Here is a 56,660-nt window from a genome sequence, read left to right on the forward strand (position 1 = left end):
AGGCCGCCTTCACCGCCACGATCTCCTCATGAACCTTCAGGTAGTGGCCGGACAGGAACGCGCCCCGGTCGATCACCATGTCGATCTCGTCGGCGCCCGCCGCCACCGCCAGCGCGGTGTCGCTCACCTTCACCTCCAGCGAGGAACGCCCGCTCGGGAACGCGGTGGCCACCGAGGCCACCTTCACCCCCGAACCGCGCACCGCCGCGACGGCCGTGGCGACCAGGTCGGGATAGACGCACACGGCCGCCACCCGGGGCGCCTCACCGCCCGGGTGCACGGCCTTGGCGCACATCGCGCGTACCTTGCCGGCCGTGTCGGCCCCTTCGAGTGTGGTCAGGTCGACCATGGAGATGGCCAGGTCAATGGCCTTCGCCTTGGCCGTGGTCTTGATCGAACGGGTGCCCAGCATCGCCGCCCGCTGGTCCGCGCCGACCCGGTCGACCCCGGGCAGGCCGTGCAGAAATGCTCGCAGTGCCGCGTCAGACGAGGCGACGTCCGCGAGCGAGGTGGTCACAACGCTCATCGCGATCGGGTCTTTCTCGTGCGTGAGGGGGCCGGCCATCCGCCCGGCGGGGCGGTGGAGGCGCGTTCGATCAGCTTGGTGTCCAGGACGATGCGGCTGGCGCCGCCGCCGGTCTCCTCGGGGGCCAGCCGGCGCAGCAGCAGCCGCATGGCGAGCACGCCCTGCTCGAACATCGGCCGGTCGATGACGGTCAGGGGCGGCTTGAGCAGCGGACCGGTGTCCAGGTCGTCGAAGCCGATCAGGCTGATCTGGCCGGGGATGTCGATTCGCATGTCGTGCAGCGCCTTGAGCACGCCCAGCGTCATGAGGTTGTTGGCGGCGAAGATGGCGGTGGGCGGTTCGGGAAGCGACAGCAGGGACAGGGTGAGCTGGTAGCCGCTGTGCTCCTTGAAGTCGCCGACCAGGTCGTACTCGGGCGGCACCTCGATGCCCGCGTTGGCGAGCGTCCCGACGAACCCCTCGCGCCGCAGCCGGCCGGGGGTGGTGTCCAGGGTGCCGCTGATCGCGGCCACCCGGGTGTGCCCGAGGGCGAGCAGGTGCTCGGCCGCCTGCCTGCCGCCGCCGTCGTTGTCGACCAGCACGGCGTCGAACCGCTCGCCGCCCGCCAGATCGCGGTCCACGAACACCAGGGGCACGTCGGCGTCGTGCACGTGCAGCGGGGTCTCGTCCTGCTCGGTGGCGGGGGCGAGGATGATGCCGTCGACCCTGCGCACCATGTCCGCCAGCACATCGTCCTCCTGCTCGCTGCTCTCGTCGCTGTTGGCGAGCAGGATGCGGTAGGGCTCCGTACGCGTGACGGACTCCATGCCCTTGACCACCGCGGCGAAGTAGGGGTTCGTGATGTCCGGGACGACGACGCCGATCGTGTTGGTGCGCCCGGACTTCAGCGACTGCGCCGCGGCACTCGGCCAGTAGCCCAGCTCGTCGATGGCGGCCTGGACCGCCTCGTACGAGCGCACCCGCTGGCCGCGCAGGAAGCGCGAGACCGTGGCGGGAGAGACCCCCGCGCGAGCTGCTACGTCATGGATGGTGACCAAGTGAGCTCCAAACTGAAATCGATGTCAGTGATGATGGCAGGATGTGGCCGCAGAGTGTCAATGCCATGTATCCAACTCGTTACATACATCGGCATTTCTCCACCTCGAGGCCGGGTATGCCTCGACCGCGGACGGGTCTGCTGGAATGCCTACTGAAACCGTTATCAGTTGAAGGGACCCACTCGCGGGTCATCGCGCCAGGAGCGTATGTTCAGCCGAAGACGGCCGGGGGCGGGACCGGGGCCAGGACCGGGTCGCCGTCCTTGATGGCGGCGGCTCCGGCGATGAAGTTCGTCAATGTTGCCCCGTGGAGGCAGCGTGCCTGGGTGAGGCCGCCCGCCGCCCTTCTCGTCAGCAGATCCAGCGGCAGCTCCGTCCGAGACGCCGCGACGATCAAGTTGCCGAAGCGGCGGCCGCGCATGATGCCCGGTTCCGCCAGCAGGGCCACGTGCCGGAAGGCGCCCGTCACCGTGGCCAGCAGGCGTCTGGCGAAGGCCAGGCCCTTGCCGTCGGCCAGGTTGATGAGGAGGGTGCCGTCCGGGCGGAGGATGCGGGCGATGTCGCCCATGTACTCGGCCGTCGCCAGCTCCACCGGCATCGTCGCCCCCGAGAACGCGTCCAGGACCACCAGGTCCGCCGTGGCGTCCCAGATCTTGGCCGTGCCCTCGCGCCCCCCGTCGATGATGACCTTGAGGCGGGGGACCGAGCGCAGGTCCAGTTGCTCACGGACGAGGTTGACCAGCAGGCCGTCGGGTTCGATGACGATGTGCCGCGAGCCGGCGCGGGTGGCGGCTACGTAGCGGGGGATCGTGCAGGCCCCGCCGCCCACATGTACGCAGCTCAGCACCCCTTCTGGCAAAAGGTCGATCACGTCCGCCATGAGTCGTACATACTCGAATTCCAGAAATGTCGGGTCTTGTAGATCTACGTACGACTGAGGTACGCCATCTTTGGACAGCACCCAGCCGTCCTGCCTGTCCAGATCACGGAGAAGTTCGATCTCACCGAACGTCACCGGATACCGGCCAGGCATCGGTTCCCGCTGTCCACGAGCCACGTCTGATCCCCTCCTGGGAGAAAACGGTATGCGACGACGAAGGCTGATTGTGCTCGTTATCGCGGTGGTCGCGGTAGTCGGGGCGGGTGCTTTCGCGGTCATGGCGTCCAGCAGGGTCAAGGGGAGCCCCTCCCAGACGGCCGCGGCGTACTTCGCGGCCTGGCACAAGGGCAACGTGTCGGCCATGGCCCGCCTGGTCTACCAGCCGCCCGCGGACTTCGCCGTACGGCATCGCGCCCTCAGTGACGAGCTGCACGTCGAGTCCATCCAGCTCACGCCGGGCCCGTTGAAGAGCACGGGGGAGCAGGCCGCCGAGGTGCCGTTCGCGGGGGTGCGGCAGCTCACCGAGTTCGGGGCGTGGCAGTTCGACAGCACGTTGCGCATGGGCGTACGCGATCGGGCCTGGAAGGTGCTGTGGACTCCCGAGACGCTGCACCCCCTGCTCAAGGGCGGCGGCACGCTGGAGCTGGGCGAGATCGACGCCTCGGCGGCCGAGCTGGTCACCAGCGAGGGCGACAGGATCCCGAACGACAGCTACGCGGACGCGTACCTCAACCCGCTCAAGCCCGAGTTCGCGCAGGCCAGCCACGGCTGGGCGCTGGTGTCCAAGGTGCCGGGGCAGCCCGACAGGCAGTTGCTGACCAGCCGGCCCGAGGCGAATGTCGAGCGCACCACCCTGTCGCGCCCGGTGCAGGCGGCGGCCGCGCGGGCGCTGGACGGGGTCGAGGACTCGACGATCATCGTCATCCGGCCGAGCACCGGCGAGATCATCGGGCTGGCCGACCGCCTCAAGGACAACTTCAGCGCCGTACGGGACGTCTTCCCGCCCGGTTCGGTCTTCAAGGTGATCACCGCGGCGGCGCTGCTCAGGAGCGGGTACGACCCGGCCACCCAGGTGGGCTGCCCGGGGGCGTACACGATCCCGTTCCACAGCTCCTTCACCAACGCCGGCGAGGTCGACCGCGGCGTGGTCACCCTCACCGACGCCTTCGCCCACTCCTGCAACACCACCTTCGTCGAGCAGGCCACGACCCGGCTCACCGTGGACGACCTGCGCGCGACGGCGGACGAGTGGGGATTCGGCCGGCCCATCGCGACGGGCATCGGCGGCACCTGCGGCACCGTCCCGGAGACCGACGATCCCGACATGTTCGGCGCGGACGTCATCGGCCAGGGCGAGGTCGTCGCCACGCCGCTGTGCATGGCCGCGCTCGCCGCCGCCGTGGAGAGCGGCACCTGGCGCTCGCCGCGGCTGCTGGCCAAGGACGAGGTGCTCAGGATCGACGGGCAGCCGCACGAGGACGTCCCCATGGACGAAGGGATCGTGACCGCGCTGCGGGACATGATGGCGGCCGTGGTGGACTACGGCACGGCCAGCGAGTCGGAGCTGCCCGAGGGTGTGGCGGGCAAGACGGGGACGGCCGAGGTGCCGGACGAGACCTCGCATGCCTGGTTCATCGGATACCGCGACGACCTGGCGTTCTGCGTCTTCGTGCGGCACGGCGGGTCGGGGCGGGCGGTGGCCGTTCCGATAGCGGCCCGCTTCCTTAAGGGCCTGTAACCTACGGTACCGTAGGTTATATGACGACCATCACCGTAAAGCCCAGGCTGCGTGGCTGGTTGCACACTGGAGCACTGCCCGTGACCCTGGTGGCCGGGTTCGTCCTGGTGGCGCTCGGCCCGACCCTGCAGGCCCGTCTGGCCTCCTCGATCTACGCCCTCACCTCGGCGCTGTTGTTCGGCATCTCGGCGACCTATCACCGCGGCACGCTCGGCCCGCGGCTGGCGGAGTTCCTGCGCAGGATCGATCACGCCAACATCTATTTGATCATCGCGGGGACCTACACCCCGTTCGCGTTGCTGGCCTTGGACGGGGTGGCCCGGGTGGCGGTGCTCTCCGTCATCTGGGGCGGGGCGCTGGCCGGGGTGGCGTTCCGGGTGCTGTGGATGAACGCGCCGCGCTGGCTCTACACCGTGCTCTACCTCGGCCTGGGCTGGACGGCGATCTTCGTGATGCCGCAGTTGCTCGAAGGCGCGGGCGTGGCCGCCGTCGTGCTGGTGGCCGTCGGCGGCGTGTTCTACTCGGCCGGCGCGATCGTGTACGGCCTGCGCCGCCCCGACCCCTCGCCGAGCTGGTTCGGCTTCCACGAGGTCTTCCACGCCTTCACCATCGCCGCGTACCTGGTGCAGTACATCGCGGTCTCGATCGTGGTCTACTCCCACGTGTGAACGACTCTTGACCCCGCGCTGGTCTGTTTCCGGGCACGTCCAGGAAAGGCAGACCAGCATGGAGGACATTTCGCGGTCGTGGTGGCTGCTGCTCGTACGCGGCATCGCGGCCATCGTCTTCGGCATCCTGGCGCTCATCTGGCCGGGGCTGACGCTGCTCGTACTGGTGATCTTTTTCGGCGCGTACGCCCTGGTCAGCGGAGTCTTCGCGCTGATGGCCGGGTTCCGGCACGGGGCCAGGTCACGGGCCTGGCTCATCATCTCCGGCATTCTCGGCATCCTCGCCGGAATCGTGGCGTTCATCTGGCCGGGCCTCAGCTCGCTGGCCCTGCTCTTCATCATCGCCTTCTGGGCCATCCTCACCGGTGTGGCCGAGGTCGTGGCCGGGATCCAGCTCCGCAAGGTCATCGACAACGAGTGGATGCTCATCGTCGGCGGTGTCCTGTCGGTGATCTTCGGTCTCCTGCTGCTCGGCTGGCCGGGCGCGGGTCTGCTCAGCCTGCTCTGGCTGATCGGCGTCTTCGCCATCATGTACGGCATCGCCATGATCGTTCTATCGATCCGCGTGAGGAACTTCACTCCAACCCCAGGCATGCCGTAAATTTTCAAGAGAAGCTCGCATTTCTCGACAGGAATGTCACCGCTGTGGAGGCGCCATGGACGTACACGCCCGCCTTGCCCGCCACCTGCTCGTCGACGGCTACCGCCTGGTGCTCGACCTGGAGCTCAGTCAGGGCTCCTGGCTCGTCGACGCCCGGAACGGCCGCCGATACCTCGACTTCTACACCTTCTTCGCCTCGGCCCCGCTGGGCGTGAACCCGCCCTTCGACCCCGGCTTCACCCAGTTGCTCGGCCAGGTCGCCCGCAACAAACCGGCGAACCCCGACATCTACACCGAGCACCTGGCCGACTTCGTCGACACCTTCGCCCGCGTGCTCGGCGACCCGGAGCTGCCGCACCTGTTCTTCGTCGAGGGCGGCGCCCTGGCGGTCGAGAACGCGCTCAAGACCGCCTTCGACTGGAAGAGCCGCCGCAACGAGGCCGCGGGCAGGTCCCGCGACCTGGGCACCAAGGTCATGCACCTGACAAGGGCCTTCCACGGCCGCAGCGGCTACACCATGAGCCTGACCAACACCGAGCCGGGCAAGACCGACCGCTTCCCCAAGTTCGACTGGCCGCGCATCGACGTGCCCGCCATCCACCTCGGCGACGTCGAGGCGGCCGAGGAGCGGGCGCTGGCGCAGGCGAGCGCGGCGTTCGAGCGGTATCCGCACGACATCGCCTGCTTCATCGCCGAGCCGATCCAGGGCGAGGGCGGCGACAACCACATGCGGCCCCAGTTCCTGCAGGCCATGCAGCGGCTCTGTCATCGCAACGACGCCCTGTTCATCCTTGACGAAGTGCAGACGGGCGGCGGGACGACCGGGACGCCGTGGGCGTACCAGCAGATGGGGCTCGCTCCCGACGTGGTGGCGTTCGCCAAGAAGGTCCAGGTCGGCGGGATCATGGCCGGTCGCCGGGTGGACCAGGTGCCGGACAACGTGTTCCAGCAGAGCGGCCGGATCAACTCCACGTGGGGCGGTGGCCTGGTCGACATGGTCCGCAGTCGCGGCATCCTGGAGATCATGGAGCGCGAGGGGCTGATCGCGCGGGCCGCGACCGTGGGCAACGTGCTGCTCGAACGCCTCACCAAGCTGGAGGCCGAGCACCCTGACGCGATGTCCAACGTCCGGGGCCGGGGCATGATGTGCGCGTTCGACCTGCCGGACCAGGCCGCCCGCGACGCGCTGGTGGCCCGGCTCAGGGAGGAGCACGGCGTCCTGGTGCTGCCGTGCGGCTCCAGGTCCGTACGTCTGCGCCCGGCCCTGAACATCCCGGAGGCCGACGTCGACCACGGCCTGGCCGCCCTGTCGGCCGCGCTGTGAGCCCTACTGCGTGACGCTCGTGGCGCTGCGCCGTGGACCGAAGTAGCGCCAGAAGAAGTTGAGCAGCACGCTGACGCGGTTGCGCCCGCCCAGCAGGTAGGCCACGTGGATGAAGATCCACACCAGCCAGGCGGGCAGACCGTGCATGGTCAGCCCGCTGGGCAGCTGCAGCACGGCCTGCGCCTTGCCCACGGTGGCCATGATCCCGGGATCCCGGTAGGAGAACGGCCGCAGCTCCTGCCCCTGGGCCGCCGCGATGATCTGCCGCCCGACGAACTTGCCCATCTGGATCGCCGGCTGGGCGAGCTGGGGCAGCGGCGCGGGCGGCCCCGCGAGGTCGCCGGCGACGAAGATCTCGGGATGCTCGGGCACGTTGAGCGCCTCGGTGGTCGTGATCCGCCCGCCCTGGCCCTGCGGCAGCCCCCAGACGTTCACCTCCGGCGGCGCGGTGACCCCCAGCGCCCACACGGTCACGTCGCTCGGCAGCCGCGTGCCGTCCTTGAGCACCACCGCGTCCGGCTCCACGGCCGCCACCGTCGATCCCAGCCGCAGGTGCACGCCGCGCCTGCGCAGCGCCGCGGCCGCCGCGTCGCGCAGCCGCGCCTTGTAAGGGGCCAGCACGAAGTCGAACCGCTCCACCAGCGTCACGCTCGTCTGCTCGGGCCTGATCTCGGGATGCGTCAGCGGCAGCGTGCGCCGCCGGAGCTCGGCCAGCGTGCCCGCCATCTCGACCCCGGTCGCCCCGGCGCCCACGACCACGACGTGCGTGCCGTCGCGCCGCCCCAGCGCCGTGTCCTCCAGGCACTGCTGCAGCCGCCGCCGCAGGTTGCCCGCGTCGGCCAGCGAGTAGATCGGCAGCGCGTTCTCCCGCGAGCCCGCCACGTTGAGCCAGTTGGTGGTCACCCCGGTGGCGATGACGAGATAGTCGTATTCCAGCTCGCTCCCGTCCTCGAACTCCACCCGCCGCTCCTGCGGCTTCAGCTTGCTCAGCGAGGCCCGCCTGGCCCGCACGTTCGGCCATCGGGCGGCGAAGGTCCTGTTGGGGTAGGACACGTCGGCCGAGCCCATGCCGGCGGCCGCCACCTGGTAGAGCAGGGGCTGGAAGGTCGAGTACGGATTGCGGTCGACGAGCGTCACCAGAGCGCCGCCCTTGGCGAGCTCCCGCGTGGCGGACAGCCCGGCGAAACCCGCACCCACGACGACGACCCGCGGTCTATGCACCATGACAGAGTCCTTCCCCCTCAACGACGTCATGGATGCCTCTGGCACCGCCGGCATCTTTTAAACCACCGGCGCTACTCCTGACGGGATCGCCACAGCCCGATGGCCGTGACCCTGGAGTCGACGCCGAGCTTGGCGTAGATGCGGTTGACGTGGTTCTTGACCGTCTTCTCGCTGAGGAACAGCCGTTGTGCTATCTGCCCGTTGGACTGGCCTGTGGCGATCAGGTCCATGACTTCGGCTTCGCGTTTGCTCAGGGACGTGAACACGCTATCGAACGCTGCGTCGTCGACTCTCATCCGGCCTCCGGGGGCGCGCAGACGGTCAGATCGCCGAGGCCCCCGCGCTTCCGGCGTTAGCGGTAGACAGCGAGCATAACCCGCATTGTCATGATTTGGGGCCGTTGCCCGTGAGAAAACGAAACGGCCGGTCCCTCAAGACCGGCCGTTCGTGTCAGGGTGAGTGAAGGGACTTGAACCCTCGACATCCAGGACCACAACCTGGCGCTCTGCCAACTGAGCTACACCCACCATGGCCGCCCGCTGTGTGGCGGCACAGGAAAAGTGTAGCGGGGTTCGGGAGTCTTTACGCCACCGGTTTAACCGCTCACCCGCTCTGCCAGGCCTCTCGCCGTCGCGGAGTCGGGTCCGGGCTGCGCCACGAAGATGGCCGCGCGGTAGTAGCGCAGCTCCCTGATGCTCTCCGTGATGTCGGCCAGGGCCCGGTGCCCGCCCTGCTTCTCCGGCGCGGCGAAGTAGACCCGCGGATACCAGCGGCGCGCCAGCTCCTTGATCGACGAGACGTCGACCATCCGGTAGTGCAAATAGGAGTCGACCCCGGGCATGTCGCGCGACAGGAACGTGCGGTCCGTGCCGATCGAGTTGCCGCACAGCGGCGCCTTCTTCGGCTCGGGCACGTGGCGGCGGATGTAGTCGAGCACGAGCGACTCCGCCTCCGCCAGCGTCACGCCGCCCGCCAGCTCGGGCAGCAGCCCGGAGGAGGTGTGCATCTCGCGCACGACCTGCGACATCTGCTCCAGCGACTCCGGCGGCGGCTTGATGACCACGTCGACGCCCTCGTCCAGCTGATTGAGCTCGCTGTCGGTGATCACGCACGCCACCTCGACGAGCGCGTCGCGGCTAAGGTCGAGCCCGGTCATCTCGCAGTCGATCCAGACCAGCAAGTCACTCATTCGATCTCCTCGCCCAGCGGCTCGGAGCTATCCGCCCGCTTGTTACCCCACAAGCCTAGTGCCACCGGTTACGAGAGCTTGAGCGAGCTCACAACCTTGCCGACGACGTCGGTGCCCAGATTGTCGGGAACGGAGATGTAGACGATGGCCGGATATTCGCCCTCGCCACGATCTATGAGCACGATAGCCCCGTTCTCCTTCTTCCACTTATAGCCCTTCTCCTCCGAGACCTTGGTGAAGTCGAGTTCGAACTGCAACAACCAGGCGTCCCGGTCGCCGACCTTCATCGCCTTGTCCTCGACGACCTTGCTCTCGTGAGCGGGCTGGTAGTACTGGGTGCTGAACTCCACGAACGCGGACTTCGCCGTGTCGCCCAGCCCCGAGGAGCTGCCGGAGTAGGGATAGAGCTCGTTGAGCACGCCCGTGAAGACGTTGCCGATCCAGTCGTCCTGGCCCTGGTAGTCCTCCTGCGAGATGGCCTTGACCGCGGCCGACCACTGCTGCGTGGCCGGGTTGCCGTTGTTGACGGTGGCGGGCTCGGGCACCGTCCAGCCGTCGGGCACCTGGAACGAGACGCCGCTGCGCGGGTCGGTGAGGAGGTCGCCCGCCGGCTGGGGGAACTGCCCGGCGCCCTGGCTGGGCCGCGGGTCCTGGGACGGCGGGGGCTCCTGCGAGGGCGGCGGCTGCGTTTCGAGCCGCTCCGGCGTCGGCGTCGTGGGCGACGCGGTCAGCGCGGCGTTCCTGTTGACGAAGAAGATGGCCGCCACCACGATCAGCGCGAGCACCACCAGCGCCGCCAGCCCGCCGAACACCCAGGGCAGCGGGTTGCCCTGTTTGGGCGGCGGGCCGTAGCCCGGCCCCTGCGGCCCCTGTGGCCCCGGCGGTGGCCCGCCGCCCAGCGGCTGGGTGGGCGGCGGGCCGCCGTAGGCGCCTTGGCCGTAGGTGGGCTGGCCGAACTGCAACGTCGGGTTCGCCGGTGTCGCCGCCCAGTTGGGGCCGGTCTGCTGTGCCTGGGGGCCTGACTGGGGTGACGGCTGTTGCTGCTGCGGTCCTGAGGAGGGCTGGCCGGGCCCCTGCTCCTGGGCGTGCGTGGCGTCCGTCCACTGGTTGCCGTCCCACCAGCGGAGCCGGGGCTCTCCATAGGGGTCCGGGTACCAGCCCGCGGGGGTCTGCGTGGTCATGTTCGCCAGATTAGTAAGAACCGCTTTGATATGCATTGCTGGAGCGGGATCAACACTTGTACGTGAAGCTCGCCTTGTCGGCGCGCACCGGCCCAGGGGTGAGAATGCGCAGCGTGGCGGTGGCCTTGACGCTGCTCTTGCCCCGCAGCGTCCACCGTAGCGGCACCTGGTACGACGTCTGGTCGGCCCGCGTGCGCAGCGTCCCCTTCACGACCTCCTTGTCCAGGTTCTTGCGCCACTCGTAGCTGATCTCCCCGGGCGCCCCGTTGGTGACGACCGTGCCCGTGACCACCACGGCGCTGTTGCAGCCCTGCGTCTTCTTCGGCGCCACCACGTTGATCGACTTGACCGTCAGATCAGGTGAGTCGCTCAGCGTGAACCAGGCCAGGATCGCCCCCGCCATGATGATCGCGAAGACCGCGGTCGACAGGATCGTCCGGCGCCGCCGCGCCCGCGAGACCTTGCCCTCCCGCCTGCCTGCCCGCCTGCCCGCACGGTGCTCGGTGGCCGCCTCGCCGCGTCCCGCCCGCCAGATCCGCTCGGCCGTCGTCTCCGGCCGCTGCTCCTGCGTGCCGACCCCGGGCCCGAAGTGGACCGGTCCCGCGGAGGGGCCGGGAACGTGCAGCAGCGTGACGATGTCGCCCTCGTCTCTAGGCGGCGCGATCGGCGCCCGCGCGTACGACGGCGGCTGCGCGAACGCCGACCGCCCGCGCGCCGCCCGCGCCAGCCCCTCCCTGCCGATCCGCCCGTCGGGCAGCAGGCCCCGCTCGTTGACCAGCGTGTCCCGTGCCGTGGCCAGGCCCAGGGTGCTGGCGGCGGAGGCGGCCCGCTCGAACAGTTCGGCCGCCCGCGGCGCGCTCTGCCCGAAGGAGGCGGCCAGCCCACGCGCCAGCGACGCCCAGCCGGCCGCGTCGCGCTCGCGCGGTGAGACCCGGCCGCGGATGGCGTCGGACAGGCCGCGTTCCGACAGCAGCGCGGCGCCCTCGGCCGTGATCACCACGGTGCCCGGGTGCACCGAGCCGTGCGTGACCCCGGCGGCGTGCAGCGCCAACAGCGTCTGTGCGGTTTCCACCAGGACGGAGGCCGCCCCGCCCGGATCCACGGGCCCGGCGGCGATCAGGTCGGACAGGGTGGGCTTGACCGCCTGCGCGGTCAGCAGCCACACCTGGTCGCCCGCCGCGACCACGTCGGCCACGGGGATCAGCCCGGTCAGCCCGGCCAGCACGAGCCGCTGGTCGGTCATGACGGTGTGGACCACGCGGTCGCGTACGCCCGGCAGGCCGATGATCTTGGGATCGAACAGCAGCGCGCCCGCCCTGCGCCCATCGGGTGAGATGGCGTCGATCCAGTTGCCCAGTTCGGTCATCCAGGTGTGCTCGGTGAGCCGGAATCCGGCGATACCGTTTCCAGGGTTGTCCATCTCGCCGTTGCCCCCCGGCGTGTTCTAGCGCTTCCTTCGGTGGCGCCCCGCCAAACGGCGCTTCACCGCAAGTGTGACCGGAACGGCGCCCGACGTCACCAGGCCGAGCGCGATCAGTGCGGACTGCGCCTTGCTCGCGCCGTCGAGCTGCGGCGGCTGCTCGGGCGACGGCGTCGGCTGCGGTGTGGGTTCGCCGCCGCCGGTCTTCGTCGGTATCTCGCCGCCCGGCCCCTCGTCGTCCCGGGTGGGCGTCTGGGTGGGCCTGGTGGTGGGGCCCTGGTCCGGCGGCGCGCTCGTCTGCGTGCTCGTCTGGGTGGGGGCGGCCGTCGCCGGCGGGTCGTCGCCCTCGGGGTCGCCGACCTCGCCGCTCATCTCGGGGTCGGCCGACGGCGTCGGCGTGCCGGTCGGGGTGGGCTTCTTCGTCCTGGGCGGCGTCGTCCTGACCCGGGTGGGCTTGGGCGTCACGGTCTTCTTGGGCGTGGCGGTGGGCTGGACGGGTGGCGGCGCGGCGGTCGACGTGACGGCCGGCGTCGGCTCCGGCGTGTTCTCCGGCGCGGACTCCTCGGGAGTGGGCGCCGGCTCCTCGGTCGTCTCCTCCGGCTCCGGCGAGGCGGGCTCGGACGTGGTCGGCGCGACCTGGCTGGTCTGCGCCTGCAGCACGGGCTCCGTGGAGCCGATGTTGGCGATGACCACGATGGCGCCCACCAATACCCCGACCACCACCGCGCCGATCGCGATCTTGGCGGGGAGCTTGCTCAGGACGCTGGGCGGGTCGCTGAATTCCGTCTCGGTGAGCGCGGTCTCCGTCTCGGCCGGCTCGTTGAGCGCGCCCGGGAAGAGCAGCACCAGCAGGCCCGCGAGGGCGGCCAGGCGGCGACGGCCGCGCTCCTCCCAGTCGGGCCCGTACGCCTCGGCGGCGACGGCCTCCAGCTCGGTCAGGAACGCCTCCGCCGACGGCGGCCGCTCGGCCGGGTCCTTGGCCATGCCGCGCTCGACCAGGCCGCGCAGCGCGGAGGGCACCTCCTCCACCGGAGGCGGGGCGCTCTGGTGCTGGTGGGCCAGGGCCACGACGTTGGGCGCGCGGAAGGGGCGCGTGCCCGTCAGGCACTCGAAGAAGACGATGGTGGCGGCGTACACGTCGGTGGCGGGGCCGGCCGGCGCGCCCGTCCACTGCTCAGGAGCCATGTACGGCGGCGTGCCCGCCGCGTTCGCGCCCTCCCCGGCCCTGACCGCGATGCCGAAGTCCACGAGCTTGCTGGTGCCGTCGCCCTGGACCATGACGTTCTCGGGCTTGAAGTCGCGGTGCACGACACCGATCGCGTGCGCCGAGGCCAGCCCCCGCAGCGAGCCCTTGAGCACCGTCAGCGCCGCCTCAGGCCCGGTGGGGCCCTCGGACCTGAGCATCTCGCGCAGCGACACGCCGTTGATGAGCTCCATGATGATCGCCGCGCCGCGACCGGTCTCGACGTAGTCGATCAGCCGGGCGTGGTACGCGCTCTGCAGCGTGCCGAGTAACCGGGCCTCGTGCCGGAACCGGGCGACGAACCCGACGTCGGCTCTCAGCTCGTCACTGAGGTACTTGACGGCCACCTCGACGCCGTCGTAGTCGCGCGTGGCCAGCACGACCCGGCCGGCGGCGCCCGCGCCGAGTTCGCGTACCTCGGTGTAGCCGGGGACCCCCCACTGACCATCACCGTACATAACGGTCTCCTCTGGAGTTGCTTGGGCCCCCACCCTCATCAAACGGTCCGTAGCTTAACCAGACAGGAGCACTTTCCGGCTACCAAAGTCCCTCTAAGTCAGAATTGTCACTCCACGGTGCCAGGGGTATCAGGACGGGGACTTTCCGGGTCTGGCTTAGGCGTGACCTTCGGCCCTTCCCGCGTGGGCTCCTCGCTCGGTTCTTCGCTCGGCTTCTCGCTTGGCTTCTCGCTCGGCTTTTCGCTCGGCGGGCACGCCTGCGTGGTCCCGCTCCTGCTCGCGCTTCCGCCGGCCGCCGCCGGGTCGGTGGAGGCCGTCACGGTCCATCGCGTGCCGCAGGGCAGGCTCCGGCCGTAGCTGAAGACCCGCCGGTAGGAGGTGTCGCCGGACAGGGTGACCGTCTGGGAGCCGGAGCCCTCGCCGGCCGAGAACCGCACGGTGAGGCGTACCGGCTCGGCGTCCCTCGTGGTCACCGAGACGGCCGCGCTGAGGTCCTTGCCGACGCCGACGTCGCCGATCGACACCGACCGTACCCGCGGCGGGCAGGGCACCGAGGTCCGGCCCGTGGCCGTCCGGCCGCCCGCGGTCACCCGTACCGACAATGTCGAGCCGCAGGGGCGAGCCTCGAACGCGTGAGTGAACGTCTCGTTGTAGGAGGTCTGGCCGCGCAACGTCGCGGTACGCGTGCCGACCCCGTCGCCGTTGACCGCGAACCGGGCCGTCACGGGGATCTCCCCGGTGCCGCTCGCGACCACCCTGACCCGGGCGGTGGCGGTACGGCCCGGCGCGGCGGGCAGGTTCAGGCTGACGCGCAGCCCGGTCACCCTGGTCGGGCAGGCGGGCAGCGGCAGCGAGACCGACCTGGCGCCGCCCTGGGACGCGGGGGAGGTGGTGACGGTCAGGCCGACCGTGCCGCCGCACGGGCGCTCGCCGATCGACCAGGTGAGCGCGCGGGTGTAGGACCGGGCCCCGCTCAGGTTCAGGCGTTCGACGCGGCCGTTCGTGCCCGGCGCCGTCCAGCGCGCGGTGGCCGTGACGTCGTCGGTGCCGCTGGCGCGCACCGTGACGGTGCTCCGGACGACGGTGCCGTCGATCGAGATCGGGCCGACGTCCACCCCGAGCACCGAGGTGACCGGCGGCGCCGTCGTGGGCGTCAGCGTCACCGGAGGCGTGGTGGGTGTGGTGGGCGTGCTGGTCGAGGTGGTGCGGGTCCTGGTCGGCCTGGGCGGCGGGTCGGTCTCCTCGTCGGGCGGGGGAACCGCGCGGGTGGGGCCGTCGTCCGGCTCGTCCGGTTCTGGCGAGCCCTGCGGCACGGGCTCGGGCGTGTCCTCGGGGAAGGAGTCGGGGAAGGAGTCGGGGACCGTTTCCGGAAGCGTTTCGGACTCAGGAGGTTCGGAAGGCGGCTCGGAGATGGGTTCGAGCGAGGTCGGCGGCCCGGCCGCCTCCGTCGTGACCGAGGTCGGCGGCACGGCCGCCGCCGCGCCGATCGGCTGCTCGGGCGGCTGCTGCCGGTTGGTCAGCACGACCACCACCGCGACGGCGGCCGCCGCGGCCACCGCGCCGCCCATGGCCACGCGGCTCATGTTGGAGCGCATGCCGCGGAACACCGTCCTGGCCAGCGACGTCGTCACCTCGGGCGGTGACGTCTGCGGCATCGGCCACAGGAGCGCCAGCAGGGCCACCAGCGCGGCCAGCCGCCGCCTGCCGCGCTCCTCCCAGTCCTCCCCGTACGCCGCCCTCGCCGTGACCTCCAGCTCCTCCACGAACGCCAGCGCGCTCGGAGGGCGGAGCGCCGGGTCCTTGGCCAGCCCGCGCCTGACCAGCTCGCGCACCGGCTCGGGCGCGTCGTGGAAGGGCACCGGGGCGTGCACGTGCTGGTAGCCGAGCACGCTGGGCTCGGTGGAGCGGTAGGGGCGGTGCCCGGTCAGGCACTCGAAGAAGACGGCCGTGGCCGCGTACACGTCGGTGGCGGGCGAGGCCGGCAGGCCCTCCCACAGCTCGGGGGCCATGTAGGGCGGCGTGCCCTCGGGGCGCGCGATCGTGCCCTGGCGTACCGCGATGCCGAAGTCGACGAGCTTGCTGACGCCGTCGTCGCGTACGAGCACGTTCTCGGGCTTGTAGTCGCGGTGCACCAGGCCGAGCCCGTGCGCCCGCGCCAGCCCGAGCAGCGAGCCCTTGAGAACGACCAGCGCCGCCTCGGGCTCGGTCTCCCCGTGCTCGCGCATCAGCGCCCGCAGCGAGACGCCGTTGACCAGTTCCATCACGATGGCCGCGCCACCGGTGTCCTGGATGTACTCCCACAGCGTGGCGATGTGCGGGTCGCGCAGCGTCGTCAGCAGCCGCGCCTCCGACTGGAACCTGGCCAGGGCGGAGGGATCGCTCCGCAGTTCCTCGGACAGGTACTTGATCGCGACCTTGACGCCGGTCTCGTCGTGCACGGCCAGCGTGACGCGCCCGCTGGCACCCACCCCGAGCTGCTTGATCTCCGTGTAACCGGGAGCGCTCCACTCCATATGACTCTCCCATCAGGAGCCGGTCCACCTGATGAGACGTGTGATCAAGGAGCCGGGTTTTCCAGGTGGGTCCGGATTTATGGAACTACTCCCGATGGAGGATGTGAACAGGCGCATCGATACCTTCTGGGAGCACTGAATCCGGCTCGGGTTCGCCCCACGACGTGACCAGCGGCAGCACGCCCGCCCAGACCGGCAGCGCATAGTCCTCCTCCTCGTCCTTGGGCTCGCCGCGCCGGATCTTGACCGACGCCTCCTCCAGCGACAGCGCCAGCACGGCCGTCGCGGCCAGTTCCTTGCGCGAGGGGCGCCTGACGTAGTCCCACTGGCCGGGCGCGAGCTGCTCGGACAGGGCGCGCAGCCCCTCCATGCGCTCGTCCGGGTCCGTCACCAGCCGCGCCCGCCCGTAGATGATCGCCGAGCGGTAGTTGACGGAGTGGTGGAAGATCGAGCGGGCCAGCACGATGCCGTCGAGGTGCGTGACCGTGACGCACACCTCGCCGTCGCCGCCCGCCCGCAGCGAGCTGGCGCCGGTGGAGCCGTGCAGGTAGAGGGTCTCACCGACGCGCCCGTAGCCGGTGGGGATGACCATCGGATGGCCGTTCACCACCACGCCCAGGTGGCAGATCAGGCCGGTGTCGAGCACCTCGTGGAGATCGCTTCTGTCGGTGCTGCCGCGGTGCTTCTCGCGGCCCAGGGTGGTACGGGGAGTGGTCGAGAGCATGATTCGACCGTAACGAGGAAGTGGACCTATCCTGTAGGGCCACTACCGACCCCTTCATAGAGACCACTTTCGTGCGTACCCACGTTGACCTGCCCGTATCCCTTTCCCGCGACTCGGCCGAGCCGCTCACGGCCCAGCTCGCCGGCTGGCTGCGCGGCGCCATGCTGGACGGCACGATGGCGCCGGGCGAGCGGCTGCCGTCCACGCGGGCGCTGGCGGCGCAGCTCGCGGTGAGCAGGACCGTGGTGACGGAGGCGTACCAGCAGCTCTACGCGGAGGGCTGGCTGGACGGGCGGCACGGCTCGGGCACGTTCGTGGCCGACATGGAGGCGACGCCGAAGCCGCCGGGGGAGAGCGCGTACGTGCCCGCCCCGCCGCCGCCCCCGGCCGACTGGATCGATCTCACGGCGGGCCAGCCCTGGGTGCGCGACTACGATCAGGCGGCCTGGAAGCGGGCCTGGCGCAAGGCCGCCGACCTGCCGCCGGGCGACGCGCCCGACCCGTACGGGCTGCCCCGGCTCAGAGAGCTGCTCGCCGACCACCTGCGCCGCGCCAGAGGCATGGCCGTCGGCCCGGAGAACATCCTGGTCACCAGGGGCACCGGCAACGGGCTCGACCTGTGCGCGCTGGCCCTGCTCAGGGGCCCCGGCGCCCGGGCCGGCGTCGAGGACCCCGGATACCACGTGGCGCGCACGGTGTTCGCGGCCAGGGGCGCCGAGGTGGTGCCGTGCCCGGTGGACGAGGACGGCGTGATCGTGGACGGGCTCCCCGGCGACCTGCGCCTGCTCTACACCACGCCCGCGCACCAATATCCGCTGGGCGGGCGGCTGCCCATCCCGCGCAGGGAGCGGCTGCTGGCCTGGGCCAGGAGCACGGGCGCGATGGTCGTGGAGGACGACTACGACGCCGAGTTCCGCTACGACGTCGCCCCGCTGCCCGCCCTCTACGGCCTCGACCCCTCACGGGTGGTGCTGCTCGGCACGCTGTCCAAGATCCTCGCCCCCGACGTGGGCGTGGGCTGGCTGGTCGGCGAGCCCGAGCTGGTGCGCAGGATCGCCGTCCTGCGCCGAGAGGTGGCCGACCGCACCAGCGGCCCCGTCCAGCAGGCCGTGGCCACGCTGCTGGAGCGCGGCGACCTCGACCGGCACCTGCGCCGGATGCGCCTCGAATACGCGCGCCGCCGCGCCGCCGTGGTCGAGCTGCTCGGGCCCGTCTGCCAGCTGCGCGGCGACACGGCCGGGCTGCACGTGCTCGCCGAGCTGCCCGCCGCCCTGGTGCCCGCCGTGGTCGAGCGGGCCGGGGAGCGGGGCGTCCTGCTCGACTCCACCGCCCGCCACCACCACGGCGGCACCCGCCTGCACGGCCTGGTGATCGGGTACGGCTCCGCCTCGCTCGCCGACGTCAGGCGCGGCTGCCGCATCCTGGCGGGGCTGATCAGGGACGTGTCGCAGGCGGTTCGAGGCGGCTCAGGATCGGGAAAGAGCGGGTGACGTACATCGGGTCGACCGGGAGCACGTGCCGCGCCCACCAGCGCGCCGGGCCCGGGTCGAAGGAGTGCTCGGTGAAGTCGGGGGCGTAGTCGTCGTACGGAGGGTCGTACAGGTAGCCCGTGGCGACCCCGTGCCGCTCCAGCTCGGCGATGGCGGCGTCCCTGTCGCGCACCAGGAGCGGCACCCGGAACAGCGGCCGGGTGAGATCGTCGAGCACCGCCGGGGCGACCGTGGGCAACTCGGCCAGACGCCGCACGCCCGCCACCCGGCGCGCCCGCTCGCCGGGCACCTTGGCCACGCGCCTGCCCTGGTACCAGCGGGCCAGGCCACCCCGGTGGGCGCGGTAGCGGTGCAGGTCGGCGCGTACCCAGGGGTCGAAGGGCGGCAATTGCGGCACCTGCTTGAGCGCCAGCTCCAGCCCGTCGGGGTCGAGGGCGATCCGGTAGCCGTCACGCTCCTCCTGCAGCCCGAGGGCCCGCATGAGATGGAGCGCCGGACGGACGAGGTTGAGCCTGAGCGCCACCTGCCTGGCCATGGAGGTGGTCACGCTCATCAGGTCGTCCAGCGGGCTGCCCGGGGTCAGCAGCTCGTCGCGGGCGCGGGTCAGGGCGTCAAGATCGGACTTCCGCTCGACGACCAGGACGCCGCCCGAGCCCGCCCCCGGATGCTTCGAGAGGCTGAACACCCCCGCCTGGCCGAACGTCCCCAGCGGCCGTCCGCCGACGTCGGTCTCCATGGCGTGGGCCACGTCCTCGATCAGGATCTTCCCGGTGAACGCGGCGACGTTGTCGGGCAGGCCGTACAGGTTCGTCGTCAGCACCGCGTCCACCTGGCCGAGGTTCACCCGGGACGCGTCGATGTTGCCGTCGCGCGGCGACAGTGGCGCGATCACCGGGCGCAGGCCGGCGGCCAGCACCAGGAAGAGGATCTCGTCGGCCGAGATGGGCGACATGAGCAGCCGCATCCCGGGGACGCACCAGTGACGCAGGGCCAGGTAGAGGCCGAGACGGTTGGACGGCAGCGACAGACAGTGACGACCTGTGCGCTCTGCGAAGATTTTCACCCTTGTAGGACAGTACGGAGTCGTCCATAGGTTTTCAATGCCTTGTCGGCGGTTTTCAGCAGGATCGGGTTGGCCATCACCGTCGCACGTGTTTTGCGCACCGGTACCCGCATCACCCAGTGCACGCCCGCCGCCGGGCTGCTCCTGGCCACGCGGCCCTCGGCCACCTCCAGCTCGCCCGTCTTCAGCTTGTCCTTGTACTCCTTCTGGCCACGGCCCATGTCGATCACCTCGACGCCGGACTCGGCGGCGCGCTCGGCCATCGCCAGGTGGTGGATGAGGCCGGGGGAGTATTTGGCGAACTGGGTGTCGTAGGCGGGGAACCAGCCGGCGAGCGTCGTCCGCGTACGCAGCCCGAAATGCCCCGCCATCGGCCGGCCGTCCACGTAGACCATGTCCAGCACCCCGGCGAAGCTCTCGGACTGGGTGGCCAGCAGCCGCTCGACCAGCTCCACGATCCACTGGTGCGCGAACCTGTCGGTGCGGCCGGTGCGGCGATATTGGTCGGTCTTCCAGCCCAGCAGCGTGCGCAGCGGCGCCAGGTCGGTGGTCGCGTAGTCGTGGCGCAGCTCGCCGGCCTCGCGCTGGAGCTTGCGCGACTTGGCCAGCGTGGTCTTGTACGTCTTGCCGGAGTGCAGCCGCAGCGTCTCGGTGTAGCGCTGGTAGCCGTCGCGCAGGTCGATGATCGGCGACGGGTGCCGCTCGTGGCGCCCGCTCAGCAGCGGCTGGCCCGACACCAGGTGGTCGAACTCGTAGACCGCCAGCCCGCACTCCTTGAGCAGCCGCGTCGGGTCGATGTCGAGGCCCTTCGCGAGGACCAGCCCCTGTGCGTCCGTCAGGCCCGCGGCGACCGGCTTGCCGATGCCCATCGGATGCCGCTCGAAGGGGAAGAATCCCACGATCTCCGGACCGTCGTGGATGACGGCGACCCTGACGAAGTCACGCAGCTCACCCACCGTGATGGTGAACTCCGGGGACAGGAAAGGGTTGTCGAAGGCGGCGTCCGCTTCCTGCAGAGCACGCCATCGGCTCAGTTCGTTGTGACCCAGTTCGCCAGGGTGGGCAAGGGTGACGCGCATGGGCTCCTACTGACGGGCATGCCACTCGCTGTCCATGTTGCGGGCAGACGTGTACAGCCAGGGTAAAGGATCTCGTCTGATGCTTATCGACGCAGGTCCGGAACGTTACACAACTGCCAGGGTGTATTCAGTTCCGAGTGACGTTCTAATGTGTGTTCATGACCGTACCTGGCATCGACCAACCCCGTCTGTCTGCGTGGATGGGCCGGAACGTGCCCGACGCGGGCGAGCCCCTCACCGTCTCGCTCATCGCGGGCGGCCGGTCGAACCTCACCTATCTGGTGGAGACCGGGGAGCGCCGGCTGGTGCTGCGCAGGCCGCCGCTCGGTCACGTCCTGCCGACCGCCCACGACATGCGGCGTGAGTGGCGGGTCATCTCGGCGCTCGCGCCGACGCCGGTCCCGGTGCCGGAGCCGGTCGCGTTCTGTCCCGACGAGGACGTGGTGGGGGCGCCGTTCTATCTCATGGGGTACGTGGACGGCGCCGCCGTACGGACGCGGGAGCAGCTCGGCGACCCGGCGCCGGACCGGACACGGCGGCTGTCCGAGCGCCTGGCCGAGGTGCTGGCCGCCGTCCACGCCGTCGACTACCGCGAGGTCGGGCTCGGCGACTTCGGCCGCCCCGAGGGCTACATGACCAGGCAGCTCGACCGGTGGTGCCAGCAGTGGGAGCGGTCGAAGACCGCCGACCTGCCGGAGTACGACCGGCTCGTGGAGCGCCTGCGGGCGCGGCTGCCCGCCGAGGCCGCCGGCACGCTGGTGCACGGCGACTACCGGCTGGACAACACGCTGATCCGGCTCGACGACCTGGAGATCAGGGCCGTGGTGGACTGGGAGATGTCCACGCTCGGCGACCCGCTGGCCGACCTGGGGCTGACGCTGACGTACTGGCACGATCGCGGGGACGACGAGCGGGCGGGCATCCCGGTGGCCGGCGACGTGACGATCGCGCCCGGATTCATGAACGCCGCCGAGTTCGCCGGGCACTACACGAAGGTGTCCGGGCGCGACATTTCAGACCTCGGGTTCTACGTGGCCTTCGGAAACTTCAAGCTCGCCGTCATCGTGGAGGGTATTCACGCCCGCTTCCGGCAGGGTAAGACCGTGGGGGAGGGATTCGACCGCATCGGCTCAGCCGTACCCACCCTGATCTCTCGCGCGCACCGCATGCTCGACCAGCCCTGACCCCGCAAGGAGCGCCATGAGCACAGTTGCACTGATCACCGGAGCGGCGAGCGGCATCGGTGCCGCCGTGGCTCGGCGCCTGTCGGCGGGCGGCGTCAAGTGCGTCCTCGTCGACCTCGACGGCGAAGGCGTCGAGCGGCTGGCCAAGGAGGTGGACGGCGCCTGGCTGGCCGCCGACGTCGGCACCGAGGAGGCGTCCCTGGAGGCCGTCGCGCTGGCCGAGCGGCGTTATGGGCGGCTCGACCTGGTCCACCTCAACGCCGGGATCCCGGGGCGGGTGGATCTGGCCGACTTCGACCTGGCCCGCTACCGCCAGGTCGTCGGGGTGAACGTGGACGGCGTCGTCTTCGGCGTCCGGGCCAGTGTGCCGCTGCTCGTCCGCTCGGGAGGCGGCGCCATCGTGGTCACCTCCTCGCTGGCCGGGCTGGTCGGCTTCGCCGGCGACCCGATCTACACGATGACCAAGCACGCCGTGGTCGGCCTGGTCAGGGCGCTGGCCGAACCGCTGGCCGAGCAGAAGATCCGGATCGGGGCGGTCTGCCCCGGCTTCACCGACACGCCGCTCGTGGCCGAGGCGCGGCAGATGTTCCTCAACGCCGGCTTCCCCCTGCTCACGGTCGAGGACGTGGCCGCCGCGGTCGAGTCGGCCTTCTACGCGGAGACGCCGGGAACGCTCCTCATCGTGCAGCCGGGGCGGCAGCCGGTGCCCTACCGTTACGCCGGGGTGCCGGGGCCCGCGGGCGGGCAGCGACCTCCAGGCTGACGGCAAGTCACTCGCAAGTGGGACGACTAGCGTAATAAGGGCCGGGCACTCCGCCCGGCCCTGGATAGTTGGTGAAACTTTGTAGGGTCCTTTGTGATTCCATGATTCCCGGATGAGGAGCGTTCAGTGATTCCGACCGACGGCCGGCATGCGCGCCGACGATCGCCTTGGCCGATCGCCCTTGGAGCCGGCATCCTCGCGGTGCTCCTGGTCGCGGGCATCATGGTCTACGCCTCGCTGCGGACGCAGTCGCGCACCGAGTTCAAGGGCAGCGAGGTGGCCACCACCGTGCCCACCGAGCCCGCTCCCCGGCTGGAGGAGCCGCCGGCGGTGCCGAGCTGGCCGCGCTGGGGCATCACCCACACCCAGTACAGCGCCGACAACGAGCCGCAGGCCGTCGTGGACGAGGCCAGGGGCGTGCTGGGGCGGGTCCCGATGCTGCAGAACCAGCACATCATGGGCTGGGGCGTCGGCAACCCGGAGCCCAGCCCCGGGCAGTTCAACTTCCGTGATCTCGACCGGCGGCTGAAGTTCATGGCCTCCTCGCGGGCGCTGCCGGTGATCACGCTCTGCTGCGCGCCCGACTGGATGAAGGGCGGCCAGGCCGGGCGTACGGACTGGAGCAAGAACCACACGGTGGCGCCCGAGCCCGAGCACTTCGACGACTTCGCCAAGCTCGCCACCCGGGTGGCCAAGCAGTATCCGACGGTCAAGCACTACATGGTGTGGAACGAGTTCAAGGGCTTCTGGGACCCGAGCACCAACCGGTGGGACGCCCAGGGATACACCGAGATGTACAACAAGGTCTACACGGCCTTGAAAAAGGTGAACAAGGACATTCAGGTCGGCGGGCCGTACATTCCGATCGAGACCAACACCCGCGGCGGGCCGTCCGAGCTCAAGGGGCCGTGGGGGACGGTCGACCAGCGGGCGCTCGAGGCCGTCAAATACTGGATCGAGAACAAGAAGGGCGCCGACTTCATCGTGGTCGACGGGGCGTCCATGACGAACGACAAGGGGAACGTTCCCAACGACTACGGCGCCCAGGAGAAGTTCAGCGCCATCACCACCTGGCTGCGCAAGGAGAGCGGTGACCTGCCGGTGTGGTGGGCCGAATGGTACGTCGAGCCGGAGAACTCCGGATGGAGCGAGGAGAAGCGCACGGCCGTGCAGGCGGTGACGCTCATGGAGTTCGCCAGGAGCGGCGTCACCACCGCCCTCTACTGGAATCCCCAGCAGAAGGACGAGGGCGACTGCGCCGGGTGCCTCTGGTCGCCCAAGGTGGGCGGCGAGATGCCGATGGCGGGGCTGCTCAGCGGGTTCACCAAGTGGTTCCCGTCCGGGGTCCAGGTCGAAGAGGTGAAGTCGTCCGATCCGAAGGTGAAGGCGCTGGGACAGGCCAGCCAGGTCGTGATGGTGAACACCTCGGACCGTCAGGTGTCGGCCACGGTCGACGGCCGGCAGGTCACCCTGGCCCCCTACGAGATCAAGTGGTCCGGCCGGGGCGCGTAGGCCCCGGCGGGACGTGCTCCGGCCGGGGCGCGCGGGTCTCGGCGGGACGTGGTCCGGTCGGGGCGCGCGGGTCTCGGCGGGACGTGGTCCGGTCGGGGCGCGCGGGCCCGGCCGGATGCGGGTTCAGGACTTGAGGGCCTCGGCGAGCCGGGTGACGAAGTCCTGTTCGGCCGTGGAGACGCCCTCGGCGCCGTTGGAGACCGTGACGGCGATCTCGATCAGCCACTGCCCGTAGGCGTGCACGTCCTGCTCGGTGCCCTTGGCGCGGAGCAGGGCGATGGCCGTCGGCGCCGTGCCGAGCGCGTCGGCGATCGCCTCGTCCGGGGTGCCGCCCACGGTCTCGCCCACGGGTGTGCGGGCGGCGAGCGCGTCGAGGAAACCGCTGCCGTACTGGCCGGTCTCCATCAGCGCCTTGCCGCCCGAGTAGAGCTCCTTGGCCGTCGCGTTGACGCCGTTGTCCTCGGCCAGCACGGCCGCCCAGGCGACCTGTCGCGGCACGTGCAGCAACTGGTCGAGCTCGTCCTCGGTGAACGCCGATAGGTCGGTCATGGTCTGCTTTCTCCGTACGGGATCCGGTCCGGACGATGATCCCACTTCCGGCGCGGGCGTTCGTACCCCCGGAAGGCGGCCCAGCACACCGCCAGCGCCACCCCGAACACCGGCAGCCAGGCCAGCCGGGCGAGCACCCAGGCGGGCGAGCCGGGGGCGGTGTGCAGGCCCGGGAGGGAGTGGCCGGTGAGCAGCCCGAGGGTCGTAACGGCGATCATGGCGGTCTGGTGCCAGAGGAAGATGGTGATCGCCGACAGGTTCACCAGGGCCACGGCCGCCCAGGCGAACGGCCTCGCCAGTGCCCGGCGCAGCGGCCCGAGCACCAGCAGTGCGGCGCCGCACTGGGCGAGGCCGAAGGTGACGGCGGCGAGGGTGGGCGGGTCGAGGTTGGAGATCACGGCCCCGGGCACACCGACCATGGCCGCCGGATAACCACCCCAGAACACCAGCGCGACGGTGACCACCCCACCGCCGACCAGCAACCTCCCCCCATACGTCACGCCAGGGTTTCCGGCCAAGTTCGTGCCCAGGCAGTACGGCACCAGCCAGCCCGCCAGGACGTTCACCGAGCCGAGCCAGGCGGGGCCGCCGAGGCCGTAGCGGAGCAGGTCGATGAGGGCGACCGTGGTCAGAGGCCAGGCGGGGTGCAGCCGGGCGGCCAGTGGGGTGGCCGCCGTCAGCGCCGCGAACACCAGCAGGAACCACAGCGGCGACCACACCAGCCGGGCCAGCGTGCGCACCGGCTCCAGCCCGGTCCCGGCGGCGAGCATCGTGACCGCGACGACCGTCCACACCGCCACCACGGCGGCGACCGGCCGGAACAGCCGCGCCAGCCGCCCGCCCAGCCACTCCCGGTACGTCATCGGCGTCGAGCCTCGGCTCCGGGCCGCCACCAGCCCGCCCACCAGGAAGAACACCGCGAGCGTCTGGAACACCCACGAGACCGGGGCGAGGTAGGGCATGTCACGCAGCGGGCTCGCCCCGCTCATGGTGCCGCTGTCGGCCACCAGGGCCGTCACCAGCCAGTGGCCGAGCACCACGCCCAGGATGGCGAGCGCGCGCAGCCCGTCGACGCCTCGGTCGCGGTCGGCCGGGGTGGTCGTGTGGACGCGCAGGAGAAGGTCACGCACGCGGGGTCGCACCGGACACGATGGCGGCGATGTTGCGCAGGGAGAGGGAGCCGGGGCGCAGGTAGTCGCTGTGGGCGGCGGCACCGGCCGCGAAGCGCCGGGCGCCGGACTCCGGCGAGACCGGGTCGAGGCCGAGCCCGAGGGTGAGGAAGGGGAGCCGGAACTGCGCGTGGGGGACGGCGGAGATCCAGTCGTCCGTGCCGCGGGCGGCCCAGACAGGAGTGGTGGTGCGTAAGGCCGTGGTGGTGCCGGTGCCCGCGCCGCCGTACAGGATGATGCTCGCCATGCCCACCGGCCCGGCGGCAGCACGGCCGCAGACGACGGTGCCGTAGGAGTGGCACACCAGGGAGACCCTGGAGGGGCCGAGCTCCCGTACGAGAGCCTGGAGGCCCGGGACGGCCCCTTCCGCGCGGGCCGGGGTCAGGACGGTGGCGCTGAGCGTGCGCGGGGTCTTGTAGCCGAGCCAGGCGACGACGGCGGCCCGGTCGCCCAGCTCCCGCCGGAGGGCCTGCGCGCCGGCCTGGAGACGGCCGTATCTGTCGAGGCTGGTGTCCGAGCCGGGCACCAGGACGGCGACCCGCCCGGCCGTGGACAGGTCGCCGAAGACCTCCGCGCTCCGGCCGCCGTCGCGCCCGTCGAAGAACAGGAAGCGACGCCCCGGATCCGCCATCGCGCGCAGCGCGCCGGCCCGGCGCCGCTGGCCGTGGCCGGCGGCCATCCGCTCGGCCGCCAGGATGCCCCGGCGGACGGCGGCGTAGCGGGCTTCCGTGAAGCCCGCGGGCGTGGCGGCCGGCACGGGGGCGGGCACCTCCGTGCTCGCCATCGGCACGGCCACCGAGGCCGTGACCAGGGTGGTGGTGAACAGGGTGTGGCGCAGACGGGTGAACATGAGGCGAACCTATGGATCACGCCTCGTGGTCGGCGTCCCGCTGGAGAGTGCATCTTCGGCGTAGCTCTGAAGTACTACTCGGGGTACGCCCGCGCGGATCGGTCAGGCAGGTTCGAGGCCGAAGTGCGGCAGGCACGGCTCCAGGCCGTGGATCTCCACCGGAACGGACGCGGTGAAATCCGCTCGATCCAGGAGGAGTTGCTGCTGCACCGCCCGCTGCCCCCGCGCCTCGTGGACCGTCGTGCCGTTGAGCCGGTAGCCGAGCTTGCGGGAGACGGACAGCGAGGCCGGATTGTCCAGGAAGGCGCAGGAGACCGCCGTCTGCGCGCCCAGGCCGGCGAAGGCCAGGTGGAGCACGGCGGCGCGCATCTCGGAGCCCAGCCCCTTGCCCTGGTACGCGCGGCCCAGCCACGAGCCCGTGGACACCTGCCGCCTGATCGCGAAGCCGGTGGCCGCCAGGTCCTGGGTGCCCACCACGCGCCCTTCGTGGACGATGACGAAGTTGAGGCACCAGTCCTGCGGCTGCCACCGGCCCATGACGCCGAGCTGGTATCGGATCACGTTCCCGCCCAGCTCGCCGGCGGGCGCGTCGGTCCACGGCACGCCGAACGGCATCCGGTCAGGGGCGTGGACGCCTTCCAGGGCGCGGTCGGCCAGCTCGTCGAGGTCGTCGAGGGTGGGCAGCCGCAGTTCGAGGCGGGGCGTGGTCAGGTGCAGGTCGAATATCGGCCAGTGGCGCATGCCGCTCCATTGTTCCGGCTCGCGCGGCGGGAAGCAGGTGAATTACGCGCGGGCGGCCGGCGGCTGGCTCGACTACGCGCGGGCCGCCGGTTTGCGCCAGTACGTCAGGAAGCGCAGCAGCCACTCCACGGGCCCGTACCGGTGCCGTTTGAGCCACCACCGGCTGTACACGACCTGGAGGGCGAAGATGCCGAGCGCCATCAGCACCTCCAGCGCCGGGCTGACCTGGTCCACGAGCGCCAGCCCGTACCCGGTGAAGATCAGCGAGCAGATCAGCGACTGCGCCAGATAGTTGGACAGCGCCATCCGCCCCGGCGCCGCCAGCAGCCGTCCGAGCCGCGGCAGGTGCGGCAGCAGCCGAAGGAACGTCGCCCCGTACGCCGCGGCCAGCAGCGGAGCCGTCACCAGGTCCACCGCCTCGCCCCAGAACTTGCCCACCGCCCCGCTCCACGCCGACAGTGTGTAGAAGAACGCGCCCGCCAGCCCGGCCGTGAACCCGGTCCACTGCAGTTTGCGCAGCGTCCCCGTGTGCCGCGACAGGTCGCCCAGGACGCCCAGCTTGCCCACCGCGAGCCCGATCAGGCACGCGGCCAGCACGGCGGGCCCCTGGAAGAGGACGCGCAGCACGATGATCAGCGACAGCTTCCTGAGGTGCTCGGAGACGATCTGCCAGAACCCCCCGCCGAGCGCCGTGTCCGACGCGGCGGCCTCGGCGCTCCCGTCGGCCACCGTGCCCGACATGTCCAGTCCGGTCATGGCCAGCACCGCCAGCAGCACGAACCCCAGCGCCAGCAGCAGGGTCAGCGCGACGGCCAGCAGCACCGCCGTCCGCGGCCGGATCCTGCGGAAGATCAGCAGGGCCAGCCCCACGGCCGCGTACGTCGTCAGGATGTCCCCGGGGAACAGCAGCACCGCGTGCGCCAGCCCGAGCAGGAACAACCCCGCCAGCCGCCGCAGGAACATCGGCCCGAACGGCCGTCCCTGCCGCTCGGCGGAGCCGACCTGCAGCGTGAAGCTGTAGCCGAACAGGAACGAGAACAGCAGGTAGAACTTGTTCTCCAGGAACAGCGTCACGACCCAGCGCACGCCCCAGTCCAGGGACGAGTCGAACGCGGGCTCCGCCAGCCCGGCCATCCGGTAGCCGGAGGCCAGGAAGGCGATGTTCACGACGAGGATGCCCAGGAGCGAGAAGCCGCGCAGGGCGTCGACGGAGGCGATCCTCGCAGCCGCGAGTCGTGCGCCCGGCGTAACGGGAAATGTCTCCTGTGTCCTCATCAGGAGACATCATTCCGTACTACCTGAGTGTTTCCTGTGAATTTAGTTATTTAGGGCGATATAGATGAACCGCTCGATGATCACTGCCAACGCCACCGCGAAGGCCGGTATCGCCAGGAACAGCAGGCGCCTGCGAGCCCGGGGCGCCCGGTTCGGGCCGTTCAGCCGGATGATCTCGTAGCCGAAAAGTGCGACCCAGGTCACGCCCAGCGCGCCGATGCCCACCGGCGTCCACGGCGAGGTGGGGTCGCCACGCCCCTGGTACGGGTTCGGCTCCGGAATCTCGGTGCCCCGGACGAACTTCTTCCAGGTGTAGAGCGCCGCGTCGTCGTTGGAGAACACCCGCTTCAGATCGGGCGACTTGTCCAGCGCTGCCCGGTATTTCGCACCCCAGTCCGCCGGGAACCCCTCGTTGAGCTGCAGGTAGCTCACCTGGCCGCGACTCACCATCAGGTACGAGTTACGCGGCTGCTCCTTCAGCTTCTGCACCGAGTCCGCGATCAGCGTCGGATCCTTGTGCACGAGCGCCTGCCCGCCGAAGTTGACCCGCTCGATGTCCCGCTCACCCCATGGCAGCGTCGGCGTGACCTCCGGCCCCTCCTTGGGCACCAGGTAGAGCACCCTGGCACTGGGCTTGTCGTGGTCGTAGACGTAGTGCAGGGCGGCCACCTCGCCGGAGGTGACCCGCTCGAACTTCTCGTTGCCGTACCTCGCCACCAGGAACGCCATCGCGAACAGGACCGCGAAGCAGGCCGCGAGCACGACCGAGAGCTTCTTGGTCATTTCCGGATTGAAGCGCACGTTCCGCTTGCGCAGCGGCACCGTCTCCTCGCGTACGTCCGCGCTGTCGGACGGCAGGTTGGGGAAGAACGCGTACGCGGCCAGCAGACAGGCCCCGGGCAGCGCGAACATGTAGATCCGCAGCCCGATCTCGCCACCGTAGCTCTGCAGCCCCAGCGCCAGCACCGGCACGCACAGCAGGATCAGCGCCGAGCGGTCGAACACCCCGCGCCGCAGCCGCCTGAACAGCCCCGCCGCCGCACAGCCCAGGATCACCACGAGGATGCCCAGGCGGGCCTGCAGCACCAGCGCGTGCGCGGGATCGCTGCCCTCCACCCGGTCGGCGGTGTTGGTACGCAGGTTCTGCAGCACGTTGCCCAGGCCGCCGAAGATCGTGTCGATCTGGCCCGCCCAGAAGCCCACCGTCATGTAGCTGATCCACGCCAGCACGATGAGCCCGAGGAAGAACGGCAGCGCCCACGTCAGCGACGTCCGCTTGAACAGCAGGAACGCCGTCACCACGCCGAGCATCATGAACGGCGTGATCTGGTGCGAGGCCACCGACGCCACGAACAGCGCCACCAGCATCATCAGCATGAGCAGCTTGTCGGCGCGGTAGGTGCCGGTGTTGGCCAGCTCGCCCGGCGTCATCGCGTCCAGCTTGCCGAGCAGCTTGCGCAGGCCCTTGGGCGGGATCGGCTTCGTCCGCGTCTCCACCCGCCCGAACCAGCGCAACAGGATCGCCACGAACGCCAGATAGAGGGCGAAGGTGAACCCTTGGGGCGAGAAGTAGTCCTGCCCGATCCACTGCACCAGCACGAACAGCAGCGCCGCGAACCACCGAGCCCGCGTGGTCGCCACGACCTGACGCAGGATCAGCACGAACGGCAGCAGGTAGAGCAGGTTCGACAGGAGCGGCGTCCACTGCAGGATCGTCGTCATGTCGTCGATGCCGGCGGCCTTCGTCACGAAGGCGAACAACGCGAAGTATCCCGGCCAGCCCATGCGGGCGTCGATGCTGATCGCCGTCTCACCGGTCCTGCCGATGAACTCGACAAAACCGGCATGGATGTACGCGGTCGGGAAACGCGGCTCGTCGGCCACCAGCGCGCCCGCGCCGTGCAGGGCGAAGGTTATGGCGGCGATCTGGAACAGCAGCAGGAACTTGCGGTCCGTGCTCTGGGCGACCGTGACGAAGAACGACACGATCATGATCAGGATGGCGATGAACGCGGTGGTCGGCAGGGCCGAGATCAGCCCGAGGCCGTCGATGTCATCGGGGTTCACGCCGCGCAGCGGGCCGGGGGCGACCTTGAGGGCGAGGATGTACATGAAAAGGCCCTCGAGGACCAGCAGCACGGGCAGCCACTTGGGCGCACTCGCCACCAGCGCCCCGACCCTTGCCCCGAACCCGCGCGGCTTCTGGGCCACCTGCGCCTGCTGCCGCGTCCCGGCCTGCGGCGCCTCACCCTGCAGAGGCGGCGCACCTTGCGGCGACGCCTGCACCCCTTGAGCAGGCTGCACCAAATCGGCCAGCCCCCGCGCCTTACCCCCCGCCGCCACCCCACCGGCCGGGGCCCCACCGGGCACGCCACCGGCGGCTGCCGCTCCGGCAGGTCCACCAGCGGCTGTCCCACCAGCAGGTGCTCCGCCAGCGGGCGCTCCAGCAGCGGCTGCACTGCCAGCGGGGGCTCCACCGGCAGGCGCTCCACCGGAGGCTGCACCGCCGGCGGGGGCTCCACCAGCAGGCGTCCCGCCAGCAGGTGCGCCACTAGTGGGCGGCGCCTCGGCGGACGACACGGCGAAGGGCATCGTCCCGGCAGCGGCTGCGTCGAACGCCGACTTCCCAGCAGGCGACGCGGCCCCAGCGGCCGAAAACGCTCCCAGCGCCCCCGGCTTCCCACCGGCCCCGGGCTGCGCCCCTGCGGAACCCGGCGTCCCGGCCGCGCCAGTGGTGCCCGGCTTCGCCCCGGCGGACCCGGGGGTCCCGGCCGTGCCCGGCTTCGGCTCAGTGGAGTCTGTGGCGCCGCCCGTGCCCGGCTTCGGGCCGGTGGATCCTGCGGTGCTGGCCGTGCCTGGCTTCGGGCCGGTGGCGCCGAGCTTTGGGAGGCTCAGGCCTGGCTTGGTCTCGCCCTCCTCCTCGGCGTCGGCCTCAGGGTCGCTCGCCGGTTGGGGCCGGGCCGTGCTCTGAGGGCCGCTGGCGGGCTGCGGTCGCACGCCCTTCTGCGTGCCCGCGCTCGCACCTGCCGGGGGAGTCCCACCGGCCGGTTGCGGGCCGCTGGGCGGCTGGGAGCGGAGGCCGGGCTTGGTCTCGGACTCGTCCGGGGAGGCCGCCTCAGCCTTCCCCGACCCACCGGAAGCGCCGGTGCCCTTCGAGGCCGTCCCCGCAGCACCGGTCGTCTTGGACGCGGCACCATCAGTGGTGCTCGTCTTGGACGCGGCGCCATCAGCACCAGTTGTCTTGGACACGGCGCCATAAGTGGTGCCCGGCTTGGGTGCGGCACCACCACCGGCGCCCGGCTTGGCAGCCGTAGCGCCCGGTTTGGCGGGCGTAGCCCCGGCGGCAGGACCAGGCTTGGCGGCCGTCGTGCCACCAGCGGTGCCCGGCGTAGCGGGAGTCTCGCCGGCGGGGCCCGGCTTGGCAGGTGTAGCGCCCGGCTTGGCGGGCGTAGCGGCGCCGGCGGGGGCCGGTTTGGTGGGTGCGGGGCCTGGTTTGGCCGTGGTGCCGCTGGTGCCGGTGCTCGCCTGGTAAGGCGCGGAGCGGGTCTTCCGAGGCGCTGTGGGCACCTTGGACGTGCTCTCGGGGTCACCCTGCGCAGGCTTCGAAGCCGTCCCAGACTCAGTGGCGTCCTCGGCCGTCGGCGGGTGCCCGATGTGTACGGGCCCAGGCAGCCGGAACGCCGTGGTCCGCTCCGCGCTGGGCTCGGCATCCTCCCCAGCACCCTCAGAAGTGCCCTCAGCCGAGCCCTGCCCCTCACCAGAGGGCGGCTCGAACGTCAGCTTGGGGATGACCCCCGTAGCCTCCGGATCGAAGGGCACGTTCGACTCCTCCTTGTCCACATCCGAGGAGCCGGTGATCCCCGTTGTCCTGCCATCGCCGTCCCGTTGCCTCACGTTGACCATCATGCGGCCCCGGACGACCCCTGGGTGACAGTCGGTCTACCACTTTCGTCGAATTTGAGAATTTTACGTAGATTTCCAAAGATCAAAATTGCGACAAGCAGCTCGCTGAAGAGCAACCCGTACCCAACCGCGTTCACCTGGAAGTAAGGGAAGAGCGCGACAGTGGACACCAGCACGAGCACCGCCAGCCCGATCTGAACGGCCGCCAGCTTCCGCGCCTCGCTCTGCGCCCGCAGCGCGCTCAGATAGACCTCGATCAGCACCCGGGGCAGCACGGCCAGCGCCATCAGCCGCAGCAGCGTCGTGCCCTCGTCCGCGAAGGCGGAGCCGAAGATGGTCAGGATGAGCGGCGCCCCGAGTATCGCCACCGTGATGATCGGGATGACGATCATGAAGGCCCGCCGCAGCGCCCGCCGGCAGTTGAGGGCGAGCCTGGCCCGGTCGAAGGAGCCCTCGACGGTCAGCGACACCGCCATGTTCATGGCCAGCAGCTCGATCATGCTCGCCAGCGTGTGCGCCATCGAGAAGCGCCCGAACGTGGCCTCGCCCACCTGCGTGGCGATCACCACGGGCACCAGGTAGACGATCGCCAGGATCGACAGCGTGCCGGGGAAGTCCCCAGCCAGGAACCTTCCAATTTGGCGCAGCCGAGGCGGCTCCTGCGCCGGATCGGCCTGCTTGACGTGCCGGGGCACGATCACGCCGAAGATCAGCCAGTTGATCGGGATCAGGGCGAGCGCGGTCGGAATGACCCAGGAGACGAAGATGCCACCCGAGGGCAGCGCCCCGGCCAGGGCGACCAGCAGACCCATCTTGACCAGGCCGAAGATCAGGTTGTTCACCGGGACGAAGGTGGCCCGGCGCAGCCCGGTCAGCACCACGTCCTGCAGCGTGAACACGGCCCACACCACCACGGACGCCAGGAAGAACAGGCCCGGCCCGAACCCGGCCAGCACCGAATACGTCTTCCCCCACAGTGGCAACGTCAGCAGGAAGCCGACGGCCGCGACCCCGCCCGTGGCGGCGGCCAGGCCGTAGCCGCGCAGGATCAGCTCAGGGGTGCGGCGGCCCGCCACCGGCAGGAACCGGGCCAGCGCGCCCACGAACCCCAGCGCCGTCAGCGACGCGAACAGCCGCATCGCGGTGATCACCGCCTGGCCGCGGCCGAACTCCTCGGGCGTGTAGTAGTGGGCGGCCAGCAGCCAGTAGCCCATCCCGAGGACGCCCGTGATCACCGTGTTCGCCATGAGCGCGTAGCCCTGGCGGAACAGCGGGTTTCGGAGGTCGACGAGGATCTTTCCCCAGACCTTAGACATTGCCGCGCACCCGCTGCAGCCCGTACCTCGTCCTGCGCACGACGGCATAGCCCTTGGTGAGGATGCGCTCGCGCAGGTAGATGAGGGGTACGGCGTTGCCTTCGACGGCGCGCTTGAACATGTTGATGGTCGTGCCCTTGCCGACCGTCAACCGGGGGATGGCGAGCATGTCGTGCCGGTCCGCGGCGATCGTGTTGGCCACGGCACAAGCGGCGAAATATCCGGCCTTGCGGACTTCTCTGCGTACTCGGGCGCTGGAGTACCCGTACGGGTAGGCCATCGTGGCCACCGGCGCGCCGATCTTCTCCTCCAGCAGGCCCTTGTTCCTGCGCAGCTCCTGCCGCAGCTCCTCGTTGCGGAGCTGGTCGAGCTGCGGGTGGCTGTGGCTGTGCCCGCCGATCTCGATGCCGGTCTGGGCGGCCTCACGGGCCTGGCCCCAGGACAGCATGTCGTCCAGGGGCCGGCCCGCGGCGTCCTTGCCCGCGTCGGACACCCAGCCACTGGTCAGGAAGACCGTGGCCGGGAAGGCGTACCGTTCGAGCAGCGGCAGCGCGTTGCCGTGAAAGTCGGCGTAGCCGTCGTCGAACGTCACCACGATCGGCTTGTCCGGCACCGTACGCCCGTCGATCTTGTTGAGCGCGGCCACCAGGTCACCCAGGGTGAGCGGCGTGAAACCGCTCTCCTTCAGGTACGCCAGTTGCTCATCCAGGTCGGAGGGCCGGACCGCGTGCGGCCTGGTCTCGTCGTTGGGCGTGTCCGAGACGGAGTGGTACATCAGGATCGGAACCCGGATCATGAGCGTGCCACCTTCAGCCTGACGGAACCCACCACATAACCCCAGGTCGTCCAGGCCAGCCCGATGACGATCGCGGCGGCCCTGCCGAGCCCGCCCACGTCGCCGCGGACGGCCTCGCCGAGCCCGCGCAGCGCGCCGAGCGGCAGCGTCTTGATCGCGTGCGCCCGCTCGCTGGCCAGACCGTCCTGGGTGCCGACCTCCTGCGTCACCAGGGCCTTCGACAGCCCCTCCGCATAGCACCTGGACCTGAAGTAGGCGAACCGCTCGCGCTGCCTGGACACCTTGTGCCCGATCACCGCGCGCGGTTCGAACAGCATGACCGAGCCGGGCTTGCGCTGGCTCAGCCTGATGCAGAACTCGGTCTCCTCGCACCCCAGCGGACGCGACTTGCGCCCCTGGACGCTGCGCCCGATGCCACTGTGGAAGCCGCCCACCTCGGACACGACGTCACGCAGGAAGGCGGCGTTGCCACCCATGACGTTGCGGATCGGCGCCCTGACCGCGGGCATGCCGCGGTAGGTGCAACCGACCGTCCAGTCGAACTCGTACGGGAACCACCCCGGTCGCGCGCCCGACGCCCACAGGGGGTCGGTACGGCCACCCACGCCGACCACGCCGGGTTCCTGGAAGCCCTCCTCCAAAGCCTCCAGCCACCCGGCATCGGCGACCGCGTCATCGTCGAGGAACGCGACAATCTCACCGCCGGCCGTGGCCACACCGGTGTTCTTGCCCCCCGACAACCCTTGCTCGTGCGTGTTCTCCACCACGATGGCCTGCGGATATTCGCGCTTGAGCTTGAGGTGCAGGTCCGGGTTGTGGTCGACCACCAGGATCAGCTCGTATGCCGGGCGTGTCTGGTTCTCGACCGACTCGACTGCCTGCCTGATGTCCTCCCACCGCTCATCGGTGTAGACGCAGATGACAACAGACGTGTTCACAACGTTCCTCTTTATGCGACGCCTCGGTCAGCGGCGGGAGTGGCGGTGGGCTCAGGCTGAGGGGGAGAGGGCTGGCGTCGCCACTCCTTCAGGATGGTCTTGAGCACCCGGAAGCCATCTCGTACGACGTGCAGGTTGCTTTCGCCGTGAATGCGGTTGTGCTCGTGACTCGGCACCTCGTGCACCTTGAGGCCGGCCTTCGCCGCGCGCACGTTCATCAGGGTCTCCACCTCGAAACCGTCGCAGTCGAGGTCGAGCACCTCGAGGTGACGGGCCCAGAAGGCGTTGTAGCCGTAGCACAGGTCGGTGTACTTGGTGTTGTACATCACGTTGACGATCCCGGTGAGGACCTTGTTGCCAAGCCGCCGGTTGATCGTCAGGTCGTCGCTGCCACCGCCGGAGGCGTAGCGCGACCCCTTGACGAAGTCGGCACCGGTCACCAGCGCGCCCACGAAGTTGATGATCTCGTGGCCGTCGGTCGAGCCGTCGGCGTCGATCATCACGATGATGTCGCTGGTGCACGCGGCGAACCCGGCGGACAGGGCGTCACCCTTGCCCTTGCCGGTCTGCGTCACAATCTTGACGTTCGGCCGCAACCGCTTGGCCACGGCCACGGTGTCGTCTTTGGAGTTGCCGTCGACGAGCACGATCTCATCGACCCACTGGGGGATCGTGGCGAAGACATGAGGGAGGTTCTCCGCCTCGTTCATCGCCGGAACGACCACGCTCACCGTCGGGGAAATGGCCAGGTGCGGGGTGACGGGCGTGAAGCTCGAAGGTGGCGGCATGGAACGCAAGGGCGAGACTTGGACCTTGCCGTTGTGCTTGGTGATCTCGGGACTCATGGCGAGGGAAATCCTTCCGGGACCCGGCGTTGCGGACCGGACGGAACCACTCCCGGGTGCTGCGGGAATGGCGAAGCCGGTGGACGGTGCATTGATGGGTCCTGTGGAGTGTGAGGGTGGGTGGTGCACTGCCGGGAGGGGTGGTGAGGCGCTCAGCGTTCTTCGGTCGGTTCTGCTACTGCGTTGGTGACTCTTGCTGCTGCATCGAGCTGCGGACCCGACCGAAGCCCTTGAGGACACGGTCGGCCGCTCTATAAAGAGACGGTCGATCCATGACAATTGTTCGGGCTTTGTTGAAAGGAGTTCGGCCCATCCAGTGGACCGCCGCCGACGGGGACGGTCGTGCGATACGGCCTTCGGCGACATAGAGGACCCCGCTCTTCAGCCAGTCCTTGTACTCCTTGCCGCCCTTACCCATGTCCACCATGTGCAGACCATCGTTCGCGGCGGCTTCGGCCATCTGGAGATGGTGGACGATACCGGGCGAATAGCGGCCGAACTCGGTGTCGTAAGCGGGGAACCACCCTACAAGCGTGGTGGCGGTACGGAGGCCGAAATGCCCGGCCACCGGGACGTCTCCGGCATAAAGCATGGTCAGAACGCCCGCGAAGTCCGATGACTTTTCGGCATGCATCATGTCCGTCAATTCGACGATCCACGGCTGCGCGAACCTGTCCACCCGGCCAGTTCTCCGATACTGGTCCGATTTCCAGGCCAGCAGGGTGCGCAGCACCTCGGGGTCGGCCGAGGCCCACTCCAGGCGCAGCTCGCCCTGTTCCCGCCCGAGCTTGCGCTCCTTGTAGCGAACGGTCTTGAGGTTCTTCGGCGAGTTGGTCTTCACCTGTTCGATCCAGGCGTCGAACCCGGCGGTGAAGTCCATCACCGGCGCCGGCCGGACGTCGGCCTCGTAGGGCGCGAACGTCGGCTGCCCCGCCACCAGGTGGTCGAAGTCGAAGACGCTGAGCTTGCAGGCCCGCAGCAGGGCCTTGGCGTCGAGCTTCAGGTCGGGCGTGGAGATCAGCCCGTGGCACGTGGTCAGGAAGCCCCCGAGCGGCTTACCGATGCCGAAACTGTGCCGTTCGTACGGGAAGAATCCCGTGATGCCGCTCCCGTCGGAGATGACCGCCACCCTCACGTAATCGCGCAAGCGGTCCATCGCCACGGCGAACTCGACGGACAGGAACGGGTTGTCCAAGCTGGGATCGGCCTTCTGCAGCTCCCGCCATCGGGCGCGCTCGGAGTCTCCGAGCTCTCCCGGCCGAACTACCTGGATGTTCACCTTGCCCTGGCCCCCTGTTCGGTCTGCATGCTCTTCCCCCGGTACAAGACCCGAAGCACGTACATGAACCCTCCGAGCACGGCCACCGTCGCCACACCGGCCCGGGGCGACCACGCGTTGAAGAGCAGCATGGCCTCAGCGAGAAGCACGTTGAGCACGAGACTCGCCGCGGCTCCTACTGATAGTGCGGCAAGGGGGTCACGATCCCGCAACAGTCCCACCACTGCCGCTCCTGGTACGACCAGGAGGAACAAGGAGATAAGGAACGGGCGCAGCGGTGTCTCGATATCGAACAGCGCGACGACCGCTCCCGCGATGCAGGCGAGCCCGACCAGCCAGGCCAGCGCTCTGCGGTGCTGCTTGAGCATCTCCCGTTTCTCTCCTGCTCTCACTGGATATAGCGCGATTGATCGCAGTTCATGGGACCAACCCTCGCTAGGACACGTCAATGCCGACGCTTGGTGACGCGCTCCGGTTTACCCGCAGGCGGAGTTTTCTCATGTGACCTTCAGCACATGGTCAAGCGTTCGTGGTTCCGACACGTGTCGCCAAGCACCCCAGGATGCCCTATGTAGCCTAGGATCTTCGAGTCAGGGTCCGATATATCCCGATTTGTCGTCCCAAACCGCGGATCTACTTTACGTTGACGTTGCCTTTGCTCGCGTCATCCGGAGCGGTGGCCACTCCTTCGCCGGGCGTGGGGGTCGGTTCCTCGGTCTCCGTGGGCTCGTCCGTCGGCGGCCCGGCCGTCGAAGGCCCGCCGTGCCAGCTCAGCGAGCAGGTTGCCGGACCGCCGCTGGAGGTGAAGGAGACGCGGCCGCTGCCGGAGCCGGCCGGGTCGGCCACCGTCACCTGGATCGTCACGGAGCCACCGGCCCTGATCGACCCGCTCGCCGGCCGCACGTCCAGCCCCTGCGAGGCGGTCGCCACCCAGGAGACCGTGGCGTTGCGGGCCCTGAGACCGATGCCGGCCTCGCCGTCGATCGTTCCAGGGCACGAGACGCCGAGCCGGGCGCCGGGCACGGCCCTGCGCCGTGTGGGGACGGGGGCGGGCCGCGTGTTCCTGGGCCGCGCGGCCGCGGGCCGCCCGCTGGGAGTGGCCGACCGGGTACGCCTCGGCGTCGGTGCCGGCGACGGCGTGAGCGAGTCGTGCCCGATCACGGGGTCGGGCGTGGGGGTCTCCTCGGCGGCGGAGACCGTGGGGGAGGGTGTGGGCCGCAGGGCGCCGCTGGTGGACGCGTCGCGGCCGTTGATCACGACCATGGCGCCCGTCGCGGCCAGCAGCGCCGCGCCCGCCAGCACCAGCGGAGCCAGCCGGCGCGGCCGGCGCCGATTCGATGGGTATTCGAGCGTCACGGGGAAGCCGGTCCTGTCGAAGCTGTCGCCGCGATCGGTGATCAGCGTGCGCGTCTGGTCCCGCTCGGGGTTGACGCACGTGTCGATCACCCGCCGGCGCAACGACAGCGGCGGGTACGCCACCGGCACCATCTCCAGCAGCCGCGCGGCCGAGACGTGCCGGTGCCGCCCCTCGGTGCACACCTCGCACCCGCCGACGTGCCCGGACAGCCTTCGCCGCAGCAGCGGGGTGAGGGGCCCTTCCCAGGAGTCCAGCATCGCCGACAGGTCGGGGCAGTGCGCCCGGCCGGTTCTGGCCAGCACCACGGCCGCGGCGGCGTTCTCCAGGTGGTCGCGGGCCCTGGCGAGCCTGGCGGCCGTCTGGCGGGAGGTCAGCCCGAGCACCGCGCCGGCCTCGGCGGGCGTCAGGCCGTGGCGCAGCGACAACTCGAGGATCTCGCGCTCGCTCCTGCGCAGCTCGCCGAGCGTTTCGTAGACCTGGCCGGACAATTCGGAGTCGGGTTCCGGTTGCGACGGGGTGGGGCCGGCGCGGTGGGCCAGCCGGGCGCGCACCTGGAACCTGGTGAGCGCGTACAGCCAGGCCCGGAGGCGCGCGGGCTCCTTGAGACGGGCCACGCACCCCTGGGCGGTGACCAGCGCGTCGTGCACGGCGTCGGCGGCCACGTCCGCCGGCTCGGACAGGGAGTGGGCGTAGTCGTGCAGCCGCTCGCCGTAGGAGTCATAGAGCTTGGCGGGCGCGTCGGCGTCGGCCCGCCGCAGCGCCTCCACCAGCTCGTGATCGTCGGCGCGGTCGACGGTCGGCCATCCAGGCACGGATTTCCTCCCCGCGTGTTGGAGCGGCACTCAGACCCCACGCGGAGAGGACGCGTCCTGGATTATCCAGGTTCGCCCGCCATGCCCAACCGGTATCAGCCGTCGCAGTTGGGGGTGCAGAGGCGGCGTTCCATGCCCTGCAGGAAGAAGTCGCGCACCTGGAGGATGTTCTCGGCGATGTACGCCTCGCCGCCCGTGGCCTTGGCCAGGGCCTCCATCTGCGTCTTGCCCTTCTTGGCGTCCGGGCCGAACGCGATGAGCAGGATGCTGATCGGCTTCTTCGGGTTGTAGGTCTTCTTCAGGTACTGCAGGATCTCGGGGTTCTTGACGCCGCCGTCAGGATCGTCGTTGCCCGCGCCGTCCGTGAGGATCAGCAGGGTGTTGACCTTGTCCTCCTGGAAGGTCTTGGTGAGCTGCCCGTACGCCGCCTTGACGGTGTCGTTGAGCCCGGTGTCGCCCGTCGACTTGGCCTGGATCTGGGCGAACGTCTTGACCAGGGCCTCCTTGCGGAGCGACCCGTCGATCGACTCGGCCAGCGGACCGACCGAGACGAGCTCCTTCCAGTCCTTGTTCTGGCCGTCCAGGTGCGTGGAGAACGTCCACAGCCCCATCTCGGAACCGGCCGGGAAGAGCCCGAGACCCTCGGTGGCGATCTTGTTGATGGCCTGCATGCGGGTCATGCCGGTGCCGGGCACGGGCAGCGCCATCGTCCCCGAGACGTCGAGCAGGGTGAGCAGGCGGGTGCCGAGGTTGAGCCTGGACCAGGTCTGCACCATCCGCGTCACGGTCGCGGTGTCCGGCGGGTCGAGGGCGGCCGGCGTCTCCGGGGTGAAGCCCTTGTCCTCCGACAGGGCGGTGCCCGCCTTGCCGTCCGCGCTGCGGAAGCCCGCCTCGCGCAGGGTCTTCTTGGCCGACTCCGTGTTGAGGTCCTGCTTGAAGTCCGTGGCGGCCTTCAGCACCGCCGGGTCCTTGGTGAGGATGGTGACCGGATAGTCGAGGCTGAGCGTGCCCTCCTTCGGGTAGAGGGCGACGACCGGAGCCTCCGGCTTCTTGGTGTTGTGGGCGTAGATGGCCTGCTCGGAGGTGACGCCGACGGGCACCTTGCTGCCGGACTTCACGGTCAGGCTGGCGAGCAGCGCCGTCGAGTCGGAGGCGAGCGCGCCCGACAGCTCCTTCAGCGCGCCCACCAGGGCCTTGTCCTGGCCCGCCTCCTTGGCGGTGCCGGCGGCGGCCAGCAGCGCGGCCAGGCCGGCGGAGTTCTTCTGGGGGTCGAGGGCGAGGACGCGTACCTTCTTGCCGGGTCCGTCCACGTTGGCCACGTTCGCGGCGGAGATCATGGCGGCCCAGCTCGGCTGCAGCGTGCCGGACAGCTTCGTGGCGGCCGCCTTGGCCGCGGCCAGCACCACGGGCGAGGTCGCGATCGAGCTGTCGATCTGCGGCAGTGCCTCGCCGGCCGGGGTCGTGCGCAGGCTCTCCATGAGCAGGCTGGAGTCCGCCACCCAGAAGTCGGCGCCGACCTTGCCGGCCGCGAGCGCGTTGGCCGTCCTGGCCGCCGCCTCCTTGGTCACCGTCACCTCGACGCACTTGCTGTCGATCGAGTGCATGGCCTTGTTGTAGTTGCCGGCGATCCTGCTCAGCGCGGGCTGGATGTCGGGGGTCGCGACGACGCGCAGCGCCAGCTTGCCGCCCGTGCAGTCGTGGTCGCGATTGAAGATCACGAACGCGGCGACGCCGAGCAGCACCGCCAGGGCGACAGCGCCGGCCAGGGGTACGAGCACCCTGCCGCGGCCACGCCTGGCCCTTCTGCGGGGGGAGGGTTCGTTGGCTCTGTATCCGCCATCGAGCTCGTCTGTGCGGTGTCGCCCCACGATGTCCTCTTAGGTGTGTTTTGAGACCTTCCGGAGACCCTAGCGGGAGATACTCCGCAATACTCCGGGAACGATACTCGGTGCAGTCAGTGTGGCAAAACAGCCCTTTTGGTGCGGCGATTACGTACTGTGGCGTTCAATGGCAGCATGCGTGACCATGCCAGGCCCGCTTTCCCTCCCGTACGGCCACCATCGCCAGTACCACCGCGACGGCCGGATCCACCCACCACCATCCCGCCGCGTTGAGCCCCAGACCGGCGAGCACGCCCGCCGCCATGGCCGCGCAGAGGAGGTTCTGCGTCCCCTCGCCCGAGGTGGCCGCCGAGGCCAGCCGCGCCCCGAGCCGCCGCTTGGCGATGCCCAGCACCGGCATGCTGACCAGGCTGAACGACGTCACCACGATCCCCAGCACGCTCGGCACGGCCCGATGCCCCGCCTGCAGGTCGTGCGCCACGTGCAGGACGAGATAGGGCGCCAGCAGCCAGAAGCTCATCGCCACCGCCCGCCTGGCGGTGTGCTCGGCGCTCGGCGACAACGTGCGGGTGCCGGTGAACCGCCACACCACGATCAGGCTCGCCAGCGCCTCGACGAGCGCCGACAGCCCCCAGCCGATCAGCGCCACCGAGTGCGCGGCCAGGCCCGCCGCCAGGCCGAGCGTGCTCTCCGCCCCGAGCCAGACCAGCGTGGCCACGGAGAGGGTGCGGGCCGCGCGCGCATCCCGGAGCCATGCGGCCGACGCGGCCGGATGCTCATGAATCCGCTGATCAGACACCATGAACCCCCGAACTCCCGGCTATCCGGCCGTCGACAGCGATACGTACGGTACCCGTTACCGGCCGTAACCCCGGTGCGCGGCGGCAAAGGATGGTCAAGCTTCGGCCGCATAATGAGCGTCGATCATCCGATCCTCAGGGGGGCAGGGTCATGCCGTTCACGCCCGGGCACATCGCCGCGGTGCTGCCGTTGATCTCTTCGCCGCGGCTGCGCGGACATGTCGATCCGTGGGCGCTGGCGCTTGGGGCCATGGTGCCCGACCTGCCGATCTTCCTGCCGTTCCTGCCCGACTACACCGACTGGCACTCCTGGCTCGGCGTGGTCACCATCGACCCGCTCGCGGTCCTGATCCTGCTGCCCCTGTTCCACGGCGTGCTGCGCGACCCGCTGATCGCGCTGCTGCCGCCGTCTCTCGCGGGCCGAGCCGCGCTCCTGGCCCCCGACCGGCTCCGCCTCCTGCCCATGATCGCCGGCGCGGTGCTCGGCGCCGCCACGCACGTCCTGTGGGACTCCTTCACCCACTCGACGGGCCCGATGGAGTGGGGCGCCTGGCTGGCGGTGCCGGTCTTCGGGGTGATCAGGCTGTTCCGCCTGCTGCAGTACGTCTCGTCCGTGGTCGGGCTGGGCATCGTCGTGTGGTGGGGGTGGCGCGGGCTGTCCAGGATGGCGGCGGCGCCCGTACCGGAGAGACTGCGCATCGCGCCGCGCGTGCGCCGGACCGTCATGGCGGCCGGCGCCGCCGGGATCGTGGCGGGCGCCCTGCTCTGGCCGCTCGTGGACGAGCCCAGCCCCGCGCTCGGCCTGCCCAGCGTGATCACCAAGACCGGCGCCGGCACGGTGATCGGCCTGTGCCTGGTCCTGGTGTCGTACGCGGCGGTCTGGCAGGTCAGGCGGCGCATGGCAGTATCGGAAGGTGCTTGAACACGTAACCGACGCCGACGACCCCCGCCTGTCCGACTACACCCGGCTGAGGGACGTGGAGCTGCGCAAGAGCCTCGAAGCCGAGCGCGGCCTGTTCGTGGCCGAGGGGGAGAAGGTGATCAGGCGCGCCATCGGCACCGGCCACCCGATCCGCTCGATCCTGACCACCCGCCGCTGGCTGGCCTCGCTGGAAGACGTGCTCGGCGACGCGACCGTCTACGTGGCGAGCGACGAGATCCTGTCGGGCGTCGCCGGCTTCCAGGTCCACCGCGGCGCCCTGGCCTCGATGGAACGCCTGCCCCTGCCCTCGGTGGAGAGCCTGCTCAAGGGCGGTGGCCGGCGGGTGCTGGTGCTGGAAGACCTGGTCGACCACGCCAACGTCGGCGCGATCTTCCGTTCGGCGGCCGCGCTCGGCGTGAACGGCATCATCCTGTCGCCCCGGTGCGCCGACCCGCTCTACCGGCGATCGGTGAAGGTGTCGATGGGCGCGGTCTTCTCGATCCCGTACGCGCGGATGGACGACTGGTTCGAGGGGCTGACGCGACTGCGGGAGGCGGGCTTCCAGACCCTGGCCCTCACCCCCGACCAGCACGCCACCCCCATGGACACGATCATGCCGGCCGAACGGGTGGCGCTGCTGCTGGGCTCGGAAGGCGACGGGCTCTCGTCCCGCTGGCTGGAGGAGGCCGACGAGACGGTGTGCATTCCCATGAGCGCGGAGGCCATGGCGGCGGGGGTCGATTCGCTCAATGTGGTGGCGGCCGCGGCGATCGCCTGTCATGAGCTGATGCGTTCCGCGAACGAGTTTCCCTAAGATCGCCACCATGCTTTCACCCGCCGGTTTATGCGGAGTCATTCTGCTGCTCCTCTCCGCCACTTCGTGCGCTGCTCCACCACCCCTTCCTGGCCGGCCGGAAAAGCTTCCCGCGGCGCCCGAATACGAACCGGCGGCGAAAATATGGCCTGACGCCTTTGTCAAGGTGCCCGCGCTCGTCAAGAAGGGGAGCGCCCTTGAGCCGGCGGCCATGCTGGGCAAGGAGAAGGTTCTGCTGATCGCCGGGCGATGGTCGCGGCCCACTTTCCACTCCTACGACCTTCGGACCAAGAAGTTCCGCACCCTTGGTACGGCGCCGAAGTGGACGGACTGCAGTGCCTGCTTCGAGCTCAGGAGTGTGGCCACGAGCGAGACCCGGATCGTCTGGACGGTGGGCGTCTACCGCTCCGAGCCGTGGAACGCCGGCAAACGCCACGTGGAACTGTGGACCATGCCCCGGTCGGGCGGCGACATGAAACTGGTGACCTGGCTGACCGGCCATGACGAGCTGCCCATGGACGACGAGCTGTCGATCGCCGGCGACGACGCGGTCTGGCGCGGCGGATCGCATGCGTACCGCGTGCCGCTCGGTGGCGGCCCCGCGCAGCGGCTCTCGGTGGCCGAGCGGAAGGCGCCCGAATTCCCGGGGCTGGAAAGCCTCGCCACGCAGTGCGGACGTGAATGGTGCGTCGGCATGGTGCCGTCCCGTCGTTACGCACTGACCGAACTCGCCGTGCTGCGAAAGGACGGGTCGGATCGCCGAAAAGTCGTGGCCGCGTATGGAAAGCCGCTGATGAACGATCGGTTCGGTCTTTTCGGCGGTCCATATATCGGTGACGTCTACGACGGTGACAATCCCGGGCCGCAGCCGGTTCTCTACGACCGGTGCACCGATACCACCGCCCGGATCGGCGGGTTACTGAAAGAGGACCCCGGCTACGAGATGCGGACGGGCGGTGAGACCGCGGCCGCCCCGGACGAGCCGATTCTTTACTGGACCTCGCCCGATCGGAAATCCTGGACGGTGCTCGATCTGTCACGAATCCCGGACTCCCCGTGTCAGGGCGGTTCCGTGTCCACCGAATAGGCCGGCCGTGTCGGCGTCGTGGTCGAGCCCGGTTCCCGGCGGGCCGGTGATACCTCACCCTGCGTACCGTCATCGAAGGGGCGGCGGGCGTTTAGGAGCGTGCCACGGGGCACGGGCAGAGACCACATCGACGCAAGGAGTTGGGATGAACCCCGTAGAGAAGGCCACCGCGCTGGGAATGAGCCTGGTCAGCGGCGCCTTGGCAGCCGCGATGTTCAAGCAGGTGTGGAAGCTGGCCTCAGGGCAGGACAACGCCCCGGACGCCGACGACCTCGAACGCGGCTGGACGGAGGTGCTCGTCGCCGCCGCCCTCCAGGGCGCGATCTTCGGCCTCACCAAGGCCGCGGTCCAGCGCGCGGGCGCCCAGACCTTCCACCGCAGGAGCTAGCCCGCTACTGGCCGTCGATGAGCCAGTCGGGATGGCGGTCGAAGTCGTAGGCGTCCGGCTCGCTGATGATCGGACGGTTCGCGCCGCCCTCCCTGATGTGCCGCTCCAGAGTGGTCACCTGCGGCTGCGTCGTGATGAGCGTGAGCTCCCAGGTGGCTCCGTCGTGCGGGTGCGGGACTTCGGCGATGTCGATGGAGGTCGCCAGGCCGGCCCGGAGGATGCCGTGCGCGAGTTCGGCCGCCCTCACATGACCCTCGATCGTCGTGCGAACCTCGATGTATTCCGCCATGAGGTCGTCCTTTGCGGAGGTGTGTGCCCTTCACCCTACTTGCGGGCACTCGTGATCGGACCGCCTTTTCCGCTTCGCTTGCGCATGATTGGCATCAGAAATTTCATATCAAGAACGCGGTGGCGCGGTGGAGTCGCGGACGATCAGCTCGTACGGGAACAGCACCCGTTCCGGCTCGGCCGCGCCCCCCGACAGCAGCAGCCGCCCCGCCGCCGCCCCGATCTCCTGCTTGGCCTGCCGGATCGTCGTGAGCCCCGCCTCCTCGGCCGCACTGTCGGAGAACCCCACCACCGACACGTCATCCGGCACCCGCAACCCCAGGTCGGCGGCGGCGTCGAGGATGCCGAGCGCCAGCACGTCGGTGTTGGTCAGGATCGCCGTCGGCCGCGGCTCCCGCTCCAGCAGCGCGTGCCCGGCCCTGCGCCCCGCCTCGCGCGAGTTGCGCGCCAGCTCGTAGAACGGCACCTCGGCCCAGTCGACGCCGGCCTCCTCGCAGGCCCGCTGGTAGCCGCCGCGCCGCGCCCGCATGGCCGCGAACACCGCCCCCTCCTGCCGCTCCTGATCGGCCCAGCCGTTGTGGCCGTCTTCGTGCAGCCCCACCATGGCCACGCCGAGCCGCCGGTGCCCGAGGCCGAGCACGTGCCGCGCCGCCGTCGCCCCGGCCGCGGGCTCGTCGATACCGAGGAAAGGATGCCCGGGCACATACGGCTCGTCCACGAACACCACGGGCAGCTTCCTGGCCAGCACCTCCGCCAGCGCCGGATGCCCGTCCGGCAGTGACATGACGCAGAACGCGTCCACCACCGCGCCCTTGACCGTGTCGCTGCGCCGGTCGCCATGCGGCAGCGGCAGGATGAGCAGCCCCACCCCGGCGTCCTCGGCGGCGGTGGCCAGCCCCTGGAAGAACCCGATCGAGTACGGGTCGGCGAACGCGTAGGCCAGCGTCTCGCTGAACAGCAGCCCGAGCGCCCCGGCGCGGCCGAGCCGCAGCGAGCGCGCGGTCGGGTTGGGGCCCGCGTAGCCGAGTTCGTCGGCCACCTCCAGGATGCGCCGCCGCAGCCCGTCGCTGAGCTGGTCGGGGCGGGAGAAGGCGTAGGACACCGTCGCCCGGGACACGCCGAGCCGGTCGGCGATCGTCTGGAGGGTCACCTTGGGCACCGTCCAACCGTAGCGGAGAGCTTGCCGCGCCGTTCTTAATCAATTAAGGTCTTAATTGATTAAGGAGGAGTCATGGAGGCTATGCAGGTTCTCGCTCACCAGACGGCGATGGGTTATCGGGAGTCGCTCGGCGAGGCGCTCCCGGGTGCGCCCCGGCGGCCGCACCGGAACGCGGCGAAGGTCCGCGTACGGCTCGCGTACTCGCTCCGCTGGACCGCCGACCGCCTCGATCCGGCCTGCCGGACGATCTGATGTTGCACAATGTGAGCGTCTAATCACTCAGGGCGGCACGGGCCGGGGGTTTCATGAACGTGGTCTGGATCATCGCAGTCGTCACCACGGCCGGGCCCCTGAGCCCGGTCCCGGCTCACAACACCGCCCAGGACACCGCGCTCACCTGCGCCGTCGCCACCCCGTCGGGCCGGCCGCTGACCTTCACGCCCCGGGTCGGGCTGGCCCCGCGCCGCGTCACCGCCCGTGGCCACCTGGAGCTCACCGGCTGCACCTCGCCCGACGGCTCGGCCACGTTCCTGCGGTCGGGGTGGGCCAGTGTGCGGGCCGACGCTCAGACGTCCTGCACCAGCGCCCGCCACGTGCGCGGCAAAGCCGTGATCACCTGGTTCGGTGTGACCGGTCGTCCCGTGGGCACCTCGAAACTGCTGGTCAGAGCTGACCGCCTCGTCGAGCAGCACCCGGCCGACACCCTGCTCACCGGCAGCGTCGCCGCGGGACGGCTCGCGGGCGAGCGCGTCCGTGGCGGCATCACCCCCGCCACGGCCATCCTCGGCTGCGCCACCCAGGGCATGGCCACCCTCCCGGGCAGCGGCCGCATCACCTTTGGCTGACCAGGTCAGCTCAGGGCGGACTGTTCGCCCGCGTAGTCGAGCAGTTGCTCGGCCGTGCCGAACCGGCGCTCGTTCCTGTCGCCCAGCAGCACGCCCACGATCCGCTGCCCGTTGCGCTCACCCGCGAACAGCAGGCAGTAGCCGGCCGCGTTCGTGTAGCCGGTCTTCACCCCCAGCACCCCGTCCGCCCGCCCGAGCAGCTTGTTCGTGTTGCGCCAGGTGTGCGCCCGGTGCAGCGCCGTCTTGGTCACCTTGTGCACCTTGCTCCCGACCACGGCCGTGAACGTGTCGCTCGCCAGCGCCCGCTGTGCCAGCTTGACCTGGTCGACGGCCGTCGAGTAGCCGCCCTTGGCCGGCGTCGGCATGCCGTCCGGGTTGGTGTAGCGGGTGTCGGCCAGCCCCATGGCCTGGGCGGTGCGGTTCATCTTGGCGATGAAGGCCGTCTTGCCGGGCCCGTAATGCCGCGCCAGGGCGTTGGCCGCGTCCGCGCCCGAAGGGAGCATGAGCGCGTACAGCAGGTCTCTGGTCGTGAGGCGCTCGCCCTTCTTCAGCCCGGCGGTGGCGGCGCCGCCACGGGCCGCGTACTTGACGTCGGTCGCGGTGATCGTGATCGTGTCGCTCAGGCTGGCCTCACGCAGCACGACGTACGCCGTCATGATCTTGACCAGGCTGGCCACCGGCACCCGCCGTGTCTCGCGCTTGCCGAAGTGGATCGTTCCCGCCGAGTCGACGACGTACGCCTCCGAGGCCCCCACGGCCGGTGCGTCCGCGGCCATGGCCGGGGACGAGACGCCCAGAAGCACCGCGACGATGGCAGAGCTAATGAAACCCCCAATACGCATGATGAACATGGTGACAGGAGATCAGCCGTTCGTTTGCCTAACTCGGCCATGAGTCACCATCAGATGGGGGTAAATCATTGATAGATCCGATATGGCGGGGAGTGTGGCCATGACAGGTGGCATGGCGGGCAGGTTCGTCATCAGCGAGGACGGGCAGGGCGGCTACCGTTTCGCGCTCGTCGCGAACAACGGTCAGACGCTGGCGGTCGGGGAGGGTTTCCCGAGCAAGGTCGCCTGCGTGAACGGCATCGAGACCGTGCGCAGGAACGCGCCCGAAGCCGCCATCGAGGATGCGAGCGGGCAGGAGATCTAGGAGATCAGCAGCTTCTCGTCCGCGCTCCGCCGCCTGCGCCTGCGCCGCACCACGAACCAGACCGCGAGCGCGACGGCGAGCACGGCCACGATGGCCGCCGTGACGGGTGACCGCGCGGCCAGCTCCAGCCAGCCCCACACGAGCGCCGTGAGGCCGAACCACCACATCGGCGCCCAGGTCAGGCAGCCGAGGGCACTGGCGACGACGTACCAGGGATAGGACACGCGCAGCGCGCCCGCCACCCACGGCAGCGTGTGCCGGAGCACGGGCACGTAGAAGCAGCCGTAGACGGCCAGCGCGCCCCACCGCTCGATGACCTGCTCGATCTTCTCGATGCGCTCCCGGCCGATCTTGACGCCGACGCGCGAGTCGTAGAGGCGCTCGCCGAGCGTGCGGCCGACCCAGTAGTAGACCTGGAACGCGCCGAACAGGGCGACGATCAGGATGGCGCCCACCAGCCAGTAGGGCAGCCCGAACCAGTATGGCGCCGTGGGTGCGGGGACGGCGATCATCGCATGCCGCATGTACCGGCCACCACCCCTCCAAAACCCTTAGGTCAGCCTTACCTTAGTTCAAGGTGCAAGTGATTGCCACACCGGCTTGCAAGCCCTCCGGAAGAGGGTGCAACCAGCCGACAACCAGGACTCAACCACCCTGTCTCACTCTATGGGTGAGCAAGAAGGGGTGATGACGATGCCGACGAGAAGCGCGGCCGTCCTGGCCAGTGGCACCGCGAGCGCGGCCAAGCTGTTCGTTGCGGCTCTGGCGTTCACCAGCGCGTACGTCGGCTTCTCCGCCTACAGTAACGCCAGCTCGGCGACCGAGCCCACCCGGCCCGTCACCCTGTCGGCCCGCGAGCTGCCCATCACCGTCCCCGTCCAGGAGACGGCCGCCCCGGTCAAGGCCGGTGAGGTGGCCGTGACCCTCCTGGCCGACGGGAGCGCCGGCTGCCTCAGGTCGTACGTGGCCCGCACCACGGTGGCCAACCCCGACCCCGGCCAGAGCGTCTCGTACGGCTGGAAGCTCACCCGCTGGAGCCCGGCCACCAAGACCTGGCGCTCCTACCTGGTCGACTACGCCGGGTTCACCGGCGCGGGACGGCCGGCCGAGTGGCGCCCCCAGATCTCCGGCAACCCGGGCTGGTATCGCGTCGAGCTGTCGGTCGAGGGCGCCGAGCCCGTCACGAGCGACCGTTTCCAGGTGAGCTGTTGACCGACTGCCGCGCGGCCTCGACCCAGCGCGGCACGCCCACCCGCTCGGCCACCTCCAGCGCCTTCTCGTAGTGCTCGCGGGCGGCGTCGGGCTGCCCCAGCCGGATGGCCAGGTCGCCGAGCGTCAGCGCCACCGGCCACAGCGCCACCACGCCGGTGCCCGCGCCCGCCACCCGGTCGGCGAACGGCTTCAGCTTGTCGTAGCAGTCGACCATCCGCTCCCGGTCGTCGAGCAGCATGCCGGCCAGCGCGCGCCAGGTCATCACCAGTTCGTACAGGAAGTCGGGGCGCACCGGCGGACGCGTGGCGGCCACGGCCCTGGCGTCGTTGAGGTGCCCCGCCGAGGCCAGCGCCAGCGCGTAGGCGTCGAGCGTCCACTTGGCGCCGCGCAGATGGGGCTCGGCCAGCAGGTCGACCGTCTCAGCGGCCCGCCCGGCGACCAGGTGGAGGCAGAACTGGGTGATCAGCGGCAGGTCCTGGCGGCCCTCCAGCATGCCCGCGCGCGCGGTCATCCTGGCCGCGTCGCGATAGGCCCGCTCGGCGCCCTCGTAGTCGCCGGAGATCATCAGCCGCTGGCCCGCGTACCAGACGACGACCGCGGCGGGGGCCGACAGGTCGTACTGCTTGGCCAGGGCGTCGGCGGCGGCCGCGTGCTCGTCGGCGGCGGCGAACTCGCCCCGGGCCGCCGAACACTCCAGCAGCACCAGGTGGGCCAGCGCCTGCGTGGCCATCTGGCCGGAGCGCTGGGCCACCTCCAGCAGCTCCCTGCCGATGCTCTCGCGGGAGTCGACGGCGGGGATGTCGTAGGACTGCCGCAGCCGCCCGCTCAGCGCCGCCGCGATCAGCGACGGATCGCCGCTCTGCCGGGCCAGCTCCAGCGCCTCCAGCGACGCCTGCCGGCCGCGCTCGGGCGAGGAGGAGCCCTCCAGCTCCAGGGCCAGCGTGGTCAGCAGGCTGGCCCGCAGCCGCTGCTCACCGGCGGGCAGCTCGATGAGCGCCTTCTCGGTGACGTCGACGATCTCCCACGCGGTGCGGGTGAAGTCGCGCGCCATCCCCTTGTGCGGGACGGCCAGCGACGCCGCCACCTTCGCGGTGATCTCCAGGTCGCCCAGCGGCAGCGCGGCGTCCATGGCCTGGCGGCGCAGCAGCCGGGCCGCCGACATGTCGCCGCACAGGGCCAGGGCCCTGATCTGGCGCAGCATGAGCCGCAGCCGCTCCTTGGCCCGCTCGGGCCGCTGCTCGCCGCTCTGCTCCTCGCCGCGCGAGCGGTCGAACGCGGCGATGGCCTGCTCCCACAGCGTGGCCGCCTCGCGGTGGGCGAAGCGCCGCTCGGCCTGCTCGGCCGCCAGCCCCGCGTAGTGGACGGCCTTCTCCGCCGCGTCGGCCAGGTAGTAGTGGTGGGCCAGCGCCGCCACGTCGGACGGCGTGTGCTGCTCGATGACCGCCGCCACGGCCGCGTGCAGCCTGGCGCGGCGCAGCCTGGAGGCGTCGGAGTAGATCGTGTCGCGGACCAGGTCGTGGTCGAACCGCAGCATGCCGGGCCCCGGCTCGGTCACCAGACCGGCCAGCAGCGCCGCCTCGACGGCCTCGATCACCGACTCCTCGTCGACCGCGACGGCGACCAGCACGTCGAGGTCGACGTCACGCCCGATCACCGCGGCCTGCAGCAGGATCTGCTGCGCGCCCGCGGGCAGCCGCGAGATGCGCCGGCGCAGCACGTCGCGCACGCCGGAGGGCACCTGCGAGAGCACCTCGGTGGCGCTGGCGCGGTCGGCCGCGCCCTCGGAGTCGAGCAGGCGCACGGTCTCGCGGACGAAGAACGGGTTGCCGCCGGTGCGCTCGACGATCGACTCGACCGCATCGTCGTCGATCTCCCGCACGCAGGTGGCCTTGACCAGCTCGGCCACGGCCTTCGGGTCGAGCCCCGACAGGCCCACGCGGACCGGGCTCAGCCGGGCCAGGGCGGCCAGCACGTCGGACTGGCGGTCGTCGAGCTCGCTCTCCCTGCACGTCACCACGAGCAGCACCCGGCTGGTGGCCAGCAGGCTCGGCAGCGCGCGCAGCAGGGCGAGCGTCTGGTCGTCGGCCCAGTGCAGGTCTTCGAGCGTGAGCAGCACCGGCGAGTGCCGCGCGACGCCGGCCAGGTAGCCGCCGACCGCGCGGTGCAGCCGGAAGCCGCCGGAGGCCTCGTCCTCGTCGGGGTCGGGGGCGGCGTCGTCGATCAGCGGCGCGAGCAGTTGCGCGTATTCGCCCGCGCCGGTCGTGCCGATGAGCGTGCGCAGGATCTCCACCCAGGCCCAGCCGGGCGGGGTGGCGCTGGAGTCGGGGCAGGCGCCGGACGCGGTGGTCCAGCCGTCGGCGCCGAGCCTGCCTTCGAGCTGGCGCAGCAGCGTGGTCTTGCCCGCGCCGGCGACCCCGGCCACGATCGCGACCTGGAACCTGCCCGTGCGCGAGGCCGCCGTGGTGAGCCGGGACAGCTCGGCGTCGCGGCCGACGAACGGCTCGGGCTCCAGCGGCGGCGGCTCGACGGGCGCGGCAGGGCGGGGCGGCCAGGTGTCGCTGACCTGCGCGGCGGGCCGTGCGGGCCGCGCGGGGGTGGCCAGCTCCAGCTCGGGCGACTGGGCCAGGATGTCGGACTCCAGCTTGCGCAGCGCGGGCCCGGGGTCGATGCCGAGCTCGTCGGCCAGCATGTTTCTGGCCCTGCGCAGCGCGGCCAGCGCGTCGCCCTGCCGGCCGCAGCGGTAGAGGCCCAGCGCCAGCAGCCGCCAGCCCTCCTCGCGCAGCGGATGCTCGGCGGTCAGCGCTTCGAGATCGGGAACGGTCTCGGCGTGCAGGCCCAGCCGCAGCCCGGTGTCGGAGTGGCGCTCGCGGGCCACCAGGCGCAGCTCGGTCAGCCGGTTGACCTCGGCCTCGGCCCACGCCTGGTCGGCGAAGTCGGAGTAGGGAGTGCCGCGCCACAGCCCCAGCGCCTTCTCCAGGCGCCCGCGGGCGGACTGCGGGTCGCTCTCCTCCAGGTGCTCGCCCGCGGCGCGGACGAGTTGCTCGAACCGCAGCGCGTCGACCTGGTCGGAGGCCACGCGCAGGGCGTAGCCGGACGCGACCGTCACCAGCAGCCGGTTGGGCCCGCCGCGCGGGCGGCCGGGCTCCAGCACCCTGCGCAGGCGCGAGATGTAGACCTGCAGGCCCGACTGCGCGCCCTTGGCCGCGTCGTCGTCCCACAAGTCGTAGAGAAGGGTGTCAACGGGCACGACCTGACCTCTGGCCACGAGAAGTCGGGCGAGGACGGCCCGCTGCCGCAACCCGCCGAGGTCGAGTTCGTCGTTTTCGTACGCCTCGACTGGCCCCAGAACTCGGAACGCCACCATGTCAGCCGCCACGCTATGCGGGCCTATGAATCACGCACAAGGTCTTTGATGGAGTTGGGATTGTCACTAGGTGGCCTTCGAGATCGCGGACGGGGGTTCCGCGCCGGCGTTCCGGCCGTTGCGCCTGCGCAGGAGCGCCCATGCGCCTAGTGCCAGGCCGCCGAACGGGATCTCGATAGTGTAAGTCCAGAAGCCGAAAAGCAGTGCGGTCGCCACCGCCGGAGCGCCCGCCACACCGAAGGCGATGAGCAGCCCGGCCACCCCGCTCTCCATGATCCCCGCCCCGCTGGGCGTGACCACGGCGCTGGTCAGCACCCGCGACAGGGCGAAGACGGCGATCGACTGGGCCAGCCCAGGCCAGGCTCCGGTGGCGTGCATGCAGGCGGCCATGATCGCCCACTGGAACCCGAGGAAGAACACCATGCCGAACGACAGCCCCGCCCACCGGGTGTGGACGACGCCCGCGGTGTCGGCGCGCAGCCGGTGGAAGGCGCCCGAGGCGTCGACCTTGAGCCGCAGCAGCCGTGTGAGGCGGTCGAGCGCCCTGCCGAGCACGTCGGCGGCGCGCTGCCAGTAGAGCGCGACCGCCACGATCGCGACGAGCGCCAGGATGGAGATCGCGCCCGTCCAGCCGGCCTTGGCCACGGTCGCGTTGGGCACCTGGCCCGCCATCAGCAGGGCGATGATCCCGACGGCCGGCAGGATGAACCTGAACAAGGTGTTCCAGATGCCGCTGACCAGCGTCATGACCACGATCGACCGGTTGGCGAAACCCCAGCCCCTGGTCATCGCGAACGACAGCGCCACGCCGACCGCGCCGCCGAACGGCAGCAGGTTGCTCACGGCGCTGCCCGCCGCGTTGAGCGTGAGCGCCTGCGGGTGGCTCAGGCCCGGCAGGGAGTTGGTCAGCACGAACGTGTAGGCCAGCAGGCTCAGCAGCCACAGCGCGGCCATCAGCGCGATCTCGCCCGCGCCGAGCGAGGTGAAGATCGTGCCGATGTCGGCCCAGGAGACGTCCTTGCCGGTGAGGGTGCGCACGATCTGCGGCAGGTAGACCATGAGCAGCACGGCCAGCCCGAGCGACAGCACGGACAAGGTGATCTGGAGCCACTTGTTCTTCATCGGGGTCCAGTCTGCCGGGTGGCCGGTGTGGCCACGTCAACCCTGAGAACTACTTGGGCCACCGGTCGAAGGGATGAGTGAGCCGGGCGCCCAGGGGGAGGTCGCGGCGGACGTACCACTCCGTGCCGAAGACGAAGCGGTAGATCACGCGCGGGACCTTGAGCATCACGGCGAGCGTGCGGTCGGTCTCGCCGCCGCTGGCCTGGGAGGAGTGGGCGGCCATGGAGGCCCGCTTCTGTTTCGTATATTTCCGGACATTGACGCGGTGGGTGATCGTCTCGCTCGCCGAGTACGCGCTCTCGAACGTCCGTACGTCGAACTCCGGCGGGAACTTGTAGAACCTGCCCGCCAGCTTCAGCAGCCGGACCAGCGGATCGCGGTTGACCGTCGCCTCCAGGACGATCTCCGTGCCCGCGATCTTGGCCGCCCGCTTGCCGACCCGGTGCACCTGCACGTGGTCGGGATGCCCGTAGCCGCCCGCCGGATCGTAGATCGCCAGCAGCTCGGCCTCCTCCTCCTGCAGGATCGCGGCCAGCGCCTTGGCGGCCTCCTCGGTGTCGGCGTCGATGAAGGCGTTGTCGGGCCGCTCCTCGGCGCTCCCGCCCTGCGGGCTCAGCCCGGAGTCGCCGTAGCCGAGACACTCCACGCGGGCGCAGCCGAGCAGCGCGGCGGACTCGTAGAGCTCCTTGAGCCGGGTCTCGCCCAGCTCCTCACCGGGCCCCATCTCGGCCAGGCCGCGCTCGCCCGCCGTGGCCACCACGAGCACCACGCGGTGACCCTCGGCCGCGAGCATCGCCATGGTGCCGGCCGTCAGCAGGGCCTCGTCGTCGGGGTGGGCGTGGAAGAACACAGCGGTACGTGGAGGCACACGCCCAGATTAGTCTGGGAGGGGTGCGGATCTTTCACGTGAGTGACTGTTACCTGCCTCGACTCGGGGGGATCGAGGTCCAGGTGGCCGATCTCGTGCGCATGCAGCGGGAGGCCGGGCACGAGGTGTCCGTGGCCACGGCCACCAGGGGCGAGGCGTTGCCCGGCGTCCACAGGATCGTCGCGAGGATGCCGTTCGACCTGCCCGTGCACCCGTTCGGAGTGGGGCATCTCACGCGCCGGATCACCTCCATCCGGCCCGACGTGGTCCATGTGCACACGGGTGCGGTCTCGCCGTTCGCCTGGATGGGCGTGCGCGCGGCGGCCAGGGCCGGGGTGCCGTGCGTGGTGACCGTCCACAGCATGTGGGATCCGGTCACCCGCGGCGTCTACCGGCTGCTGCGGCTGGGGTTCGGCTGGCAGCGGTGGCGGCTGGTGGCGACAACGGTGAGCAACGCCGCCGCCGTGCCGATCCGCGCCGTGGCCGGGCCGGGCGTCCCGGTGCGCGTGGTCTCCAACGGCCTCGACCTGTCCGGCTGGGCGCCGCCGCCCGGCGCCCCGCCGCGGCACTCCGACGTGCACATCGTCGCCGTGGGCCGGCTGGCGCCGCGCAAGCAGCCCGTGCGCCTGCTGAAACTGCTCCAGGCCGCCCGGGAGCGGGTGCCCGCCCGGATCCCCATGCGGGCCACGATCGTCGGCGACGGACCGGCTCGCGGGCAGATGGAGCGTTTCCTGGCCCGGCACGGCATGGCCGGCTGGGTGTCGTTGCCCGGCCGCTACACCCGGGAGCAGATCGCCAAGGTGCTGGAGTCGGCCGACGTGTTCGTGGCGCCCGCGCCCAGGGAGTCGTTCGGCATCGCGGCGCTGGAGGCGCGGGCCGCCGGGCTGCCCGTGGTGGCCAGGGCGCAGAGCGGCGTCGCCGACTTCGTCGCGAGCGGCACCGAGGGCCTGCTCGGGCGCACGCTGGGCGACCTGGCCAGGGCGGTGGCGCGACTGTGCGAGGACACGGAGCTGCGCGAGTCGATCGCCGCCCACAACCGGGCGACGCCGCCCGCCGCGGGGTCGTGGCCCAGCGTGCTGGCGGGGTTCGACGGGGCGTACGAACAGGCCGTGAGCCTCAGGTCAGGTGCGGCGTAGCACCACGTACCC

At 70.5% G+C, this 56,660-nt stretch carries 52 protein-coding genes, 1 tRNA gene and 1 pseudogene (1 of these 54 running past the window's edge); 17 read left to right on the forward strand and 37 right to left on the reverse strand.

Annotation, left to right across the window (positions count from 1 at the left end):
* The 3 genes and pseudogenes from C4V41_RS52010 to C4V41_RS52020 form a co-directional block, all read right to left on the reverse strand.
* Positions 1-526: pseudogene (locus C4V41_RS52010) on the reverse strand (deoxyribose-phosphate aldolase); the annotation flags it as partial.
* Positions 523-1,563 carry a LacI family DNA-binding transcriptional regulator gene (locus tag C4V41_RS52015; protein WP_103963507.1) on the reverse strand — a complete coding sequence of 347 codons (1,041 nt, stop codon included), beginning with the start codon at positions 1,561-1,563 and terminating at the stop codon, positions 523-525. The pseudogene C4V41_RS52010 and the gene C4V41_RS52015, both read right to left, overlap by 4 nt.
* Positions 1,564-1,774: 211 nt before the next feature.
* Positions 1,775-2,596 (reverse strand): spermidine synthase, encoded by an 822-nt coding sequence (locus tag C4V41_RS52020; protein ID WP_103963508.1) that lies wholly within the window; start codon positions 2,594-2,596, stop codon positions 1,775-1,777.
* Positions 2,597-2,720: 124 nt separating this feature from the next.
* Between C4V41_RS52020 and C4V41_RS52025 the strand changes: the two genes are divergently transcribed.
* The 4 genes from C4V41_RS52025 to lat are packed head-to-tail and all read left to right on the forward strand — an operon-like array spanning position 2,721 to position 6,774.
* Positions 2,721-4,181 carry a penicillin-binding transpeptidase domain-containing protein gene (locus C4V41_RS52025; RefSeq protein WP_160150698.1) on the forward strand — a complete coding sequence of 487 codons (1,461 nt, stop codon included), beginning with the start codon at positions 2,721-2,723 and terminating at the stop codon, positions 4,179-4,181.
* A 20-nt stretch (positions 4,182-4,201) separates the two neighbouring features.
* Positions 4,202-4,849 carry a PAQR family membrane homeostasis protein TrhA gene (gene trhA, locus C4V41_RS52030; protein WP_103963510.1) on the forward strand — a complete coding sequence of 216 codons (648 nt, stop codon included), beginning with the start codon at positions 4,202-4,204 and terminating at the stop codon, positions 4,847-4,849.
* Positions 4,850-4,907: 58 nt separating this feature from the next.
* Positions 4,908-5,450, forward strand: coding sequence for an HdeD family acid-resistance protein (locus C4V41_RS52035; protein WP_103963511.1), 543 nt, complete (start codon positions 4,908-4,910; stop codon positions 5,448-5,450).
* 55 nt (positions 5,451-5,505) lie between these two features.
* On the forward strand, positions 5,506-6,774 hold the full coding sequence (gene lat / locus C4V41_RS52040; RefSeq protein WP_103963512.1) for an L-lysine 6-transaminase: 1,269 nt from the start codon (positions 5,506-5,508) through the stop codon (positions 6,772-6,774).
* 3 nt (positions 6,775-6,777) lie between these two features.
* Here lat and C4V41_RS52045 read toward each other — a convergent pair whose 3' ends face one another.
* The 9 genes from C4V41_RS52045 to C4V41_RS52085 all read right to left on the reverse strand — a co-directional run bounded on the left by C4V41_RS52045 (position 6,778) and on the right by C4V41_RS52085 (position 16,726).
* Entirely contained in the window at positions 6,778-7,998 is a 1,221-nt protein-coding gene (locus tag C4V41_RS52045; RefSeq protein WP_200824852.1) for an NAD(P)/FAD-dependent oxidoreductase, read from the reverse strand.
* A 71-nt stretch (positions 7,999-8,069) separates the two neighbouring features.
* Positions 8,070-8,264: a helix-turn-helix domain-containing protein gene (locus C4V41_RS52050; RefSeq protein ID WP_235030925.1), complete on the reverse strand. Its 195-nt coding sequence runs from the start codon at positions 8,262-8,264 to the stop codon at positions 8,070-8,072.
* Positions 8,265-8,452: 188 nt separating this feature from the next.
* Positions 8,453-8,525, reverse strand: a tRNA-His gene (locus C4V41_RS52055).
* A 68-nt stretch (positions 8,526-8,593) separates the two neighbouring features.
* Positions 8,594-9,187 carry an oligoribonuclease gene (gene orn / locus C4V41_RS52060; RefSeq protein ID WP_103963515.1) on the reverse strand — a complete coding sequence of 198 codons (594 nt, stop codon included), beginning with the start codon at positions 9,185-9,187 and terminating at the stop codon, positions 8,594-8,596.
* A 68-nt stretch (positions 9,188-9,255) separates the two neighbouring features.
* On the reverse strand, positions 9,256-10,368 hold the full coding sequence (locus tag C4V41_RS52065; protein ID WP_160150699.1) for a DUF2510 domain-containing protein: 1,113 nt from the start codon (positions 10,366-10,368) through the stop codon (positions 9,256-9,258).
* 49 nt (positions 10,369-10,417) lie between these two features.
* Positions 10,418-11,788: a protein kinase family protein gene (locus C4V41_RS52070; protein ID WP_103963517.1), complete on the reverse strand. Its 1,371-nt coding sequence runs from the start codon at positions 11,786-11,788 to the stop codon at positions 10,418-10,420.
* 24 nt (positions 11,789-11,812) lie between these two features.
* The gene (locus C4V41_RS52075; protein ID WP_103963518.1) at positions 11,813-13,489 is read right to left on the reverse strand and encodes a serine/threonine-protein kinase; all 1,677 of its coding nucleotides are present in this window, start codon (positions 13,487-13,489) and stop codon (positions 11,813-11,815) included.
* A gap of 107 nt (positions 13,490-13,596) precedes the next feature.
* Entirely contained in the window at positions 13,597-16,002 is a 2,406-nt protein-coding gene (locus C4V41_RS52080; protein ID WP_200824853.1) for a serine/threonine-protein kinase, read from the reverse strand.
* Positions 16,003-16,087: 85 nt separating this feature from the next.
* Entirely contained in the window at positions 16,088-16,726 is a 639-nt protein-coding gene (locus C4V41_RS52085) for a pyridoxamine 5'-phosphate oxidase family protein (protein WP_103963519.1), read from the reverse strand.
* A 71-nt stretch (positions 16,727-16,797) separates the two neighbouring features.
* On the opposite strand from C4V41_RS52085, the gene pdxR reads away from it, so the two are divergent.
* Positions 16,798-18,216 (forward strand): MocR-like pyridoxine biosynthesis transcription factor PdxR, encoded by a 1,419-nt coding sequence (gene pdxR, locus C4V41_RS52090; protein WP_103963520.1) that lies wholly within the window; start codon positions 16,798-16,800, stop codon positions 18,214-18,216.
* Here pdxR and C4V41_RS62480 read toward each other — a convergent pair.
* Positions 18,161-19,279: a DegT/DnrJ/EryC1/StrS family aminotransferase gene (locus tag C4V41_RS62480; protein WP_160150700.1), complete on the reverse strand. Its 1,119-nt coding sequence runs from the start codon at positions 19,277-19,279 to the stop codon at positions 18,161-18,163. The genes pdxR and C4V41_RS62480 overlap by 56 nt on opposite strands.
* Positions 19,276-20,358, reverse strand: coding sequence for a GNAT family N-acetyltransferase (locus C4V41_RS52100; RefSeq protein WP_235030926.1), 1,083 nt, complete (start codon positions 20,356-20,358; stop codon positions 19,276-19,278). Before C4V41_RS52100 ends, C4V41_RS62480 begins: the two co-directional genes overlap by 4 nt.
* A 158-nt stretch (positions 20,359-20,516) precedes the next feature.
* Between C4V41_RS52100 and C4V41_RS52105 the strand changes: the two genes are divergently transcribed.
* From C4V41_RS52105 to C4V41_RS52115, 3 genes are all read left to right on the forward strand, one after another.
* A complete protein-coding gene (locus C4V41_RS52105; protein WP_103963603.1) occupies positions 20,517-21,542 on the forward strand; it encodes a phosphotransferase family protein in 1,026 nt (341 codons plus the stop codon).
* Positions 21,543-21,558: 16 nt separating this feature from the next.
* A complete protein-coding gene (locus C4V41_RS52110; protein ID WP_103963521.1) occupies positions 21,559-22,305 on the forward strand; it encodes an SDR family oxidoreductase in 747 nt (248 codons plus the stop codon).
* A 126-nt stretch (positions 22,306-22,431) separates the two neighbouring features.
* Positions 22,432-23,817: a GH39 family glycosyl hydrolase gene (locus C4V41_RS52115; protein WP_103963522.1), complete on the forward strand. Its 1,386-nt coding sequence runs from the start codon at positions 22,432-22,434 to the stop codon at positions 23,815-23,817.
* A 123-nt stretch (positions 23,818-23,940) separates the two neighbouring features.
* On the opposite strand, the gene C4V41_RS52120 is transcribed toward C4V41_RS52115, so the two are convergent.
* The 15 genes from C4V41_RS52120 to C4V41_RS52190 form a co-directional block, all read right to left on the reverse strand.
* Positions 23,941-24,366, reverse strand: a complete 426-nt coding sequence (locus C4V41_RS52120; RefSeq protein ID WP_103963523.1) for a hypothetical protein — start codon at positions 24,364-24,366, stop codon at positions 23,941-23,943.
* Positions 24,363-25,496 carry an acyltransferase family protein gene (locus C4V41_RS52125; RefSeq protein ID WP_103963524.1) on the reverse strand — a complete coding sequence of 378 codons (1,134 nt, stop codon included), beginning with the start codon at positions 25,494-25,496 and terminating at the stop codon, positions 24,363-24,365. Before C4V41_RS52125 ends, C4V41_RS52120 begins: the two co-directional genes overlap by 4 nt.
* Complete coding sequence (locus C4V41_RS52130; RefSeq protein ID WP_103963525.1) at positions 25,489-26,385, reverse strand: alpha/beta hydrolase; 897 nt, start codon at positions 26,383-26,385, stop codon at positions 25,489-25,491. Before C4V41_RS52130 ends, C4V41_RS52125 begins: the two co-directional genes overlap by 8 nt.
* Positions 26,386-26,487: 102 nt before the next feature.
* Positions 26,488-27,126, reverse strand: a complete 639-nt coding sequence (locus C4V41_RS52135; protein ID WP_103963526.1) for a GNAT family N-acetyltransferase — start codon at positions 27,124-27,126, stop codon at positions 26,488-26,490.
* Between the two features lie 72 nt (positions 27,127-27,198).
* Positions 27,199-28,401, reverse strand: coding sequence for a DUF418 domain-containing protein (locus C4V41_RS52140; RefSeq protein WP_103963527.1), 1,203 nt, complete (start codon positions 28,399-28,401; stop codon positions 27,199-27,201).
* 42 nt (positions 28,402-28,443) lie between these two features.
* Positions 28,444-30,771, reverse strand: a complete 2,328-nt coding sequence (locus tag C4V41_RS52145; RefSeq protein ID WP_146104136.1) for a hypothetical protein — start codon at positions 30,769-30,771, stop codon at positions 28,444-28,446.
* A 1,532-nt stretch (positions 30,772-32,303) separates the two neighbouring features.
* Positions 32,304-33,620, reverse strand: a complete 1,317-nt coding sequence (locus C4V41_RS52150; RefSeq protein WP_103963529.1) for a lipopolysaccharide biosynthesis protein — start codon at positions 33,618-33,620, stop codon at positions 32,304-32,306.
* Positions 33,613-34,416 (reverse strand): polysaccharide deacetylase family protein, encoded by an 804-nt coding sequence (locus C4V41_RS52155; RefSeq protein ID WP_103963530.1) that lies wholly within the window; start codon positions 34,414-34,416, stop codon positions 33,613-33,615. The genes C4V41_RS52150 and C4V41_RS52155 overlap by 8 nt, the downstream gene beginning before the upstream one ends.
* Complete coding sequence (locus tag C4V41_RS52160; RefSeq protein WP_103963531.1) at positions 34,413-35,354, reverse strand: glycosyltransferase family 2 protein; 942 nt, start codon at positions 35,352-35,354, stop codon at positions 34,413-34,415. Before C4V41_RS52160 ends, C4V41_RS52155 begins: the two co-directional genes overlap by 4 nt.
* A gap of 11 nt (positions 35,355-35,365) precedes the next feature.
* A complete protein-coding gene (locus C4V41_RS52165) occupies positions 35,366-36,199 on the reverse strand; it encodes a glycosyltransferase family 2 protein (RefSeq protein WP_103963532.1) in 834 nt (277 codons plus the stop codon).
* A gap of 175 nt (positions 36,200-36,374) precedes the next feature.
* Positions 36,375-37,478 carry a GNAT family N-acetyltransferase gene (locus C4V41_RS52170; protein ID WP_103963533.1) on the reverse strand — a complete coding sequence of 368 codons (1,104 nt, stop codon included), beginning with the start codon at positions 37,476-37,478 and terminating at the stop codon, positions 36,375-36,377.
* Positions 37,475-37,846 carry a hypothetical protein gene (locus tag C4V41_RS52175; RefSeq protein WP_103963534.1) on the reverse strand — a complete coding sequence of 124 codons (372 nt, stop codon included), beginning with the start codon at positions 37,844-37,846 and terminating at the stop codon, positions 37,475-37,477. Before C4V41_RS52175 ends, C4V41_RS52170 begins: the two co-directional genes overlap by 4 nt.
* A 265-nt stretch (positions 37,847-38,111) precedes the next feature.
* Entirely contained in the window at positions 38,112-39,647 is a 1,536-nt protein-coding gene (locus C4V41_RS52180) for an RNA polymerase sigma factor (RefSeq protein WP_103963535.1), read from the reverse strand.
* Positions 39,648-39,742: 95 nt separating this feature from the next.
* Entirely contained in the window at positions 39,743-41,425 is a 1,683-nt protein-coding gene (locus C4V41_RS52185) for a substrate-binding domain-containing protein (protein ID WP_103963536.1), read from the reverse strand.
* Between the two features lie 226 nt (positions 41,426-41,651).
* Positions 41,652-42,290 (reverse strand): cation diffusion facilitator family transporter, encoded by a 639-nt coding sequence (locus C4V41_RS52190; RefSeq protein ID WP_103963537.1) that lies wholly within the window; start codon positions 42,288-42,290, stop codon positions 41,652-41,654.
* A 149-nt stretch (positions 42,291-42,439) separates the two neighbouring features.
* Between C4V41_RS52190 and C4V41_RS52195 the strand changes: the two genes are divergently transcribed.
* The 4 genes from C4V41_RS52195 to C4V41_RS52210 all read left to right on the forward strand — a co-directional run bounded on the left by C4V41_RS52195 (position 42,440) and on the right by C4V41_RS52210 (position 45,499).
* Entirely contained in the window at positions 42,440-43,210 is a 771-nt protein-coding gene (locus tag C4V41_RS52195; protein WP_103963538.1) for a DUF4184 family protein, read from the forward strand.
* Positions 43,203-44,024, forward strand: coding sequence for a TrmH family RNA methyltransferase (locus C4V41_RS52200; RefSeq protein WP_103963539.1), 822 nt, complete (start codon positions 43,203-43,205; stop codon positions 44,022-44,024). The genes C4V41_RS52195 and C4V41_RS52200 overlap by 8 nt, the downstream gene beginning before the upstream one ends.
* 10 nt (positions 44,025-44,034) lie before the next feature.
* Positions 44,035-45,111: a hypothetical protein gene (locus C4V41_RS52205; RefSeq protein ID WP_146104138.1), complete on the forward strand. Its 1,077-nt coding sequence runs from the start codon at positions 44,035-44,037 to the stop codon at positions 45,109-45,111.
* A 145-nt stretch (positions 45,112-45,256) separates the two neighbouring features.
* Complete coding sequence (locus C4V41_RS52210) at positions 45,257-45,499, forward strand: DUF4235 domain-containing protein (protein ID WP_103963541.1); 243 nt, start codon at positions 45,257-45,259, stop codon at positions 45,497-45,499.
* Between the two features lie 4 nt (positions 45,500-45,503).
* On the opposite strand, the gene C4V41_RS52215 is transcribed toward C4V41_RS52210, so the two are convergent.
* A complete protein-coding gene (locus C4V41_RS52215) occupies positions 45,504-45,788 on the reverse strand; it encodes a hypothetical protein (RefSeq protein WP_103963542.1) in 285 nt (94 codons plus the stop codon).
* A gap of 108 nt (positions 45,789-45,896) precedes the next feature.
* On the reverse strand, positions 45,897-46,946 hold the full coding sequence (locus C4V41_RS52220) for a LacI family DNA-binding transcriptional regulator (protein ID WP_103963543.1): 1,050 nt from the start codon (positions 46,944-46,946) through the stop codon (positions 45,897-45,899).
* A gap of 72 nt (positions 46,947-47,018) precedes the next feature.
* Between C4V41_RS52220 and C4V41_RS52225 the strand changes: the two genes are divergently transcribed.
* Together C4V41_RS52225 and C4V41_RS52230 are read left to right on the forward strand one after the other, a co-directional pair.
* Entirely contained in the window at positions 47,019-47,198 is a 180-nt protein-coding gene (locus tag C4V41_RS52225) for a hypothetical protein (protein ID WP_103963544.1), read from the forward strand.
* Positions 47,199-47,251: 53 nt separating this feature from the next.
* Positions 47,252-47,791 (forward strand): hypothetical protein, encoded by a 540-nt coding sequence (locus C4V41_RS52230; protein ID WP_146104139.1) that lies wholly within the window; start codon positions 47,252-47,254, stop codon positions 47,789-47,791.
* Between the two features lie 5 nt (positions 47,792-47,796).
* Here the strand turns inward: C4V41_RS52230 and C4V41_RS52235 are convergent, their stop codons facing one another.
* On the reverse strand, positions 47,797-48,594 hold the full coding sequence (locus C4V41_RS52235) for a D-alanyl-D-alanine carboxypeptidase family protein (protein ID WP_235030927.1): 798 nt from the start codon (positions 48,592-48,594) through the stop codon (positions 47,797-47,799).
* A 148-nt stretch (positions 48,595-48,742) separates the two neighbouring features.
* Between C4V41_RS52235 and C4V41_RS52240 the strand changes: the two genes are divergently transcribed.
* Positions 48,743-48,946 (forward strand): YegP family protein, encoded by a 204-nt coding sequence (locus C4V41_RS52240; protein WP_235030928.1) that lies wholly within the window; start codon positions 48,743-48,745, stop codon positions 48,944-48,946.
* Here C4V41_RS52240 and C4V41_RS52245 read toward each other — a convergent pair.
* Positions 48,943-49,470, reverse strand: a complete 528-nt coding sequence (locus tag C4V41_RS52245) for a DedA family protein (protein WP_103963547.1) — start codon at positions 49,468-49,470, stop codon at positions 48,943-48,945. The genes C4V41_RS52240 and C4V41_RS52245 overlap by 4 nt on opposite strands.
* Before the next feature lie 169 nt (positions 49,471-49,639).
* Between C4V41_RS52245 and C4V41_RS52250 the strand changes: the two genes are divergently transcribed.
* A complete protein-coding gene (locus C4V41_RS52250; RefSeq protein WP_146104140.1) occupies positions 49,640-50,158 on the forward strand; it encodes a hypothetical protein in 519 nt (172 codons plus the stop codon).
* On the opposite strand, the gene C4V41_RS52255 is transcribed toward C4V41_RS52250, so the two are convergent.
* The 3 genes from C4V41_RS52255 to C4V41_RS52265 form a co-directional block, all read right to left on the reverse strand.
* Positions 50,127-53,522: a BTAD domain-containing putative transcriptional regulator gene (locus tag C4V41_RS52255; protein ID WP_103963549.1), complete on the reverse strand. Its 3,396-nt coding sequence runs from the start codon at positions 53,520-53,522 to the stop codon at positions 50,127-50,129. The two genes, C4V41_RS52250 and C4V41_RS52255, sit on opposite strands and share 32 nt — an antisense overlap.
* 66 nt (positions 53,523-53,588) lie before the next feature.
* Entirely contained in the window at positions 53,589-54,644 is a 1,056-nt protein-coding gene (locus C4V41_RS52260; RefSeq protein ID WP_103963550.1) for a lysylphosphatidylglycerol synthase domain-containing protein, read from the reverse strand.
* A gap of 49 nt (positions 54,645-54,693) precedes the next feature.
* On the reverse strand, positions 54,694-55,512 hold the full coding sequence (locus C4V41_RS52265; protein ID WP_235030929.1) for a PIG-L deacetylase family protein: 819 nt from the start codon (positions 55,510-55,512) through the stop codon (positions 54,694-54,696).
* A 38-nt stretch (positions 55,513-55,550) separates the two neighbouring features.
* Between C4V41_RS52265 and C4V41_RS52270 the strand changes: the two genes are divergently transcribed.
* Positions 55,551-56,648 (forward strand): glycosyltransferase, encoded by a 1,098-nt coding sequence (locus C4V41_RS52270; RefSeq protein ID WP_103963605.1) that lies wholly within the window; start codon positions 55,551-55,553, stop codon positions 56,646-56,648.
* Here C4V41_RS52270 and C4V41_RS52275 read toward each other — a convergent pair.
* Positions 56,634-56,660, reverse strand: the 3' portion of a protein-coding gene (locus C4V41_RS52275) for a DUF2079 domain-containing protein (protein WP_235030930.1). It continues 1,440 nt past the right edge of the window; 27 of the gene's 1,467 nt are visible here — the last part of the coding sequence; its start codon lies off the right edge, out of view; it ends in the stop codon at positions 56,634-56,636. The genes C4V41_RS52270 and C4V41_RS52275 overlap by 15 nt on opposite strands.

Origin of the sequence: Nonomuraea solani (assembly GCF_900108335.1) — a bacterium.
Classification (GTDB): Bacteria; Actinomycetota; Actinomycetes; order Streptosporangiales; family Streptosporangiaceae; genus Nonomuraea; species Nonomuraea solani.

Bases quoted from the DNA above. Each gene is read 5' to 3' on its own strand.
- C4V41_RS52240 (WP_235030928.1), top strand. From the start codon at position 48,743: ATGACAGGTGGCATGGCGGGCAGGTTCGTCATCAGCGAGGACGGGCAG.
- C4V41_RS52245 (WP_103963547.1), bottom strand. From the start codon at position 49,470: ATGCGGCATGCGATGATCGCCGTCCCCGCACCCACGGCGCCATACTGG.
- C4V41_RS52025 (WP_160150698.1), top strand. From the start codon at position 2,721: ATGGCGTCCAGCAGGGTCAAGGGGAGCCCCTCCCAGACGGCCGCGGCG.
- C4V41_RS52165 (WP_103963532.1), bottom strand. From the start codon at position 36,199: ATGAGTCCCGAGATCACCAAGCACAACGGCAAGGTCCAAGTCTCGCCC.
- C4V41_RS52045 (WP_200824852.1), bottom strand. From the start codon at position 7,998: ATGGTGCATAGACCGCGGGTCGTCGTCGTGGGTGCGGGTTTCGCCGGG.
- C4V41_RS52020 (WP_103963508.1), bottom strand. From the start codon at position 2,596: ATGCCTGGCCGGTATCCGGTGACGTTCGGTGAGATCGAACTTCTCCGT.
- C4V41_RS52225 (WP_103963544.1), top strand. From the start codon at position 47,019: ATGGAGGCTATGCAGGTTCTCGCTCACCAGACGGCGATGGGTTATCGG.
- C4V41_RS52215 (WP_103963542.1), bottom strand. From the start codon at position 45,788: ATGGCGGAATACATCGAGGTTCGCACGACGATCGAGGGTCATGTGAGG.
- C4V41_RS52150 (WP_103963529.1), bottom strand. From the start codon at position 33,620: ATGTCTAAGGTCTGGGGAAAGATCCTCGTCGACCTCCGAAACCCGCTG.
- C4V41_RS52135 (WP_103963526.1), bottom strand. From the start codon at position 27,126: ATGCGCCACTGGCCGATATTCGACCTGCACCTGACCACGCCCCGCCTC.
- C4V41_RS52110 (WP_103963521.1), top strand. From the start codon at position 21,559: ATGAGCACAGTTGCACTGATCACCGGAGCGGCGAGCGGCATCGGTGCC.
- C4V41_RS52205 (WP_146104138.1), top strand. From the start codon at position 44,035: ATGCTTTCACCCGCCGGTTTATGCGGAGTCATTCTGCTGCTCCTCTCC.
- C4V41_RS52155 (WP_103963530.1), bottom strand. From the start codon at position 34,416: ATGATCCGGGTTCCGATCCTGATGTACCACTCCGTCTCGGACACGCCC.
- C4V41_RS52175 (WP_103963534.1), bottom strand. From the start codon at position 37,846: ATGCTCAAGCAGCACCGCAGAGCGCTGGCCTGGCTGGTCGGGCTCGCC.
- C4V41_RS52260 (WP_103963550.1), bottom strand. From the start codon at position 54,644: ATGAAGAACAAGTGGCTCCAGATCACCTTGTCCGTGCTGTCGCTCGGG.
- C4V41_RS52250 (WP_146104140.1), top strand. From the start codon at position 49,640: ATGCCGACGAGAAGCGCGGCCGTCCTGGCCAGTGGCACCGCGAGCGCG.
- C4V41_RS52255 (WP_103963549.1), bottom strand. From the start codon at position 53,522: ATGGTGGCGTTCCGAGTTCTGGGGCCAGTCGAGGCGTACGAAAACGAC.
- C4V41_RS52080 (WP_200824853.1), bottom strand. From the start codon at position 16,002: ATGGAGTGGAGCGCTCCCGGTTACACGGAGATCAAGCAGCTCGGGGTG.
- C4V41_RS52190 (WP_103963537.1), bottom strand. From the start codon at position 42,290: ATGGTGTCTGATCAGCGGATTCATGAGCATCCGGCCGCGTCGGCCGCA.
- C4V41_RS52105 (WP_103963603.1), top strand. From the start codon at position 20,517: ATGACCGTACCTGGCATCGACCAACCCCGTCTGTCTGCGTGGATGGGC.
- C4V41_RS52100 (WP_235030926.1), bottom strand. From the start codon at position 20,358: ATGCGCGTCACCCTTGCCCACCCTGGCGAACTGGGTCACAACGAACTG.
- C4V41_RS52070 (WP_103963517.1), bottom strand. From the start codon at position 11,788: ATGGACAACCCTGGAAACGGTATCGCCGGATTCCGGCTCACCGAGCAC.
- C4V41_RS52140 (WP_103963527.1), bottom strand. From the start codon at position 28,401: ATGAGGACACAGGAGACATTTCCCGTTACGCCGGGCGCACGACTCGCG.
- C4V41_RS52035 (WP_103963511.1), top strand. From the start codon at position 4,908: ATGGAGGACATTTCGCGGTCGTGGTGGCTGCTGCTCGTACGCGGCATC.
- C4V41_RS52230 (WP_146104139.1), top strand. From the start codon at position 47,252: ATGAACGTGGTCTGGATCATCGCAGTCGTCACCACGGCCGGGCCCCTG.
- C4V41_RS52120 (WP_103963523.1), bottom strand. From the start codon at position 24,366: ATGACCGACCTATCGGCGTTCACCGAGGACGAGCTCGACCAGTTGCTG.
- C4V41_RS52130 (WP_103963525.1), bottom strand. From the start codon at position 26,385: ATGTTCACCCGTCTGCGCCACACCCTGTTCACCACCACCCTGGTCACG.
- C4V41_RS52075 (WP_103963518.1), bottom strand. From the start codon at position 13,489: ATGTACGGTGATGGTCAGTGGGGGGTCCCCGGCTACACCGAGGTACGC.
- trhA (WP_103963510.1), top strand. From the start codon at position 4,202: ATGACGACCATCACCGTAAAGCCCAGGCTGCGTGGCTGGTTGCACACT.
- lat (WP_103963512.1), top strand. From the start codon at position 5,506: ATGGACGTACACGCCCGCCTTGCCCGCCACCTGCTCGTCGACGGCTAC.
- orn (WP_103963515.1), bottom strand. From the start codon at position 9,187: ATGAGTGACTTGCTGGTCTGGATCGACTGCGAGATGACCGGGCTCGAC.
- C4V41_RS52210 (WP_103963541.1), top strand. From the start codon at position 45,257: ATGAACCCCGTAGAGAAGGCCACCGCGCTGGGAATGAGCCTGGTCAGC.
- C4V41_RS52195 (WP_103963538.1), top strand. From the start codon at position 42,440: ATGCCGTTCACGCCCGGGCACATCGCCGCGGTGCTGCCGTTGATCTCT.
- C4V41_RS52065 (WP_160150699.1), bottom strand. From the start codon at position 10,368: ATGACCACGCAGACCCCCGCGGGCTGGTACCCGGACCCCTATGGAGAG.
- C4V41_RS52085 (WP_103963519.1), bottom strand. From the start codon at position 16,726: ATGCTCTCGACCACTCCCCGTACCACCCTGGGCCGCGAGAAGCACCGC.